Annotated in this window: 45 protein-coding genes (1 of these 45 running past the window's edge); 25 read left to right on the top strand and 20 right to left on the bottom strand. The window is 59.3% G+C overall.

Annotation, left to right across the window (positions count from 1 at the left end; translation table 11 throughout):
• From Q0106_RS07445 to rpsU, 5 genes are all read right to left on the bottom strand, one after another.
• Positions 1-342, bottom strand: partial view of a sigma-70 family RNA polymerase sigma factor gene (locus tag Q0106_RS07445; RefSeq protein WP_297611015.1) — the 5' end (the start) only. It extends 1,974 nt beyond the left edge of the window; the window shows 342 of its 2,316 coding nt (coding positions 1-342); it begins with the start codon at positions 340-342; its stop codon lies off the left edge, out of view.
• 493 nt (positions 343-835) lie between these two features.
• Entirely contained in the window at positions 836-3,532 is a 2,697-nt protein-coding gene (gene rpoD / locus Q0106_RS07440) for an RNA polymerase sigma factor RpoD (protein ID WP_297611012.1), read from the bottom strand.
• A gap of 417 nt (positions 3,533-3,949) precedes the next feature.
• Complete coding sequence (gene dnaG / locus Q0106_RS07435; protein WP_297611009.1) at positions 3,950-6,502, bottom strand: DNA primase; 2,553 nt, start codon at positions 6,500-6,502, stop codon at positions 3,950-3,952.
• Between the two features lie 240 nt (positions 6,503-6,742).
• Positions 6,743-7,195: a GatB/YqeY domain-containing protein gene (locus tag Q0106_RS07430; RefSeq protein ID WP_297611005.1), complete on the bottom strand. Its 453-nt coding sequence runs from the start codon at positions 7,193-7,195 to the stop codon at positions 6,743-6,745.
• 67 nt (positions 7,196-7,262) lie between these two features.
• A complete protein-coding gene (gene rpsU / locus Q0106_RS07425) occupies positions 7,263-7,475 on the bottom strand; it encodes a 30S ribosomal protein S21 (RefSeq protein ID WP_139688702.1) in 213 nt (70 codons plus the stop codon).
• 233 nt (positions 7,476-7,708) lie between these two features.
• Between rpsU and tsaD the strand changes: the two genes are divergently transcribed.
• A complete protein-coding gene (tsaD, locus tag Q0106_RS07420) occupies positions 7,709-8,773 on the top strand; it encodes a tRNA (adenosine(37)-N6)-threonylcarbamoyltransferase complex transferase subunit TsaD (RefSeq protein ID WP_297611001.1) in 1,065 nt (354 codons plus the stop codon).
• A 328-nt stretch (positions 8,774-9,101) separates the two neighbouring features.
• A complete protein-coding gene (locus tag Q0106_RS07415) occupies positions 9,102-10,454 on the top strand; it encodes an MFS transporter (protein WP_297610997.1) in 1,353 nt (450 codons plus the stop codon).
• 94 nt (positions 10,455-10,548) lie between these two features.
• Here Q0106_RS07415 and Q0106_RS07410 read toward each other — a convergent pair whose 3' ends face one another.
• The 3 genes from Q0106_RS07410 to rpmB all read right to left on the bottom strand — a co-directional run bounded on the left by Q0106_RS07410 (position 10,549) and on the right by rpmB (position 11,598).
• Positions 10,549-10,887: a hypothetical protein gene (locus Q0106_RS07410; protein WP_297610994.1), complete on the bottom strand. Its 339-nt coding sequence runs from the start codon at positions 10,885-10,887 to the stop codon at positions 10,549-10,551.
• 294 nt (positions 10,888-11,181) lie between these two features.
• Positions 11,182-11,349 (bottom strand): 50S ribosomal protein L33, encoded by a 168-nt coding sequence (gene rpmG, locus Q0106_RS07405; protein ID WP_139688699.1) that lies wholly within the window; start codon positions 11,347-11,349, stop codon positions 11,182-11,184.
• 15 nt (positions 11,350-11,364) lie between these two features.
• The gene (gene rpmB / locus Q0106_RS07400) at positions 11,365-11,598 is read right to left on the bottom strand and encodes a 50S ribosomal protein L28 (protein ID WP_139688698.1); all 234 of its coding nucleotides are present in this window, start codon (positions 11,596-11,598) and stop codon (positions 11,365-11,367) included.
• Positions 11,599-11,894: 296 nt separating this feature from the next.
• Here rpmB and ispH point away from each other — a divergent pair, with 296 nt between their 5' ends.
• From ispH to Q0106_RS07380, 4 genes are all read left to right on the top strand, one after another.
• A complete protein-coding gene (gene ispH / locus Q0106_RS07395) occupies positions 11,895-12,863 on the top strand; it encodes a 4-hydroxy-3-methylbut-2-enyl diphosphate reductase (protein WP_297610989.1) in 969 nt (322 codons plus the stop codon).
• Between the two features lie 136 nt (positions 12,864-12,999).
• On the top strand, positions 13,000-13,491 hold the full coding sequence (ybaK, locus tag Q0106_RS07390; protein ID WP_139688696.1) for a Cys-tRNA(Pro) deacylase: 492 nt from the start codon (positions 13,000-13,002) through the stop codon (positions 13,489-13,491).
• A gap of 143 nt (positions 13,492-13,634) precedes the next feature.
• On the top strand, positions 13,635-15,233 hold the full coding sequence (locus Q0106_RS07385) for a Na/Pi symporter (RefSeq protein ID WP_297610986.1): 1,599 nt from the start codon (positions 13,635-13,637) through the stop codon (positions 15,231-15,233).
• A 42-nt stretch (positions 15,234-15,275) separates the two neighbouring features.
• Positions 15,276-15,746 carry a CYTH domain-containing protein gene (locus Q0106_RS07380; protein ID WP_297610983.1) on the top strand — a complete coding sequence of 157 codons (471 nt, stop codon included), beginning with the start codon at positions 15,276-15,278 and terminating at the stop codon, positions 15,744-15,746.
• 129 nt (positions 15,747-15,875) lie between these two features.
• Here the strand turns inward: Q0106_RS07380 and Q0106_RS07375 are convergent, their stop codons facing one another.
• The gene (locus Q0106_RS07375; RefSeq protein WP_297610980.1) at positions 15,876-17,354 is read right to left on the bottom strand and encodes an RsmB/NOP family class I SAM-dependent RNA methyltransferase; all 1,479 of its coding nucleotides are present in this window, start codon (positions 17,352-17,354) and stop codon (positions 15,876-15,878) included.
• Between the two features lie 87 nt (positions 17,355-17,441).
• Positions 17,442-18,092 (bottom strand): phosphoribosylglycinamide formyltransferase, encoded by a 651-nt coding sequence (gene purN / locus Q0106_RS07370; RefSeq protein ID WP_297610977.1) that lies wholly within the window; start codon positions 18,090-18,092, stop codon positions 17,442-17,444.
• Positions 18,093-18,347: 255 nt separating this feature from the next.
• Here purN and Q0106_RS07365 point away from each other — a divergent pair, with 255 nt between their 5' ends.
• The 5 genes from Q0106_RS07365 (at position 18,348) to dut (ending at position 24,754) form a co-directional block, all read left to right on the top strand.
• Entirely contained in the window at positions 18,348-19,307 is a 960-nt protein-coding gene (locus tag Q0106_RS07365; RefSeq protein ID WP_297610974.1) for a bifunctional riboflavin kinase/FAD synthetase, read from the top strand.
• 200 nt (positions 19,308-19,507) lie between these two features.
• On the top strand, positions 19,508-22,357 hold the full coding sequence (ileS, locus tag Q0106_RS07360) for an isoleucine--tRNA ligase (RefSeq protein WP_297610971.1): 2,850 nt from the start codon (positions 19,508-19,510) through the stop codon (positions 22,355-22,357).
• On the top strand, positions 22,358-22,888 hold the full coding sequence (gene lspA, locus Q0106_RS07355) for a signal peptidase II (protein ID WP_297610968.1): 531 nt from the start codon (positions 22,358-22,360) through the stop codon (positions 22,886-22,888).
• Between the two features lie 157 nt (positions 22,889-23,045).
• Positions 23,046-24,260, top strand: coding sequence for a bifunctional phosphopantothenoylcysteine decarboxylase/phosphopantothenate--cysteine ligase CoaBC (gene coaBC / locus Q0106_RS07350; protein ID WP_297610965.1), 1,215 nt, complete (start codon positions 23,046-23,048; stop codon positions 24,258-24,260).
• A gap of 47 nt (positions 24,261-24,307) precedes the next feature.
• Positions 24,308-24,754 (top strand): dUTP diphosphatase, encoded by a 447-nt coding sequence (gene dut, locus Q0106_RS07345; RefSeq protein ID WP_174857865.1) that lies wholly within the window; start codon positions 24,308-24,310, stop codon positions 24,752-24,754.
• A 206-nt stretch (positions 24,755-24,960) separates the two neighbouring features.
• Here the strand turns inward: dut and Q0106_RS07340 are convergent, their stop codons facing one another.
• From Q0106_RS07340 to Q0106_RS07330, 3 genes are all read right to left on the bottom strand, one after another.
• On the bottom strand, positions 24,961-26,175 hold the full coding sequence (locus Q0106_RS07340) for an ATP-binding protein (protein WP_297610960.1): 1,215 nt from the start codon (positions 26,173-26,175) through the stop codon (positions 24,961-24,963).
• Between the two features lie 187 nt (positions 26,176-26,362).
• Positions 26,363-28,915: a molybdopterin-dependent oxidoreductase gene (locus Q0106_RS07335; RefSeq protein WP_297610958.1), complete on the bottom strand. Its 2,553-nt coding sequence runs from the start codon at positions 28,913-28,915 to the stop codon at positions 26,363-26,365.
• Positions 28,916-29,063: 148 nt separating this feature from the next.
• Positions 29,064-29,585 carry a DUF2199 domain-containing protein gene (locus Q0106_RS07330; protein ID WP_297610956.1) on the bottom strand — a complete coding sequence of 174 codons (522 nt, stop codon included), beginning with the start codon at positions 29,583-29,585 and terminating at the stop codon, positions 29,064-29,066.
• Between the two features lie 101 nt (positions 29,586-29,686).
• Between Q0106_RS07330 and Q0106_RS07325 the strand changes: the two genes are divergently transcribed.
• Both Q0106_RS07325 and Q0106_RS07320 read left to right on the top strand, forming a co-directional pair.
• Positions 29,687-30,640 carry an AEC family transporter gene (locus tag Q0106_RS07325; protein ID WP_297610953.1) on the top strand — a complete coding sequence of 318 codons (954 nt, stop codon included), beginning with the start codon at positions 29,687-29,689 and terminating at the stop codon, positions 30,638-30,640.
• Positions 30,641-30,796: 156 nt separating this feature from the next.
• A complete protein-coding gene (locus Q0106_RS07320; RefSeq protein WP_297610949.1) occupies positions 30,797-32,143 on the top strand; it encodes an ATP-binding protein in 1,347 nt (448 codons plus the stop codon).
• A gap of 121 nt (positions 32,144-32,264) precedes the next feature.
• Here the strand turns inward: Q0106_RS07320 and Q0106_RS07315 are convergent, their stop codons facing one another.
• The 4 genes from Q0106_RS07315 to Q0106_RS07300 all read right to left on the bottom strand — a co-directional run bounded on the left by Q0106_RS07315 (position 32,265) and on the right by Q0106_RS07300 (position 39,737).
• A complete protein-coding gene (locus tag Q0106_RS07315) occupies positions 32,265-34,076 on the bottom strand; it encodes a flavocytochrome c (protein ID WP_297610946.1) in 1,812 nt (603 codons plus the stop codon).
• Between the two features lie 248 nt (positions 34,077-34,324).
• Positions 34,325-34,912, bottom strand: coding sequence for a superoxide dismutase (locus tag Q0106_RS07310; RefSeq protein WP_297610943.1), 588 nt, complete (start codon positions 34,910-34,912; stop codon positions 34,325-34,327).
• A 168-nt stretch (positions 34,913-35,080) separates the two neighbouring features.
• Positions 35,081-37,006, bottom strand: coding sequence for an exodeoxyribonuclease VII large subunit (xseA, locus tag Q0106_RS07305; RefSeq protein ID WP_297610940.1), 1,926 nt, complete (start codon positions 37,004-37,006; stop codon positions 35,081-35,083).
• A gap of 823 nt (positions 37,007-37,829) precedes the next feature.
• Complete coding sequence (locus Q0106_RS07300) at positions 37,830-39,737, bottom strand: flavocytochrome c (protein ID WP_297610937.1); 1,908 nt, start codon at positions 39,735-39,737, stop codon at positions 37,830-37,832.
• A gap of 151 nt (positions 39,738-39,888) precedes the next feature.
• Here Q0106_RS07300 and Q0106_RS07295 point away from each other — a divergent pair, with 151 nt between their 5' ends.
• From Q0106_RS07295 to Q0106_RS07265, 7 genes are all read left to right on the top strand, one after another.
• Entirely contained in the window at positions 39,889-40,917 is a 1,029-nt protein-coding gene (locus Q0106_RS07295) for a LysR family transcriptional regulator (RefSeq protein ID WP_297610935.1), read from the top strand.
• A gap of 154 nt (positions 40,918-41,071) precedes the next feature.
• Entirely contained in the window at positions 41,072-42,142 is a 1,071-nt protein-coding gene (gene lpxK / locus Q0106_RS07290; RefSeq protein WP_297610932.1) for a tetraacyldisaccharide 4'-kinase, read from the top strand.
• 21 nt (positions 42,143-42,163) lie between these two features.
• A complete protein-coding gene (locus Q0106_RS07285; protein WP_297610928.1) occupies positions 42,164-42,415 on the top strand; it encodes a Trm112 family protein in 252 nt (83 codons plus the stop codon).
• A gap of 27 nt (positions 42,416-42,442) precedes the next feature.
• On the top strand, positions 42,443-43,213 hold the full coding sequence (kdsB, locus tag Q0106_RS07280; RefSeq protein ID WP_297610925.1) for a 3-deoxy-manno-octulosonate cytidylyltransferase: 771 nt from the start codon (positions 42,443-42,445) through the stop codon (positions 43,211-43,213).
• A gap of 218 nt (positions 43,214-43,431) precedes the next feature.
• Positions 43,432-44,721, top strand: coding sequence for an ATP-binding protein (locus tag Q0106_RS07275; protein ID WP_297610922.1), 1,290 nt, complete (start codon positions 43,432-43,434; stop codon positions 44,719-44,721).
• Positions 44,722-45,301: 580 nt separating this feature from the next.
• Positions 45,302-45,484, top strand: a complete 183-nt coding sequence (locus Q0106_RS07270) for a type II toxin-antitoxin system HicA family toxin (protein WP_297610919.1) — start codon at positions 45,302-45,304, stop codon at positions 45,482-45,484.
• 81 nt (positions 45,485-45,565) lie between these two features.
• The gene (locus Q0106_RS07265; protein ID WP_297610916.1) at positions 45,566-45,970 is read left to right on the top strand and encodes a type II toxin-antitoxin system HicB family antitoxin; all 405 of its coding nucleotides are present in this window, start codon (positions 45,566-45,568) and stop codon (positions 45,968-45,970) included.
• Between the two features lie 299 nt (positions 45,971-46,269).
• Here the strand turns inward: Q0106_RS07265 and Q0106_RS07260 are convergent, their stop codons facing one another.
• The gene (locus Q0106_RS07260) at positions 46,270-47,397 is read right to left on the bottom strand and encodes an MBL fold metallo-hydrolase (protein WP_297610913.1); all 1,128 of its coding nucleotides are present in this window, start codon (positions 47,395-47,397) and stop codon (positions 46,270-46,272) included.
• 306 nt (positions 47,398-47,703) lie between these two features.
• Between Q0106_RS07260 and adk the strand changes: the two genes are divergently transcribed.
• The 3 genes from adk to Q0106_RS07245 all read left to right on the top strand — a co-directional run bounded on the left by adk (position 47,704) and on the right by Q0106_RS07245 (position 51,444).
• On the top strand, positions 47,704-48,357 hold the full coding sequence (gene adk, locus Q0106_RS07255) for an adenylate kinase (RefSeq protein ID WP_139688669.1): 654 nt from the start codon (positions 47,704-47,706) through the stop codon (positions 48,355-48,357).
• A gap of 209 nt (positions 48,358-48,566) precedes the next feature.
• Positions 48,567-50,060 (top strand): FAD-binding oxidoreductase, encoded by a 1,494-nt coding sequence (locus Q0106_RS07250; RefSeq protein ID WP_297610910.1) that lies wholly within the window; start codon positions 48,567-48,569, stop codon positions 50,058-50,060.
• Between the two features lie 175 nt (positions 50,061-50,235).
• Complete coding sequence (locus Q0106_RS07245; RefSeq protein WP_297610907.1) at positions 50,236-51,444, top strand: hypothetical protein; 1,209 nt, start codon at positions 50,236-50,238, stop codon at positions 51,442-51,444.
• A gap of 90 nt (positions 51,445-51,534) precedes the next feature.
• Here Q0106_RS07245 and Q0106_RS07240 read toward each other — a convergent pair whose 3' ends face one another.
• On the bottom strand, positions 51,535-52,740 hold the full coding sequence (locus Q0106_RS07240) for an amidohydrolase (RefSeq protein ID WP_297610904.1): 1,206 nt from the start codon (positions 52,738-52,740) through the stop codon (positions 51,535-51,537).
• A gap of 244 nt (positions 52,741-52,984) precedes the next feature.
• Here Q0106_RS07240 and Q0106_RS07235 point away from each other — a divergent pair, with 244 nt between their 5' ends.
• Positions 52,985-54,298: an RNA-binding domain-containing protein gene (locus Q0106_RS07235; RefSeq protein ID WP_297610901.1), complete on the top strand. Its 1,314-nt coding sequence runs from the start codon at positions 52,985-52,987 to the stop codon at positions 54,296-54,298.
• 516 nt (positions 54,299-54,814) lie between these two features.
• Here Q0106_RS07235 and Q0106_RS07230 read toward each other — a convergent pair.
• Positions 54,815-55,885 (bottom strand): ATP-binding protein, encoded by a 1,071-nt coding sequence (locus Q0106_RS07230; protein WP_297610899.1) that lies wholly within the window; start codon positions 55,883-55,885, stop codon positions 54,815-54,817.
• 404 nt (positions 55,886-56,289) lie between these two features.
• On the opposite strand from Q0106_RS07230, the gene Q0106_RS07225 reads away from it, so the two are divergent.
• Positions 56,290-57,054: a transporter substrate-binding domain-containing protein gene (locus Q0106_RS07225; protein ID WP_139688664.1), complete on the top strand. Its 765-nt coding sequence runs from the start codon at positions 56,290-56,292 to the stop codon at positions 57,052-57,054.
• The last annotated feature ends 617 nt before the right edge of the window (positions 57,055-57,671 follow it).

The following is a 57,671-nucleotide window of genomic DNA, read 5'->3' as shown; positions in this document are numbered from 1 at the left end:
TTCGTTTTCGTCCGAATCCTCTTCCTGAGCGGCGGCAGCCTTCTTCGAGGCCTTCGCCTTCTTGGGCTTCTCGGCCTTTTCCTTCTTGGCCTTCTTCGCCTTGGCGGGCTTTTCCGCGTCGTCAGACGCTTCAGCCTCACCCTTCTTCTTGCGCTTCGCAGGCTTTTCCTTCTCGGAGCCGGCAGCCTTGTCGGCATCCGCCTTCTTCGTTCTCCGAGCCTTGGCGGGCTTCAGAGCCTTCGCATCCTCAGCCTTCTCAGCCGGATCCGCAGCCTTGGCCGGCGTCTCGATCACGGCTTCATCCGCGTTGTCCGCAGTCGTCTTCTTTGTCGTCTTGCCCATAGTGCTCTTCCTCGGCGCAGCCGCTGCCCGCATGAAGCGAACAGAGCCCGCGCGTCGGGCGAAATCCTGTCAATAGCGTTCGCGGTTGCCGGATTGCCCGGGAGATTCATCGAAGACGAAAAAAAGCCCCCGGCCGCATGGCGCGCATGCAGCCGCAGAGCTTCATTCATTCAAACTGTCTCCTCGAACAGAAAGCCTCAGGCCTCCGGCTCGTCCCTCGCCGCGCTTCCGTTCTGATCAGCCTCTGCTGACCCCGAAAAGCATTCCGCAGAACCGGAACCACCCAAAGCGCACATTCAAGCGGATCAAAATTCCGCGCCAGCGATCCCCGCAGCAGCGCTTCGGCTGCCGGGCGGATTCGTTCTTCCTCCGTGCGTTCCGGCGGTGCCGGCATTCCCGGAAATCTCTTTTCGCAAAAGAGATCGGGCCGCGGCAAAAGGGTGGACAGGATAACCCGCACCCTTCAGTTTTTCAACTTTTTTTCCGGACTTTCTCAGTCCTTTCCCTCACCCTCGACGAAGCTCTTGAGCTTATCGGCGCGGCTCGGATGACGAAGCTTGCGAAGCGCCTTCGTTTCGATCTGGCGGATGCGCTCGCGCGTCACGTCGAACTGCTTGCCCACCTCCTCGAGCGTATGGTCGGACTGCATTTCAATGCCGAAGCGCATGCGCAGAACCTTCGCTTCGCGCGGCGAAAGGCTGTCGAGCACCTGCCGGACCGTTTCCGAAAGGCTCGAATTCTGCACCGCCTCAGCGGGCGCCACCGTCTGCGTATCCTCGAGGAAGTCGCCGAGATGCGAATCGTCGTCGTCGCCGATCGGCGTCTCCATCGAAATCGGCTCCTTCGCGATCTTCATGATCTTGAGGATCTTGTCCTCGGGCATTTCCATCAGTTCCGAAAGCCTGCGGCTGTCGGGCTCCACGCCGGTTTCCTGAAGTTCCTGGCGCGTGATGCGGTTCATGCGGTTGATGGTCTCGATCATGTGAACCGGAATGCGGATCGTGCGGGCCTGGTCGGCAATGCTGCGCGTGATCGCCTGACGGATCCACCAGGTCGCATAGGTCGAGAACTTGTAGCCGCGGCGGTATTCGAACTTGTCGACCGCCTTCATGAGGCCGACATTGCCTTCCTGAATGAGGTCGAGGAACTGCAGTCCCCTGTTCGTGTACTTCTTCGCGATGGAGATGACGAGACGGAGATTGGCTTCCGTCATCTCGCGCTTGGCGTTTCTCGCCTTCGCCTCGCCCGTCGCCATCTGCTTGTAGGTTTCAAGGAGCTCGTCGACCGTCATGTGCGAGGACCTTTCGAGCTCCGCCAGGTGCCGCTGCTCCTCCTCAACATTGGCGCGCACGTGAAGCACGGCCTGAGCCTTCGCCGGGAAGGCCGCCGCCACGTCGTCCACCCAGCCGATGCGGGTGGCGTTCGGAATGAAGTTGGCGAGGAACCAGTCGCGAGGGATGCCGATCTTGCGGACGTATTCGTCGTAGACGGCACGCTCGCTCGCGCGCACGTCGCCGATCGTTCGGCGAAGCGACTCGCAGAGCCTGTCGGCAGTCTTCGCCGTAAAGCGGATGCTCATGAGCTCCTGCTGGATCGAATCCTTGAGGGACTCGAGTTCAGGGGCCTTCGGACCCTTGTCGTCGAAGGCGCGCACGAGCGCATGGAAGTGCTCGCCCACCTTGTCGAAGATCTGAAGGCTCTTTTCCTTCAGTTCCTCAAGCTGCCCCACGGTCATGGCCGAAGCGCCCATGTCGGTCTCGTCCTCGTGGCTCCCGAGCACGTTCTTCTGATCGTCGGGCGAAACGATGCCGTCGACGATCTCGTCGATCGCCGCCGCCCCCGACCGGATGCGCTCGGCGCTCTCGAGAATCTCGCGCACGGTGACCGGACAGCGCGCAATGGCGAGCACCATGTGCTTGAGGCCGTCCTCAATGCGCTTGCTGATCTCAATTTCGCCCTGGCGCGAAAGAAGCTCCACCGAACCCATCTCGCGCATGTAGATGCGCACCGGATCGGTCGTGCGGCCGAATTCGCTCTCAACGGTCGAGAGCGCGGCTTCGGCCTCGGCTTCCGCATCCTCGTCGCTCACCGCTTCGCCCGCGCCCTGAATGAGGAGCTGCTCCTCATCGGGAGCAACCTCGTGCACGGCGATGTTGAGGTTCCCGAGAATGCTTACGATCGTTTCGATCGCATCTTCGTCGAGAAGCGTATTGGGAATGTTGTCGTTGATTTCGCTGTAGGTAACGTAGCCGCGTTCCTTGCCGAGCGTGATGAGCTTCAGAAGCCGCGAGCGGCGGTCCTCCTTCGACTCCTCCTGAGCGCCGTAGCCGTGCTGCATGGCTTCAAGGAGCGCCTTGTCGCGCGCCGCGCGCGACTTCTTCGTGCGGCGCACCTTCTTCGGGGCGCCTTCGCCCGGCGCACCGGTTTCGGGTTCAGGTTCGGCGCCGTCGCGGGACTCTGCGGCATCCTCGCCGTCATCGTCCTCGGGCTCGATGTCTTCAACGTCCTCAACGTCGGCAACGTCCTCGAGGTCCGGGATGTCCTCGTAGTCGCCGCTCCCGTCATCGTCGTCAATGACGTCGACGATGCCGCCGTCGTCGGCGAATTCGTCCGCATCTTCGGACTTCTTCGCCTTCTTCGACGTTTTCTTCTTCGCAGCCGCCTTCTTCGGCGCCTTTGCCGCCTTGGCAGTCTTTTTGGCCTTCGAAGCCCTGGCGGGCTTCTCTTCCGCCTCGCCTTCATCAGAATTCCCGGCTTCCGCTTCAGCGGCAGCCGCGGCTTCTTCCGAAGCCTTCTTTGCGCGCGGCTTGCGGGTTTTCTTTGCGGGCGCCGGAGCTTCCTCAGACGCTGAGGCGTCCTTTGCCTTCGCCGTTTTTTTGCGGGAGGCTGTCTTTTTTTCCGGAGCGGGTGCGTTTTCTGCCTTTTCTTCGAGAGGAGCCTGAGGCTCAGCCTCAACGGCCTCGACTTCAGCGGACGCCGCTTCTTCGACCGCCGTCTTCTTCTTGGCGGACTTTCTCAGCCGGGCAGGAGCGCGGGGCTTTTCCGCTTCAACAGACTCAATGGACAGCGTAAGGCCCGAGGTCTCGAGCTGCGCCGGCGCCTTGGTTTTCTTCTTGCCGTGCTTCTTCGAGCTCGTGTCGATCGCTGCATCCGCAGCGACATCCTTCTTTGCCTTTTTAGCCACCGCCATGTACCTCTCCTCAGGCCCTTCGCGGCATCAAAGCTTTGCTTGCCGCAGAAGTGAGACAGGCCGCCCGTCCGAAGCCTCCTTCAGAGAGGACGGTCTGTAGTGCGCAGCCGTCTCCGGGGAAAATCTGTGCTTCCCTCGAAGCCGGAGGATCCCGAAGCTGCCATTTACAAATGCAGTCCTGACGCGGAGAGCTCAGATCGCAGAAACTTTGAAAGAGAAATGTCATTTTTTCTCTCTCCTTTCCTGGCTGAGCACCCCAAAAAAATCAGGGGGATCGTTCTAAATTTTGCCACATGAACGGATTTTTAACCCGACAATTCGTGAAAACCACAAGGAAAATCAAGATCTGGCAAATGATTATTTGCAACAAGATGTAACCAATCTTGATTTCCGCATGCCGGATTGCGCTTCCGGTTTTCAGAAGCGGCCGGAACCGCGCATGTCGGGATCAGCACCGGGCATGTCGCCGGGAAGATTGTCCTGAGCCTCTTCGAGAAGGCCGGAGAACTCTTCGTCGGCCATATCAGCGCCGAAGCCCTCCGGCATTTCGGGCGGCATCGCGGCATCCGCATCAGCGGCGAAGGCGCCCGGATCCTCCGGATAATCCTGATCCGGGTCTTCGAGCCGCATGCCGGCACGCTTCTCGGCCTGCTCGCGCAAGGCCCTTGCAATGGCATCGCGGCGCGAGCGCGGCGAGTCGTCCGCAGCCCGGGCGGGAGCGGGAGCCGGTTCTGAAGGCTTCATCACCGGCACCCCGGGAGATGCGGCGGGAGGAGCGCCAAAAGGCGACGTCTGCGGCGCAGGCGGCGCGCCGAAGGGCGAAGCGACGGATGCTGCGGGCAGCTGAGCAGGCGCCGGAGGATTCCCGAAGGGCGACGGCGGCGCTCCGAAGGGAGAGGCTGCCGGAGGAGCGGCAGCGGCCGGCGCCTGCGCCGCAGCCTCGGCCGGAATTCGTTTCGCTTCCTTTCCGTCCGCGCGCATTTTCCCGAAGAGGAGCTCCTGGATGGCGCGCACCTTGGGGTTGTCGGAGAGAGCAGTCGCGCCTTCACCCAACTCGTTTTTTGCAAATTCGCGCGTGCGGGAGACATCCTCCTGCTCGCGGCGATAGACGCGCTCGTCCGCGACCGCCTTTTCAATGAGCTTCATCAGTTCCGTGCGGCGGCACTTGAGGCGCCTCAGCTCCTCAATCGCGGCGCCGGAACTCCCGAGCACGAGCTCGCGCGACTTGACGCGCTCGAGTTCCAGATCGAGGAAAGCGCGGCGCAGTTCGAGCCGTGCGCCTTCCTCCGGCGTATCGAGCGTAAGCTCGCCCGCAAGAAGGGACTCGTACCTCGCGGCATCCGGAGAATCCGAGAGCCGCATCAGGAGCGCGGCAGGCGACATCGGCTCCCCGTCATCCTCGCCCGCGGCAGCCCGCCAGACCTCAACGATCCGGTTGGCCGCGGGACTCGGACTCATGACGAATTCGTCTTCAATCTGAGCGCTGAATTCGCCGAGAAGCTGCGGATAGGCAAGAAAGCACTGCAGCATGCGGTCGCGCACGTCCTGGACGCCGATTCTCGGCTCAGGCGCCGGACGGCGCCTCCAGTCAAAGCGCGCGTCCCAGCCGCCGAAGCGCCCTGCATTCGGGCTGCCCGGACGCGGGAAAGCTGCAGAAGACGGGCGCTCCACCGTCTTTCTTTCGGTCGCCACGCCCCACTCTCTTTCGAGATCCTCGAGCTGCAGGCGCGCAAGCGCCGCAATCTCCTTCATGAGGGAGAGCTTCAGCACCGGAGCGCTCTTCATCGAAAGAATGAGGGGCTTCGCCTGCGCCACGAGCTTCGCGCGCTCCTCGGCGTAAATAAGCTCCTTTCCTTCGACGAGAATGCTCTTCAGAAATACGGTGAGGGGAAGCGACTTCTCCATCTCGCGCTCATAGGCTTCCGGCCCCTCGGCCTTGATGAGGCTGTCGGGATCGTGCTCCGGAGGCAGAAGCACGAAGTGCGCCGCCTGGTCGTCGCTGATGACGGGGAGCGCCGCGTCGAGCGCGCGCTTTGCCGCCTTTCTGCCGGCGCTGTCGCCGTCAAAGGAGAAGTAGACGGAGTCGGAGAGCTTGAAGAGCTTCTTCACGTGCTCGGGCGTGATCGAGGTGCCGAGAGCCGCCACGGCTTCGCGGAACCCCGCCTGCGAGAGCTGAATCACGTCCATGTAGCCTTCGCAGACGATGGCGCGGCCCTTTTCGATGATCGCCGCCCGTCCCTCATAAAGCCCGTAAAGTTCGCTTCCCTTGTGATAGATGGGAGTCTCGGGACTGTTGAGGTATTTAGGCTGCTCGTCCCCCTTCATCGTTCGGGCGCCGAACCCGATGACCGTTCCCTTGGGCGAACGGATCGGGAACATGATGCGGTCGCGGAAGGCGTCGTAGCGCCGGCCGTTCTTTTCGAGCACGAGTCCGGTGGTGAGGAGCTCCTGCGCTTTGTAGCGGTCGCCGGGGAAGACGGCTTCGAGTCCGTGCCAGCCGTCGGGCGAGTAGCCGAGGCCGAAGCGTTCCGCCGTTTCGCCCGAAATTTCGCGGGCCTTCAGGTAGTCGATCGCCTTTGTGGAATTCCTGAGGCAGGACGTGTAGTAGTCCGCCGCTTCCTTCATGAAGTCCGAAAGCGCGCGGGCTTTTTTCCTTGCTTCCTGTCTTCCGGGCGTTCGGTCCTCGGGCACTTCCATGCCGTAGATTTCCGCGAGGCGCCTCACGGCATCGGGAAAATCGAGGCGCTCAATGTCCATCAGGAAGCCGATGGCATTGCCTGCCTTGCCGCAGCCGAAGCATTTGAAGATCTGCTTCGAGGGGCTTACCGAAAAGGACGGCGTCTTTTCCTTGTGGAAGGGACAGCACGCCATGAAGTTGCGTCCGCCCTTCTTGAGGGTCACGTAGCGGCCCACCACGTCGACGATGTCGGCGCGGTCAAGGAGACTCGTAATGAAGCCCTCAGGGATCATGGAATGCGCAGGGAAGAAGAAAAATCAGATCCGGCAGAAATGCCGAATCGAATTCTGAGGGAAAAACGCTTCGCATGCAAAAAGAAAAACCCCGAAGATTGACTCCGGGGTCTTCCTTCTTTCCGCAGCGCCCTCAATCTTTCCGGAGAGCCCTGCGGCGATATGAAGCTTTCGGCCTCATCGGCATCCGGTGCTTTCAGCTTCCCGATGCCGGCGGCCTGAAGCAGAGCCGAACAGCGATTACTTCGCGGTGAGGCGGGCCTTCACCAGGGCGGAGACCTTGCCGAGATCGGCGCGGCCGGTAACCTTCGCCTTCACGGCGCCCATCACCTTGCCCATGCCGGCCATGCCCGTGACGCCTGCGGCAGCAACAGCTTCATCGATGATCGCGATGACTTCGTCATCCGTGAGCTGCTTGGGAAGATATCCCGAGAGCACATCGATTTCATTCTGTTCCTTGCCGGCCAGGTCCTCACGACCGCCAGCGCGATACTGTTCGACCGAGTCGCGGCGCTGCTTGACCATCTTGGTGATGATTTCCATCACCTGATCGTCCGTCGCATCGATCTTTTCATCGATTTCCCGCTGCTTGATCGCAGCGAGAAGGAGACGAATCGTGCTCAGACGGTCGGCATCATGCGAACGCATAGCGGCCTTCATATCTTCGCGGATTCTGTCTTTAATCATCACCATCCTTCGAGCGATATCAGATTATTTCTGAAAGCCGTTCCGGACCATCCGGAAGGCCAAAGAGAAGCAATTAGTAGAGCTTCTTCGGGAGCATCATGCTGCGCAGACGCTTGTAGTGGCGCTTGACGGCAGCCGCCTTCTTGCGCTTACGTTCAGCGGTGGGCTTTTCGTAGAATTCACGCGCACGGAGCTCGGTCAGAAGACCGGACTTCTCGATGGTGCGCTTGAAGCGACGCATGGCGACTTCGAAGGGTTCGTTCTCTTTAACGCGAATAGTAGGCATTCGACACCTGGTTGTGATGACCCGGAAATGTATGAAAAACTCGGGCACGCGTCTGGTTCCGGGGCAAGATGCGGCCGAGTACGAAGCGCGAATTTTCTCATAAAGCGCATGCATACTTCAACGCCGGAAGGCAATTTTTTTCTGCGTTTTTGAGCGCTGCGCCCGAAGCCTCTCTTTTTGCCGGTCCGAAGAGGCAGTCCCGCAGCTCTCCTTTAATTAGAATGACGCCCACTATGCTAGTTCTTGGTATTGAATCATCCTGCGACGAAACCGGCGCCGCCCTCATTTCCGATACGGAAGGGCTCCTCGCCGATGCGCTCCATACTCAGATCGACATGCACCGCGCCTACGGCGGCGTGGTGCCCGAGCTCGCGAGCCGCGATCACATCCGGCGCGTTGTTGCGCTCACCGATGAAGTTCTCGCCAAGGCGGGAAAGACCCGCCGCGACATCACGGCCATTGCCGTCACGGAAGGCCCGGGGCTTGCGGGCGCCCTCCTTGCCGGAAACGCCGTTGCGCACGCCATGGGCTTTGCGCTCGGGATCCCGGTAGTGGGCGTCCATCACCTCGAAGGACACCTCCTCGCCGTGCGGCTTGCGAAGCCCGCGCCGCAATTTCCCTTCCTCGCGCTCCTCGTTTCGGGCGGCCACACGCAGATCCTCCGGGTGGAATCCTTCGGTTCCTACGAGCTCTTAGGCGAAACGCTCGACGACGCCGCGGGCGAAGCCTTCGACAAGACGGCTCAGCTCCTCGGCCTTCCCTATCCGGGCGGCCCCGCCGTCTCTGCGCTCGCCGAGAAGGGTGAGCCCGGCGCGATCGAGCTCGCGCGCCCGATGATTCATGCGCCCAACCTCATGATGAGCTTCTCGGGCCTCAAGACCTCGGTTCTCACGGCGGTAACGAACGCCCCCGATCCGAAGGACGAAGCCTTCCGGGCCAATCTTGCCCGCGGGTTCGTCGACGCTTTGGTCGACGTCCTCGCCGCAAAGCTCGTGCGCGCCATCAAGATGACGCGCCTCAACCATGTCGTCGTTGCGGGGGGCGTCTCCGCCAACCGGCAGCTTCGCGAGCGGCTCACTCAGGAAGTCGAGCGCCGCCGCGGCAGAATCTACTTCCCGCCCATGCGCCTCTGCACGGACAACGGCGCCATGATTGCCGCCGCCGGCATCGCGCGCCTCGAATCCATGACGCAGGAAGAACGGGATGCGCTCGTTGAGAAGCTTTCCTTCGGCGTGCGTCCCCGCTGGCCGCTTGAAAGCCTCCCGAGGGCTCAGGTGCCTGAAGCGCTCACGGTTTGAGTGAGCGCTTCGCTTCTCCCCGACTCACGCGTCAAAACGCCCGGCGTTCCACACGGAATCCGGGCGTTTTTTCTTTTTCCATTTTTTCCTTGAAAACAAGCACGATCCAGAACTAAGCGCTTTTGCTCAATCTTGTTGAGAAACGGCACAAATGTTGTGCGCACATACCTCCAAACGATTACTAATCTCGTTTACCTTAGGGGTTTGGAGTACTCCAATGACTGAGCAAATGATTAGGATGCTTCCCGTGAAAGGGCAGTTTCTCCTTTCACATCTCTTTGGTAAACGAAGAGATAGATTCGAAAATCCAACATCCTTTACATAAAAAATGGAAACGCAGCAGCAAACTTCTTCAGCGTCTCTCTCCCGGGAGGAAGTAAAGACGCTCGGACTATCGTCCCTCGGGGGCATCCTCGAGTTTTACGACTTCATCATCGTCTTCTTCTTTGCGAAGATTATTTCCCAGCATTTCTTCCCGGCAGGAATCGGTGAATTCTGGGCGCTCCTCAACACCTACGGCACCTTTGCCGCCGGCTACCTTGCCCGTCCGCTCGGCGGCGTCGTCATGGCGCACTTCGGCGACAAGTTCGGCCGCAAGAACATGTTCATGCTTTCAATCGCCCTGATGGTCATTCCGACCTTCTCTCTGGCGGTGATTCCTACCTATGAAACGATTGGTTATGCTGCGCCGATCTTCCTCATACTCGTTCGAATCTGCCAGGGCATCGCGATTGGCGGCGAACTTCCCGGCGCCTGGGTCTTCATTCAGGAGCATGCCCCGCAGGGTCACAAGAACAAGTTCATCGGCATTCTGACGGCCTGCGTGACGGGCGGCATTCTGCTCGGCGCCATCGTCGCCCTCGTGATGAACACGATCTACACGCAGGCGGAGCTCTCCGACTGGGCGTGGCGCGTTCCCTTCGTGCTCGGCGGCATCTTCGGCCTGATCTCGATCTACCTCCGCCGCTTCCTTCAGGAAACCCCGGTCTTCAAGAAGATGCGCGAGAGCAAGGCGCTTGCCAAGTTCCCGCTTGCTGAAGTGCTCCGCACCTCCCGTTTCGGCGTCTACCTCTCCTTCGTGATCACCTGGGTCCTCACGGGCTGCATCGTCATCTTCATTCTGATGATGCCTGGCTTCACGGGCGGACTTCTCAAGTTCACGCCGGTTGAAACGACCTACCTGCAGATGGCCGGCATTGTCTCGATCGTCGCCTCGTGCGTGCTCTCGGGCATTCTTGCCGACCACCTGAGCCCGGCTCGCCTCTGCACCTGGTACGCGATCGGCTTCGCCGCCTCCGCGCTCCTCTTCTGCCACAACCTCTATACGGCTGAACCCAACACCGCGTTCGTCGCCTTCTGGTACGTTGCGACCTGCTTTTTTGCCGGTCTCTACAACTTCTGCCCGATCTTCATGTCGGACGTCTTCCCGGCCCGCATCCGCTTCTCCGGCATCTCGTTCGCCTACAACATCAGCTATGCGCTTTCCGGCGCCGTGACTCCGCAGCTCTGCTTTGCGCTTCACACCTACGGCAAGCTTCATCCTGATTCGATCGGCAGCCTCGGCCTCGGCTTCTACGTCGTCGTCCTCGGCCTCATGGCAATCGGCTGCGCCGTTGCAATGAAGCGCGTCTACGGGAACGGCAATACGAATACGAACACTGCGCTTTCGGGTGCAATGTAATGGTTCGCTGAAGCTCTGAAGCTTCCAAAAGAAAAGCCGCGTTTCCGTCCGGTTCGGATGGGAATGCGGCTTTTTTCATGTCCGGATGCTCTTATCAGCGTCTCTTATTCCAGATCGCCTCTGCTTTTTTAGCAAGCATCAGCATTGTCTCGGCATCTGCCAGAGCCTTCTCTTTCCGGGAGAGTACCCGGTCCTTCCGGGCGATTTCCTTCCTGAGTTCGGCCATTGACGACATCTGCGCATCATGCGCTTTCTTGTCCACGACATCCGGATGAGTTCTGAACCATTCGGCCCAGGCATCCACGTCGGCGGCGTCATAGCCATGCTTGCGGCAGAACGCTGCAAAGTCCGTTTCACTCAAAAATTCTTTGGCGCTCACTGCGGTATGGGCCTGAAGGTAGGTCACGCCTTCAGGAAGCTTCAAGGTAGCCATGGATTTCCATATTTCCTTTGCCGGGCAGCGTCCGGCGATGTCCTTCCCTCGCGACCTCAAGCCGGCCTGAAGGCATTGACGCGATGCTCGCGTCTCTTTACTGCTTCGAATATTGCATGTTTAGCCGCTTCCCGGAAGGCGGAGTAATCAGCGTCGCGTATTCAGGACGTTTTGCTTTTTGAGAGATCCGGATACAGCAAAGCCCGATGCCGAATAAACTGCACCGGGCTTTCTGCGGCCGTCCTCTCGCATGCCTTTCAGCATGCGCGGACCGGAACAGAACTCAAGCGGGAATTACTTGAGCTTCGTTTCCTTGTAGATCACGTGCTTGCGGGCAACCGGATCGTACTTGGAGATTTCCATCTTGCCAGACTGAGTCTTGCGGTTCTTGGTCGTGGTATAGAAATGACCCGTGCCAGCCGTGGACTCGAGCTTGATCTTATCGCGAGCGCTTTTCGCCATGGTGAAACTCCTTAATTAGATTTCGCCGCGGGCGCGAAGATCCGCGAGAACAGCATCAATGCCAACCTTATCGACCGTACGCAGGCCCGCATTCGTCAGACGAAGACGAACCCAGCGGTTTTCGCTCTCAACCCAGAAACGGCGATACTGCAGATTCGGCATGAAGCGACGCTTGGTCTTGTTATTCGCGTGCGAGACCTGATGGCCGACCATCGGCGCCTTACCGGTGACTTGACACACTCGTGCCATCTTTAACTCCAAAGAAAATACGTCTCGCAGGCGCTGAGCATCTTTTGAAGGAATGCTGTGCCAAACGAGCGCAATAAAAAGTTAAAACTAGTCACTCTCCGGATGCGTCGCCACCTGCATCGGCGCCGTTGAATCGGCGCGTCGCGGCTTGGCCCCCCACAGTGTCAGTACAGGGTTCCCGGCGGCGCGGAGAATATGACAGGGAGCGAATTGTACTCGAGTCCGCGCGTGATGTGTGCGAAAAAGCCCGTTTTTCTTTAATCTGTTGCCTCAGACTCCATTTCAGAGGCTTTCTCATGCAGGTTCTTCTTGCTCAGCCGCGCGGTTTCTGCGCCGGCGTCACGCGTGCCATCGCCATTGTAGAAAGAGCGCTCGCCATTTACGGCGCTCCAATATATGTTCGTCACGAAATCGTGCACAACCGCACGGTTGTCGAAAGCCTCCGCGCCCGGGGCGCCGTCTTCGTCGACAACCTTTCCGACGTACCGGAGGGCGCAACAGTCGTCTTTTCCGCTCACGGCGTTCCGAAGGCCGTTGCCCGGGAAGCCGAGGAACGCGGGCTGCGCGTCTTTGACGCAACGTGCCCCCTCGTCACCAAGGTGCATAAGGAAGTCGGGCGCATGCGCCGCGAAGGCCGCACCATTCTCATGATCGGCCATGCCGGCCATCCGGAGGTCGAAGGCACCATGGGCCAGGTCGAGGACGGCATCCGCCTCATTGAAAAACCCGCCGACGTGGCGAAGCTCCCCTATACGGACGCCGACACGCTCGCCTACGTGACGCAGACCACCATCAGCGCCGACGACAGCCGCGACGTGATTGAGGCGCTTAAGGCGCGCTACCCGCACATTCATGAACCCAAGCGTCAGGACATCTGCTACGCAACGCAGAACCGCCAGGTCGCCGTGAAGAAGCTCGCGGAGGCCGGTGTAGACGCAGTTCTCGTGATCGGTTCCGCCACGAGTTCAAATTCCAACCGCCTGCGCGAAGTCGCGGAGCGTGCCGGCGTGCGCGCCTGGCTCGTCGACTCTGCTGAACACGTCGACCCCGCGTGGCTGAAGGGCGTCAAATGCGTCGGCCTCACTGCGGGCGCCTCCGCTCCCGAAAGCCTCGTTCAGGGCGTGGTCGACTGGCTGAGGGAACATGCGGGCGCCACGGAAGTCCGCACGCTCGAGGGCGAAGAGGAAAGCGTCGCCTTTCCGCTGCCGAAGGGTCTCTGGGAAAGCGATCTTGAAGCCGCTCAGGCCGAGAAGGCAGGTAAATAACCTCGCCGCCTCTGACGCATCACCGTAGTCCCTCGTCTGACCGGCTCCGAAGAGGCTAGTATTAACCCGCAAATCATTAAACCAAGGGCCGGCCTGAAGCCGGCCGTCCAAAGCTTTTGAGTTGAGGTGAATGCCGATGTCAAAGTCTCAGCACCAGAGCCTTACGCCCGCGACGCAGTGGCTCAAGGAACACAAGATTCCCTTTGAAGAAAAGTCGTACGAATACGTCGAGCACGGCGGCACGGCGCTCGCCGCCTCCGCCTGCGGGCTCGACCATCACCACGTCATCAAGACGCTCGTGATGGAGGACGAGAACAAGAAGCCCCTCATCATTCTCATGCACGGCGACTGCGAGGTCTCTACCAAGAACCTCGCCCGCCAGATCGGCGTGAAGCACGTTGCTCCCTGCAAGCCCGAACAGGCGCAGAGGAATTCGGGCTACTTTGTGGGCGGCACCTCTCCCTTCGGCACGAAGAAGAAGATGCCCGTCTATGTTGAGGATACGATCCTCGAGCTCGATCACATCTTCATCAACGGCGGCCGCCGCGGCTATCAGGTCGGCATCGACCCGAAGGTTCTGACCGACGTGCTCGGTGCCAAGCCGGTGCACTGTGCAAATCCCGAATAAGGAGCGGCCGGCAGTTCCTGCCGGCTCCGGCCATCCAAAGAGGCGTCCGAATCGTTTCGGCGCCTCTTTCCTTATGGGCTGCGGCTTTCGCACAATAGAATAAAAGCTCATACCGACAGACTTATATTGAAGAACCCCGCCGCATGACCTTCCTTCTGCTTCAGATAGCCAGCGCCGTTGCACTCCTTGTCTGGGGCACCTATGTCGTGAAGACCGGAATCCTCCGGACATTCGGAGAGACGCTCCGGGTCGGACTGGCCAAATCGCTCAAAAACCGCTTTTTCGGATTCCTTGCCGGCTTTTCACTCGCCGCACTTCTGCAGAGTTCGACGGCGTCCGCACTGCTTCTCGCCGGTCTTCAGGCAGGCGGCCTCATCACCACGGCCATTGCGCTCTCTGCCGTCCTCGGAGCGGATGTGGGAAGCGCCTTCATGGTGCGCATTCTCACGCTCGACCTTTCAGCGGCCGCACCCGTCCTCATCATCATCGGCACGATCCTCTTTCTGCGGCACACGGACGAGCGCTCCGGTCAGTTCGGCCGCATTCTGCTCGGTCTTGCCTTCATCCTGATCGCGCTTCGGATGATCATGGAGAGCACGCTGCCTCTGCGCGAGAGCGAAGCGCTCGTCAGTGCCGCCGCCTGGATGGATGCCTGGCCTGCCGCAAGCGTGCTCCTCGGCATCGTCCTCGCGCTTCTCTTCTTTTCGAGCCTCGCAGTCGTCGCCACCGCAGCGGCATTTCACGCTTCAGGCATTCTCTCGGGCGAAGCCGGCCTCTGGCTCGTTCTCGGCGCCAATCTCGGAAGCGCCCTGCTTGCCATTCTGACGACGACGGGGAGCTCGCGCACGGCAAGGAAGGCGCCCCTCGGAAACGGCCTCTTTCGTACGGCGGGCTTTATTGCCGGCGCGCTCGCGCTCGGCTTCTCAACGCCTCTGAAAGCGTTCTTCGGATCTCTCCCCGACGGGATCATTCTCTTTCATCTTGCCTACAACACCGTAATCTGCGCGCTCGGCCTCATCTTTGTCGGCCCGGCTTCGAGATTCATTGATGCGCGCCTTCCGTCCAAACCCTTCCCTACGGAAGGCGAGGTCGAGCTTCTGGCGGAAGAAAATCTCCTTTCCGCGAAAACATCCCTGAGGCTTGCCCGCGGGGAGATCCTCAAAACGGCGGAGATTCTCGAGCGATACTGGGCGGATCTGCGCCGGATGCTCGCCATCAATCCCCCGGCCGGCGAACTTCTCATGATGGAAAGCCGCAGAAAGCTGCTGCGAAGGCGATGCCGGGCAGTCTCCTCGTACCTCGCCGCAGTGGTCCGGATCGGGCTCACCAAGGAGGAGTCTCTCGAGTGGGACAGGCTCTCGAACTTAAGTGATTCGCTCGGCTTTGCACTCAGCGTAAGCACCCAGATCTTCAAATCCGTGCGAAAGAACAAATGGCGCGACAGCCGGTTCTTTTCGCCCCCGGGCCTGAAGGAGCTCCTTGAAACTCACGACGACGTCGCAAAAATGCTTCACGGCGTATGCGAACTCATCGAAACAAATGAGAACAAGGCGCTCCTCCGGAAGATTTCAGGCGACGAGGAAAGTCTGATGAGCCGGGACTTTGAACTTGTCGTCCGGCACATGAGCCGCGTTTCGTCGGGCGTTTCCGAATCGATTGAAACGAGCGCGCTTCATGTGGAGCTCCTTGCGCTCTACCGGCGTACGGCATCCATTCTTCTCAACGCCGCACGATCCGCCTGATTTCATCAATCAATTGATTTTTCAGTAAAAGGCTAATCCGCTATGGCAAAGGAAATCGAAAGAAAATTTCTTGTGACCGGCGACGCCTGGCGAAAGCTCGCCCCAGGCGTTTCCTATCGACAGGGATACCTCAACAGCAGCAAGGAACGGAGCGTGCGCATCCGGACAATGGGGGACAAAGCCGTCCTCACCGTGAAGGGGCCGACGAGGGTCGTCACCCGGCTTGAGTTCGAATACGCCATTCCCTATGACGACTGCGTCGCCATGCTGGAGAACCTTGCGGAAAAGCCGATCATCGAAAAGATCCGCTACAAAATCCCGATGGGCGCGTTCACCTGGGAGGTGGATGAATTCCTCGGCGTCAACGAAGGACTCATCGTCGCGGAAATCGAGCTGCCCGACGAGCAGACGCCGTTTGAAAAGCCCGAATGGGTGGGAAAGGAAGTCTCGGACGATCCCCGCTACTTCAATTCCAACCTGGTGCGGCACCCGTTCAGCACCTGGAAGGACTAACTCTTGATCGGAACGAGAAAGACGGTCTTCACCCGTCCTTCTGTGTTTTAAGTGCCTTTTTGCGACGAAGGCCCGGAACTTTCCGGGCCTTCTGGTCTTTTCAGAGCAGCGCTTTTTCAGCGCTGCGTGTTATTCATCGCGCTCGAGCACGGCAGCGAAGAAGCCGTCCGTGTTGTTCACGTGCGGCAGGAGCTGCATGTAGCCCTCGAAGCGCTCGAGCTGGCCGGGACCGAAGTGAATCCCCTGCTGCTCGAACACTTCCTTCACGGGAACGAGACGCCAGCCTGGATTGGCCGCGAGGAAGGCCTCCACGACGTCCTGGTTTTCGCGCTTCAGAAGCGAGCAGGTCGCATAAACGAGGCGTCCGCCCTTCTTCACGAGCTTCGCTGCGCTCGCGAGCACGCTCTTCTGGATGGCGTTGATGCGCTCGAGCTCCTCGGGCGAAAGACGCCACTTGAGGTCGGGGTTGCGCCTCAGCGTTCCCGTGCCCGTGCAGGGGGCATCGACGAGAACGCGGTCGAACTTGCCGTTCAACCTCCTCACGCGCTGATCCTGTTCGCTTCTGATCGCGATCGGATGAACGTTCGTGAGGCCGGCGCGGCGCATGCGGGGAGCGAGCCCAGCGAGGCGCTTCTCATTCACGTCGAAGGCGTAGAGACTGCCGGTCGAGCGCATGAGAGCGCCCAATGCAAGAGTCTTGCCGCCCGCGCCCGCGCAGAAGTCGCAGACCATCTCGCGGCGGCGGGGCGTGAGGAGGCGCGCGATCAGCTGCGAGCCTTCATCCTGCACGTCGACGAGGCCGTCCTTGTAGATCGGCCAGCGGGTGAGGCCGGGCTTTGTCGGAAGACGCACGCCGTCGGGCGAAAGCGGCGTCGGGAGCGCCTCAACGCCGTTCTTCGCGAGCTCGGCGAGCACTTCCTCGCGCGTCGCCTTCAGGAGGTTCACGCGAAGATCAAGCGGAGCGCCCTCCGTCATCGCGCGGTAGAGGTCCTGCGAATCCGGGTACTGCGCCTCAATCAGGTCGAAGAGCCACTGCGGAAGCTCGGCGCGCACATGCGCGGGCGCTTTTTCTGCATCAAAGGCGAGGACATTCTTCAGGGGGCCTTCCTCGGAGCCGATGGCGGCGGGCGAAATCGCTTCGATGCCGTGCTGACGGGCAAGGACGGCAAGGGCCGCAAGCTTCGGCGCGCGGTCCGGATGCACCGGACGCATGGCGGCGCGAAGCGTGCCGTAGCGGCGAAGCGCATCGTAGATGCCTTCGGCGATGATGCCGCGGTCGCGCATGCCGAGCTGCGGGTTGCTCTTGAAGAAAAGCTTCATCAGTACGTCGGCCGGGCCGTCGAACTTGAGAATCACCTTGAGCGCGCGGGCGAGCTCGTCAACGATCAGGGTCGTCACGCGGACGCGGCCGGGCGCGCGGGGCGCCATGCGGTGTTCGGGAGTCTTCGGGCCCGAGTGCTTTACGAAGCCTTCGCGGGCGCGCTCCTCGCGGCGGCGCTTGTCGGCGGCAATCTGGCGTTCAGTGCGGCGGCGGCCCGGTTCGGCGCGCTCCGTACGGCGGGGCTTCTGCATTTCAAAGGCGCGGCGCCGGGGATGATTTTCAGGCATGTTCTGTCTCGGTCAGGGGGACGTTGGGAGGAAGCGCCTTCGCTTCACTGAGCGTCCCGAAATAAATAGGGTTCAGAGCGGAAAGCGTTATTCCGCGTAAAAGACGGCAAGTTCGCGCGCGGTGGCGTCGTCCATCACGGCGCGGCCGTCAACGAGCTTCACGCGGCCTTCGGCAACCGCCTTCACGCACTTCGGATACACCTTGTGCTCATAGGGAAGAAGGCGGGCGGCAAGCGTATCGGGCGTGTCGGTCGTCATCACCGGCACCACGGACTGACCGATGATCGCGCCCCCGTCGAGAACGGCGGAGACGAAGTGCACGGTCGACCCGTGAACGCGGCAGCCCGCTTCAATGCAGCGGCGGTGCGTATCGAGCCCCGGGAAGAGGGGCAGGAGCGCCGGGTGAATGTTGAGAATCTTTCCTTCCCAGCGGGAAACGAAGCCCGCCGTCAGGATGCGCATGAAGCCCGCGAGCACGATGACGGCGGGTTCATAGGGCTCGATCTGACGCGCGAGCTCTTCTTCAAAAGCCTCGCGCGTGGGGAAGGCCTTGTGGTCGACCGCAAAGGCGTCCAGGCCTTCGGCGCGGGCAGTCGCGAGCCCCTTGGCGTCCGGGCGGTTCGAGAAGACCGCGGCGATTCTGAGGCCGGCGGCTTCCCAGTTTTCAGCGCGCGCCGTACGCAGGATGGCTTCAAAATTGCTTCCGCGGCCGGAAAGCAGAATGACGATGTTCTTCATGAAAGAGTCCCCGCACGGGCGAGAAAAGAAATGGAGGGTATGGAGTGGGCGGACATTCTAAGCGCGCGGGCGCTTTCGGATTGCCGGGAGCCCGGGATTAATTCTCTGCGTCTTGAGTGAAATCCCCTAGTCACTCTGGCCTCGATTCAGAATCAGAGCGGGTCGGGAGGGCAAAACTCTGCTTCCGGGAGAAGTGCCAGCCGCTCAACAGTATAATTTTTCGCTCCAGAAATTCCTTTTTATTCCGTCATTCACATGCACGTTTTCCGCGGTCTCCCTGATCCCCGCCTGCGCGTTCCGAGCGCCATCGCCATCGGCAATTTCGACGGCGTGCACACGGGCCACCAGGCGCTTCTTCACGGCATGGTCGATGCCGCCAAGGATCGCGGTCTCGTGCCTTCCGTGCTTACGTTCGAACCCCATCCGCGGGAATACTTCCCGCATCTTGATCCGGTTCCGCGCATTTCGACGCTTTTCGACAAGGTGAAGCGCATTCTCGACTGCGGCGTGGAGCGGATCTACATGCTGCCCTTCAACGAGCGCATTGCCCGCGAAGGGGCGGAGCACTTCGTGAAGGAGGTGCTCGTCAACGGGCTCGACTGCCGCTGGATCACCGTGGGCGAAGACTTCCGCTTCGGGAGCGGCCGTGCGGCCGATGCCCATGACCTCGTGAATTTCGGAAAGGAACATCATTTCGAAACGTGGATTTCGCCGCTCCTCTTTCACGGCGAAAGGAAGGTGAGCTCCACCCGCGTGAGGGAAGCCCTGGCTGCCGGGGACTTTTATGAAACGGCCCTCATGCTCGGGCGCCCCTACACGATGTCGGGCCGCGTGATTCACGGTCAGGCGCTCGGGCGCACGCTCGGCTACCCCACGCTCAACATTGCTCCGATTCCGCCCGGAAGCCGTGCGCGTCCTGCGCTCTCGGGCGTCTTTGCCGTTCGCGTCGAGGGGATTCTCCCGGGCGCGAGCATTCCGGGCGTTGCTTCTCTCGGGCTTCGCCCGACGGTGACGAGCTCAAAGCGCTGGCTCCTTGAGACCCATCTCTTTGACTGGCACGGCGACGCCTACGGCAGAAACATCTGCGTTCGCTTCATAGAGCGAATACGTGCGGAACAGAAATTCAGCGGCCTCCCCGAACTTACGGCCGCCATCAGAAACGACGCCGCCCGCGCGCGTCAGATTCTCGGGCTTGCCCCGGGAACGCCTGAGTGAATTCCAAAGGGAGAGATCCCGGACTCATGAAAAGAGTCCGCCAACGGATCTCTCCCGAAACGGAAGTCTCAGGCGGCAACAGAAGCACGGGGATTTTTCCTTGAAACCAACTGAACGCACTCACGCGCCGCGTCCCGCATCAGGGGCCGCCCGCAGCGTTCGACCTGAAGAGCCCGAGGGGGCCAGGAGTTTTGACCAAAATGGCACAAGCTGACGATAAGAAGTATCCGCTCAACCTGCCGGATACACCCTTCCCGATGCGAGGGAACCTCCCCAAGCGCGAACCGGGCTGGATTCGCGAATGGGATGAAAAGAAGATTGTCGAGCGCATTCTCGACGCACGCCGCGACGCGAAGAAGTTCATTCTTCACGACGGCCCTCCCTACGCCAACGGCGCAATTCACCTCGGTCACGCGGTCAACAAGATCCTGAAGGACATGATCGTCAAGGAGAAGACCCTCGAAGGCTTCTGCGCGCCCTACGTCCCGGGCTGGGACTGCCACGGCATGCCGATCGAAGTGCAGATTGAAAAGCAGCACGGCAAGAACCTCCCCGTCGACAAGATGCAGTCGCTCGCCCGCGCCTATGCGATGGAGCAGTCGAAGCTCCAGCTCGCCGACTTCAAGCGCCTCGGCGTTCTCGGCCTCTGGGACAATCCGTACCGCACCATGCGCTACGACACGGAAGCTGCTGAAATCCGTGCGCTGCGCCTCATCATGGAAAAGGGCTACGTCTACCGCGGCCTGAAGCCCGTCAACTGGTGCTTTGACTGCCAGAGCGCGCTCGCTGAAGCGGAAGTCGAATATAAGGACAAGGAGTCGCCGATGCTCGACGTCGCCTTCGCCCTTACGGACGAAGACCACGAGCGCGTCGAGAAGATCTTCGGCATGAAGATCGAAAAGCCCTGCTCGATCGTCATCTGGACGACGACGCCCTGGACGATCCCCGCCAACCAGGCGCTCAACATGCACCCCGAGCTCGAGTACGCTCTCGTCGACTGCGGCGACCGCTACCTCATCCTCGGGAAGGACCTGACGGAAGAATGCCTCAAGCGCTACGGCCTGACAGGCAAGGTTGCCGCCACCGCCATGGGCGCCGAATTCGAGGGCGTGCGCTTCAAGCACCCGCTCTACGACATGCACGAGGGCTACCGCCGCTACTCGCCCGTCTACCTCGCCGACTACGTTGAAGCCACGTCCGGTACGGGCATCGTGCACTCGGCTCCGGCCTACGGCGTGGACGACTTCGTATCGTGCAAGAAGCACGGCATGACGAACGACCAGGTGCTCAACCCGGTGATGGGCGACGGCACCTATGCCGAATGGCTTCCCTTCTTTGCCGGCATGAACATCTGGCAGGCCAACCCCAAGATCCTCGACACGCTGCGCGTTGCGGGCGCTCTTCTCTCCTCCGGGAAGATGACCCACAGCTACATGCACTGCTGGCGCCACAAGACGCCGCTCATCTATCGCGCGACCGCCCAGTGGTTCGTCCGCATGGATGCGCCCGATGAGGATACGAAGAGCGTGCTCGGCCTTCCCTCGTCCGAAAAGACGCTCCGCGAAGCGGCGCTCGAAGGCGTGAAGGCGACGAAGTTCTTCCCCGAGTGGGGCATCAACCGCCTCTACGCGATGATTGAAAATCGTCCCGACTGGTGCATCTCGCGTCAGCGCAACTGGGGCGTGCCGCTTCCCTTCTTCCTTTCGAAGTCGACGGGCGAACTTCACCCCGACACGCTCGAAATCATGAAGAAGGTCGAGAAGCTCGTCGCTGAAGGCGGCATCGAAGCCTGGGCCAAGGTGAAGCCCGAGGACCTCCTCGGCGAGGACGCCAAGGACTACGTGAAGTCGACCGACATTCTCGACGTCTGGTTCGATTCGGGCACGACCCACTACACGGTGCTCCGCGGCTCCCACAAGGACATCCTCTCGTGGCCTGCCGACCTCTATCTTGAGGGCTCCGACCAGCACCGCGGCTGGTTCCATTCGTCGCTCCTCACGGGCACGATGCTCGACGGCCGTCCGCCCTACAACCAGCTTCTCACCCACGGCTTCTGCGTCGATGAAAAGGGCGAGAAGATGTCGAAGTCGAAGGGCAACATCGTCCGTCCGCAGGAAATCAGCGACAAGTTCGGCGCTGAAATTCTGCGCCTCTGGGTTGCCTCCACCGACTACTCGGGCGAACTGCGCCTCGGTCCGACGATTCTGAACCGCGTCGTGGAATCCTACCGCCGCATCCGCAATACGCTGCGCTTCCTCCTCGCCAACACCTCGGACTTCGACTACTCGAAGGAAGCCGTGGCGCTTGACGACATGCTCGAACTCGACCGCTGGGCGATCGCCTATGCGGAAGACTTCCAGAAGCGCGTGCTCGCCGAGTACAAGGACTACCGCTTCCACAACGTGGTGACGCTCCTGCAGACCTTCGCCTCGACCGACCTCGGCTCCTTCTACCTCGACGTTCTCAAGGACCGTCTCTACACGACGGCCCCGAAGAGCCTCGCCCGCCGTTCGGCTCAGACCGCGCTCTACCTCATCACGAAGATGCTTCTGCGCCTCATCGCGCCGATCCTCTCCTTCACGGCCGAGGAAGCCTTCAAGGTCTTCTCGCCCAACAAGGCCGAGACCATCTTCGTCGAAACCTTCGAGCACCTCCCCGAAGTGGGCGGCGACAAGGATCTCCTCGACAAGTGGGCGAAGATCCGCGCCGTCCGCGCCGACGTTCAGAAGGCGATCGAAGACGAGCGTGCGAGCGGCACGATCGGGTCGTCCCTCCAGACGACAGGCGAAATCGCGGCGCCCGCGGGCCTCTACGAGGTTCTCGAATCCCTGGGCGACGAACTCCGCTTCGTGATGATCATGTCCGAAGTGAAGCTCGTGAAGGCCGAGGGTGACGAGGTGAAGATCACCGTTCGTCCGTCGGAAGAAAAGAAGTGCGAACGCTGCTGGCACTACGTGCCGGGCGTCGGCAGCAATGCCGAACACCCGACCCTCTGCCCGCGCTGCGTCTCGAACCTCTTCGGCGCCGGCGAAAAGCGCCTCTTCGCGTAAATGGCTCAGAGAGTTGACATGAAGCGCGCCGCCCGACCGGCCCCCGGCCGGGCGACGCCCCTGAAATTCAGCCTCTGGACGCTCTTCGGGTTTGTCGTTCTCTCGCTCGACCAGGCGACCAAGTTCTGGTTCGAGCGGGCGTTCGACCCGGGCGACATTCATCCGGTGCTGCCGGGCTTCAACCTGGTGCTCGCCCACAATTACGGCGCGGCCTTCTCATTCCTTGCTGAAATGGGCGGCTGGCAGCGGTGGGTGCTCTCCGCCTTTGCGCTCGTCGTCGTCTTTGTGGTGCTCAGAATGCTCTGGCGCCACAACGCACGGTTTCTCTTCAGCCTCTCCCTCACGCTCATCGGCGCGGGGGCGCTCGGAAACCTCTGCGACCGGATGACTTCCGGGTACGTGATCGACTTCCTCGACTTCTACTGGAGAAACTGGCACTGGCCCGCATTCAATGTGGCCGATATTGCAATCTGCATGGGAGCCGCGGGCATCGTCATCGATGAATTCCGTCACGTGAATAAGGAAAAATAGGCTTTTGCCAAAGCTTTTCCCTTCGAAAGCGCTTTCTTCCATCCCGGAAGGAGGCGCTTTTTGTTGCCAATTTTCGTGCAGAAAAGGACTGCCTCTGACGACCTCTTTCAGGCAGAATTCAAGCATTTCTTTCATCTGTCAGCCGTCAGGGGAATTCATGCTCCAGGGCAAACGCATCACGCTTATCGTTTCGGGCGGCATTGCCGCCTTCAAGAGCTGCGAGGCAGCGCGTCTTCTGATGAAGAGAGGCGCCGAAGTTCAGGTCGTGCTCACCGAACACGCCGCGGAATTCGTGACGCCGCTCACCTTCGAAGCGCTCACGGGCAAGCCCGCGCTCACGACCGAATGGGCGAAGAACCCTTACTCCGTGATGCCCCATATTGAGCTTTCCCGCACGTCGGACCTCATTCTCGTGATGCCCGCTACTGCGAACCTCATCGCCAAGGCGGCAAACGGCATCGCCGACGACCTCGCGAGCACGCTCATTGCCGCGAGACGCTCTCCGATCGCCTTCGTCCCGGCCATGAATCAGGCGATGTGGGCCAATCCCGCCTTAAAGCGCAATGTGGAGCACCTGAAGCTTGACGGCGCCGCGTTTTTCGGCCCCGTCGAAGGCCTTCAGGCGTGCGGCGACAAGGGAGCCGGGCGCATGATGGAGCCCGCCGAAGTCTGCGAGCTTGCGGACGCCCTCTTTTCGCCCAAGACGCTTGTCGGGAAGCGCGTCATCATTACCGCCGGCCCCACCTACGAAGCGATCGACCCGGTGCGCGGCGTCACCAACCGCTCGAGCGGCCGCCAGGGCTTTGAAATCGCGCGCGCCGCGAGAAATGCGGGCGCCGAAGTCACGCTCATCGCGGGACCTGTCAGTCTCGCGACGCCCGTCGGCGTGCGCCGCATTGACGTGGTTTCCGCCCGGGACATGGATCAGGCGGTTCAGACCGAGCTCGACCAATCCCCCTGCGACCTCTTCATCGGCGTTGCCGCCGTCGCCGACTGGCGTCCGGGCGCGGTGTCGATGCGCAAAATCAAGAAGGATGCTTCCGGCCACTCGGCGCTTCAGGACCTCCTCTGGAGCGAGAATCCCGACATCCTCGCCCGCGTGGGCGAGCGCCCCGGTGCCCCGGTCACGATCGGCTTCGCCGCGGAGACGGCAGAGGGCGCAACGCTCACTGCTTTTGCGCGCGAGAAGCTGATCCGCAAGCACGCCGCGCTCATCGTCGCCAACGATGCGCGCTTCGCGCTTCATTCCGAAGAAAATGCCATCCGCATCGTGAGCGCCTCTGAGGAGGAGCATTTCGGCCCTGCTTCCAAGCGCGAGTGCGCTGAATTCATTGTGGCGGCAGCTGCACGGGAGCTCGCGCGCCGTGGATAATTCCACCTTCGATTCACATTGAAGCCGACACGGAATTCACAGACACCATGCTCATCGACCTCAAGATTCTTGACGAACGCGCCCGCGAACATCTTCCCAAAACGGCAACGCCGGGCTCCGCCGGCGTCGACCTGCGCGCCATTCTGGATGCGCCGCTCGTGGTTGCCCCGGGCGAAACGAAGCTCCTTCATACGGGTCTCGCCATTCACGTCGCCGACCCGGGCTTTGCCGCGCTCATTCTTCCGCGCTCCGGCCTCGGACATAAAAAGGGCATCGTGCTCGGCAATCTCGTCGGCCTCATCGACAGCGATTACCAGGGCGAACTCATGCTTTCCATCTGGAACAGAAGTTCCGAACCCTATGAAGTGACGCCCTTCGAGCGCCTCGCGCAGCTGATCGTCGTCCCGGTCGTTCAGCCTGAGTTCCGCATCGTCGAGTCCTTCGACGCCTCCGAGCGAGGCACGGGCGGCTTCGGCTCCACGGGCGTTGAATAAACACCTCAATGCAGAGCGCATCAACGGGTTGAAGCGCTCAGCATTTCTTCGGCAGGGAAGTGCTGCGAACCCGCTTCAGCACTTGCTTGCCGCGCAGTCCTGAGGCCGCTCAAGCCGATGCCGGCCGCACCGGCATCGGCTGAATCCTGCAGGCAAAAGAAAAACAACTGAGGATTACTCTCTTCAATCCGGAAAAATTTTATTTATCAATCAAAGGCTAACAAATATTTAATAAAATCTTTAATTATTATCCCATCTATGGATCCTTCTGCCATAGGACTCATCGTAAGAAGGAATTTCGGGTAGTTGTCCTTGATTTTCTGAAGCGGGGCAAGCTCCCGCGCCCGGCTCTCATCGGTGAGCAGGTAGCAGACCTGGATGTAGATCTGCTCTTCGCGCTTCCTGGCGATGAAGTCAACCTCGAGCGCATCGAGCTTCCCGATGGTCACGTCGTATCCCTTCTGCCTCAGATTGAGATAGACGATGTTTTCGAGAAGCCCGGCGATGTCGCCAGGGCGGAAGCCGACCACCGCATTGCGAATGCCGGTATCGCAGACAAAAATCTTTTCCTGCGTCTCGAGAAGTTTTTTGCCCTTGAGGTCGAAGCGGCTCGCCTTCTCAATGATGAAGGCGCGCTCGAGAAAGCTGAGGTAGTTGTATACGGTTTCCGTGCTGAGCTTTCTCCCCTGGCTCTTCAGAAAGTCCGATACAGTCTTCGCGGAAAATGGGCTTCCAATATTATCCATTAAAAACATGATAATTCTTGAGAGGAGCTCGACATCCCGCACCTTATTGCGCTGCACGACGTCTTTGAGCAGCACGGCGTCGAAGATGTCGCCCAGGTACTGCATCCGGGCTTCCATGCCGCCGCTGATCTGGTGCAGCCCCGGGAGGCCTCCCTGACGGACAAAGGCGTCGAAAGCCTTCTGGAGGTCGCACGATTCGATCTTCAGGCCGTTAAAGAGCAGAAATTCCGCAAAGCTCAGCGGCCAGACGCGGATTTCGACGTAGCGCCCGGCAATGAGCGTTGCAAGCTCACCGGACAGGAGCCTTGCATTGGAGCCGGTAATGGTAATGTCGGCATTGAGATCCACCCGGAAAGCGTTGACGGCCTTCTGCCAGCCTTCCACTTCCTGAATTTCATCGAAGAGAAGATAGACCTTTTCTTTCGTCTCCCCGGCATTCGCCATGACGCGCTTGTAGAGCGCCATATAGTCGAGCAGATCGGCATTAGCGAGAGATTCAAAATTGAAGCTGAAGATTCTTTCAGGGGGTACGCCGCTATTGAGCAATGCATCCCTATAGAGCTCAAGCAGCGCGCTTTTCCCGCAGCGGCGCATTCCCGTAATCACCTTGACGACGGGACTGTCTCTGAACTGAAGAAGTTGTTCGAGGTAGAGCGGGCGCGGATACATATGCATGAGATCAAAAGAAATTCTTTTATAAAAGAATTTTACTGCATTTATTCGATATTTTTCTCTTATAAAAGAATTCTCATAATAATCAATATAAAAACCGCAGATTCCAGCGAAGAGAATCTGCGGTTCTTCCTGTTGAGAAAGGCCTTCGGGAGCAGAGATCCGAAGCCTTCCTCATGCGAATCACGCGTCAGGCCTGAAGCACGCTTTCAGGCTGATCGTAGACGTAAACGCGCGGCAGCGCCTTCGTCCACTTTTCCACCTCGACGAGCGCAGTCGAGGCGATGTTGCCGCAGGCGAGCGACGACGTCGGTTCGTCCATCGTGAGCGTATTGGAGTTCCCATGAACGTCGACGCGGAGTCCGTCGATGTCGAGAGGGGCGAACCAGGCGCCATGATGCACGACCACAACGCCCGGCTGCACGCGGTCCGTGACGTAGACGCCCGCAAGGAGCGCGCCGCGGTCATTCTTCACGAGCGCGACGTCGCCCGACTTCAGGCCCCTCGCCTTCGCGTCCGCAGGGTTGATCCAGCAGGGTTCGCGGTCGTTGATGTTCGCGAACTGGTGGCTCACCGTGCCGTCGAGCTGGCTGTGCATGCGGTAGCGGCTCTTGCAGGCCATGAGGGCGAGCGGATGCGCCTTGGTCTTCGTGTTGACGCCTTCGGTCGGCACAAAGTACGCGGGGTGCCCCAGGCAGTCCTTGTAGCCGTAGGAGGCGATCTTCGGCGAATAAAGCTGAATGAGGCCGCTCTCGGTTGCGAGCGAATTCGCCTTCGGATCCTTGCGGAAAGCCTCGTAAGCCACAAAATTGCGGTCCTTTTCGGCCACGTCGAAAAGGAAGTAGCCCTTCTTCCAGAATTCTTCGAAAGCGGGGAGCTTCACGCCGATGCGTTCGCCCATCTTCTGCGATTCGCCGTAAAGACGCTTGATCCAGCCCATCTCGTCGAGACCTTCGGTATAGGCCGCTTCAAGGCCCATGCGCTTCGCAAGTTCACTGAAGATCCAGTAGTCGGGCTTCGATTCCCACTGCGGCTCAATCGCCTGCTGCATCGCCACGAGACCGTCGTTCGAATAGGTGCCGATGTTGGTGATGTCGTTGTGTTCGAAGACCGTTGCGGCCGGAAGCACGATGTCGGCGTGACGCGCCGTCGCCGTCCACACCGTATCGGTGACGACAACCGTTTCGGGCTTCTTCCAGGCGCGTTCGAGCTTCATCGTGTCGGGCTGGTGCGCAAAGGGATTGCCGCCCGCCCACATGACGAGGCGGACTTCCGGATAGGTCACCTTCGTGCCGTTGAAGTCGATGGTCTTGCCGGGATTGAGGAAGCAGTCGACAAAGCGCGCGACCGGAATCGTCTGGCTGCCCTTCCAGGGCAGAGTCGACGGCTTCACGGGCTTCACGCCGCTTGAAATGCCTCCGAGGAACGGTCCCGTGCAGAGGGGCGAGCCGCCGTTGGAATAGTGATAGTTGGTGCCGATGCCGCCGCCCGGAAGGCCGATCTGACCGAGCGCCGCCGCGAGCGCAAAGCCCATCCAGTGCGACTGTTCGCCGTACTGAATTCGCTGGATGCCCCAGCCCATCATGATCATCGTGCGGTGTTCCTGAAGCTCGTGCGTGAGGCTCACGATTCTTTCGGCCGGCACGCCGCATTCGCGGGCGGCCCAGGCCGGAGTCTTCTCGACGCCGTCGGTCTTGCCGGTAATGTAGTCATGGAGTTCCGGCCAGCCCGAGCAGCACTTCGTAAGGAACTCGGTGTCAGCCTTCTTTGTTCTCACGAGTTCGTGGAGCATGCCGAGCATCATGGCGCAGTCCGTGCCAGGGCGCGGCGCGATCCATTCGGAGCCCAGATATTCCGCGGTGTCGGGCTTCAGCGGATTGATGGCGATGGTCTTCGTTCCCTTTTCCTTCAGCGCGCGGAAGTAGCCGTAGCTGTTGTGAAGGGTCGTGAGCCAGTCGATGTCGTTCGTCACGATCGGGTCGCACCCCCAGAGGACGACGCGCTCGGAATGCTTCATCACCACGTCCCAGCTCGTCGAGCGCGGGTCGCCCGTGCCGACGACGTAGGGCAGGATGCGGCTGATGGCGGCCGTCGAATAGCTGTTGATGCACTGGATGAAGCCGCCTCTCAGATTGAGAAGACGCTGCTGGAGGTTGATCGCGGCATTGACCTTGCCCGTCGACATCCAGCCGTAGGAACGGCCGAAGACGGCGCTCGGGCCATAAGCGTCGTAGACGCGGTTCATTTCCTTTGCGACGAGATCAAGAGCCGTCTCCCAGGAGACGCGCACGAACTTCTCTTCGCCGCGGTGTTCGCGGCTCGCGGGGCCGTTCCTGAGATACCCCTCGCGCACCATCGGGTAGCGGATGCGGGAGGAGGAATAGGGAAGCTCGCAGAGACCGTTCATGTTGACGGAGGGTGCGTAGTCGTGCTCGAAGGGCGTGAGGTGCGTGAGCTTTCCGCCCTGAACATGCGCGCGTACGACGCCCCAGCGGGACGCCGTGATCACTTCGTTTTCGTCGAGCGTCGACTTTCCGAGGCAGAAGGTATTGGAGAGCTCCAGGTCCTTCTTTGTCGGAACGGAAAGCGGCTTCTCGCGGAACTGTGCGGCGCTCTTAACCGCCGCGGGATTCCCCGGTTCAACCGGAGCGGGCTTCGCGGCCGCATTCGTCTGAGGCACGAAGGCGGCAGCCGTGCCGGCAGCGCCGGCGGCGAGGAAGTTTCTGCGTGTGAGACGGGACATAGCAATTCCTTTTTGTTTTTGGAATGGAATGTCGAAAACTTTACGGTTCTCGTCTCTCTCGCCTCAGATGAGAATTGCTCTCGATTGATTCAGATCGAGCTCATCGCCCGATCTTAACCGAGTGTTATTCCTCAAATGAATAGCGGCTTCAGGCTTCCGCCTCATCGTCCCCTTCCTCGTCATCGTCGCCGAAGAGCTCCCGGTCGAGCGCTTCATGTTCGGCGAGCGACATGCCGCGCGCCTGCTGCATGCCGAGGTCTCCCTCGAGCACGCGGATTTCCGGACGACGGCCGGCGTGGAGCGTGAGCTCAACATTCGCGCCGAAGGCTTCAGGCATGCCGGGAATGTCGTTTGCGAGGCGTCCCGCAATCACGCGGCCTTCGACGGCCTCGGTCTGAAAATCCCTCACATAGGCGTCGTGGTCGCCCGCAGCGACCTCCGCCCAGACGCCCCAGGTAAAGCTTCCGTCCTCTTCCGTGAAGGGGATTTCAATAACGCCGAAGAGAAACTTCTCGCCCGTTTCGAGGGCCGCAAAGTCCTCGTTGAACTTTCCCGCGCGGTAGCGGTTGACGTAGTCGAGCTGCCAGAGGCAGTCGGGAAGCTTCATCTGAATGTCGCGGCAGAGTTCGTCTTCATTCGCTTCGGGCGTCTCTTCATAGTCTTCAGTCATGGCATTGCTCCGGAAATCCGTACTTTTGAAAGTGTCCCGAAACTATACCTGCCTCGCGAAGCGCATACTTGAGAGAAATCCTTTTCCCCGAAAGTCCTCCCATGGCGCTTTTTCTCCATCACATTGCGCTCTGCGCACCGCTCTTCATTCTCGTTGCGCTCGGCTGGGCGCTCATCAAGGCAAAAGTCTTCACGCCGGCGGTCACGAAGGCATTGGGAGGCTTCACTTTCCGGCTTCTGATGCCGGTGATGCTCTTTGAGCTCCTTTCGAACCTCTCCGAGATGCCGCCCATCGACTGGCGCATCCTCATTGCATTCTTCGGCTCCTGCGCCATTGTTTATCTCGCGGGGCGAAGCGCCGTGAAGCGCCTCTTTCATTCCGACGCCGCCGGCACGACGGTCCTCGCCATGGCCGGGATCTTCGGCAACAACGTTCAGCTCGGCGTCCCCATCGTGCAGGTGAGCCTCGGCGACGCGGCAATGCCCTCCATTTCGATCATCATTCTCTTCAACGTGCTCCTTCTCTGGACCGTTGCCATTGCATCCGTCGAATTCGGACGAAGCGGCCGGATCACAAACCCGAAGGAAGTTCTCGCGCCGATGCTGCGCGTCTTCCGCAATCCGGTCGTGCTCGGCATCATCGTCGGCACCGCCTGGGGGCTCACAGGGTGGCACCTTCCGGGCTTCGTCATGCAATCCGTTCATTACGTGTCGTCGGCCACGACCCCCATGTGCCTCATCGTGGTCGGCATGGGACTCGCTGAACACAGCTTCTCGTCAGCCCTCCCGAAGGGCGTTTTCGTTACGGTCGTGAAGCTCATGATCCAGCCTTTTCTTGTCTGGCTCATCGCCCGGCTCCTTGGGTTGGGATACCTTGAAACGAATGCCGTCACCCTCATGGCGGCGCTCCCCGTGGCGATCAATGCTTACCTGATGGCGCAGGACTTCCAGGCCGAGGAAGGCGGGGCAAGCAATGCCATCTTCGTCTCCACCTTTGCTTCAGCGATCACGGTTCCGCTTACGCTGACGCTCCTCGGCGTTGCGCCCTCTTTGTAGCGGAGCCTTTTGCTCATTGGCATTGACGGTCGTTGAGGTTGATACGAACGGGAACGATAGTGAGCGGGGAAAAGCCGTCGTTTTTTTCCTTCAATAAATTTACCTAAAGTTATTTAAGGTAAAATAATTGAAGGAAAACTAGAGCAAGGATACGACATGCGCTTTTATGGTCGGGAGGAAGAAATCCGTCTTCTGCGAAAACAGCTTGAACTCGCTATGAGGAACGAGGCTGGACGTCTCACTGTTGTCAGCGGCCGAAGACGCATTGGGAAGACAACTTTAATCCTGAAGGCGTTTGAGTCAGCCGCATGCCCAGTCATTTATCTTTTTGCTGAAAAGCGCGTGCAGGAAGCTGAACTTGTAGCCTCATGGACGGAAACGCTCGAGAAAACGCTGTCGCTCCCCTATAAGCCAGCGTTTTCAAATATCAATGAGATTCTTGAATTTCTCCTGAAAGCATCAACGAAAAATCCTATGGTCGTCATTATTGACGAGTGTCAGGAGCTCGACCGTATAGTCAATGCCTTCTGGAGTCGTCTCCAGAAAAGCTGGGACATCTTTCATCGGGGAAGCAAGCTCGTACTTGTCATGAGCGGTTCAGTAGCTAGTGCGCTCAGGCGAATTTTCAGCGATGCGAGCGAACCTTTGTACGGGAGGACAGATCTGCTTCTCGAAATTGAGCCTTTTGACAACGTTCTCCTCTCCACCATTGCGCGGAATGAATTTCCGCAAATCTCGCCGGAGGATCTTCTGACGCTTTATGCGCTCACAGGCGGCGTTGCCCGTTACGTCGAATTTTTTGTCGACAACGGCATCGGAAGCACGAACGACACGATCAATCTGGTCTTTTCACCTGAAGGCGCCTGGTTCCGCGAAGAAGGAACAGTTCTTCTCGCGAATGAGTTCCGAATGGAATCTCCCGTATACCAGACCATCCTGACAGCAGTTGCGCGCGGCGCAAATGAATGGAGCGCCATCAGCGGGAAAACCGGGAAAGCCGATGTAACGGTATACCTCTCCCGACTCGAAAACATCTTCAAATTGATTGAAAAAAGAGCGCCGCTCAACGGCCGGCTCGCCGGAAAAGGCGTTCGCTATTACCTGAGCGACCCGTTCTTCAAATTCTGGTACCGCTTTGTCGACCCGCTGGACCAGAGGTCTCTCGCCGCCCGCGCTCAATGGCCGCGGCTGCAGGAGTACTGCCGGGAAAACTGGCCGACCTATACGGGACGAACGCTCGAGGACTGGTTCCTCGCCCGATACCGCAGCGACCGCGAGTGGGATCAGGTCGGACCGTGGTGGGACAGACGCGGGGAAAATGAGATCGACCTCGTCGCCGTTTCTCATGCCGGCAAAAAAATCTTCTTTGCAGAGGTGAAGCGGAATCCTGAACAACTCGATATGCATGCGCTACACGTCAAGGGAGAGGCGTTTCTGAAGGCCAACGGCTCATTCGCCGGCTACACGCAGGAATACCGCGGTCTTTCGCTCGGGGACATGTAAGTTTTCCGACGCCAACCCGGCAGTTGGGAATCGGCAGAATGCAAACGGGGACGTCCGGAACGGAAAAACTCCGCCCGAAGCGTCCCCGCGAGAGATCGCTTCTCTTTTCAGAGTCGAACGCTTACTTCAGCGTCGCCGCATTCGTGCCGGCCGTACGACCGAAGACCATCACGTCCGCGATGGCGTTCCCGCCCAAACGGTTGCTCCCGTGAATGCCGCCCGTCACTTCGCCCGCGGCATAAAGCCCCGGAATGACGTGGCCTTCGGCATCAAGCACCTGCGCCTTCACGTTGATGCGGATGCCGCCCATCGTATGGTGCACGGTCGGGACCTTCCGGCAGGCGTACCAAGGACCGCCGTCGAGGACCTTGTCCGCGGCATTGTTGGCGAGGAACCCGAGCGGATCCTTGGCCTTCCCTTCAACAACGGCGTTGTAGCCAGCAACGCTTGCCTTCAGCTTGGCCGGATCCATGCCGGTCTTCTTCGCGAGGTCGTCGAGCGTATTGCCCTCAACAACGCTGCCGAGCGCGAGCATGTTGCGGATCGTTGCGCCGTTCGCGTCCACGAAGTCCGGGCTCGGATAACGGAGCTTGTTGACGACGATCCAGTAGGTGCCCTTGGGCTGCGCGAAAATCGCCTTCGCGAGCACGTCGCGCGCGGCGCCTTCATTCACGAACCTCTCGCCCGAAAGGTTGACGAAGATGCGGTTGCGCCCGGACGTGCGGATGTTTTCCATGAGGCCCGTACCCGGCGTGCCGCACGGATGAATCTGGATGTCGTCAAGGCCGATCAGCTCAGCGCCCACCTTCTTCGCCATCACGAGACCGTCGCCCTGAGCGGCCTTGGCAAGATTCGTGCAGCCGATCGAATTGTCGAGCTTCACTTCCTTCCAGACGCCGGTGTTGTATTCCTGACGCATCTTGATGTTGGCGCCGAAGCCGCCGGTGGCAATCACCACCGCACCCGCATCCACCGTAATCTTGCGGCCGAAATTCTCGGCCATCACGCCCGTGACGCGCTTGTTGGCGGTAATGAGATCCGTCACCTTGGTATCCGTGAGGACCTGAATGCGGCCGCCCGAATTCTTAATGACGTCTTCAAACGTACGGATGTAGGTATTGCCCGAAGGCGTCGCCGGATAGTGGCTTCTCTGCCAGAGGGCGCCCGTTGCGGTGCCGATCTCATCCTTAAACTTGACGCCCAAGCCTTCGAGCCAGTTGACCTCGTCCATTGAATGAGACGTGAGGTACTTCACGAGTTCAGGCGTTCCCTTGTTGTGGCCGCCCTTCATCGTCTGGTCGTAGAACTTCTGAACCGAGTCCTCGATGCCCTGCTTGCCCTGGCGAACCGGGTCGACGGCGTTCAGAGCACCTTCGGACACATTGGTCGAGCCCCCGAGGAACCCGAGCTTCTCGAGCACGAGAATGCGCTTCGCGCCCGCTTCTTCGGCAGCGATGGCAGCAGCAAGACCCGCTCCGCCGCCGCCCACGATGACGACGTCGGCCTTGTAGGTCTTTTCAACCGCCGGGTGCTTCTCGACCTTCTGACTGAGCGCCTTCATGTCGCCGCCCGCCTGCTTGAGGCAGTCGCGAACGCCCTGAAGGAGCGCGAAGCTCGAAATAGTCGCGCCGGTGACGGCGTCAACGCCCGTCGACTGGTAGTTGAGCACTTTCTGGCTCACGAGGTCGAGCGCGACCTTGCCGACGCCGATCGTTTCCAGATTTTTGGAATAGTCGATCTTTTCAATGCGGTTCTTCGAAACCGTCACCTTGACGGTCATCGGCGCATTGTGGCCGTTGACGGTCGCTTCGTAGACGCCGGGCTTGAAGGTGCTCGGCGCCGTGGCGGCAGCATTCGCCGTCGCGGCGGCGCTCGCGACGCCGAAGAAGGCGGCAAGGACTGCTTTGCCGAGCAGATCGGTATGCATGGACATGTTTTTTCTCTCCTTTATGAGAAATGCAGAAATTTCACGCCTCTCTCAGCGTCAATTCGGCATTTCTGTTTCAAGTATGAGCGTAACCGCGCCGCTGTGTAAACGACCTCTTTTTTCTTCTGAATTTCCCTTAGATGACGAGGATCTTCATCAAAGAAGGATTTCTCAGAGAACAAAAAAGCGGCCCGGGATGAATCGGACCGCTTCTTCTTTGCTTCAGGGCTTTTTAAAGGCCCGGCTGCAACGCCTTAGAGCGCGAACTGCGCTTCGGCAAACTTCCAGTTCACGAGCTTCGAGAAGAAGGCTTCAATGAACTTCGGACGGGCGTTGCGGTAGTCGATGTAGTAGGCGTGCTCCCAGTCGTCGAGCGTGAGGACGGGGGTCTTGCCTTCAGCAACCGGCGTGCCGGCATTCGAGGTATTGACGATCGCGAGCGAACCGTCGGCATCCTTCACGAGCCAGGTCCAGCCGGAGCCGAAGTTGCCGGCAGCCTGCTTGGAGAAAGCGGCGACGAAGGCGTCGAACGACCCCCAGGTCTTTTCGATCGCGGCGAGGAGCGCGCCTTCCGGACGGCCGCCGCCATTCGGGGTGAGGCACTTCCAGAAGAAGGAGTGGTTGAAGTGCTGCGCGGCATTGTTGAAGAGACCGCCCGCGGAGCCGCGGATGATGTCTTCGAGCGCGCGGCCTTCCCATTCGGTGCCCTTCACGAGGTTGTTGAGGTTCGTCACATAGGAGCGATGATGCTTGCCCCAGTGATATTCAATCGTCTCGGCGCTCATCGCGGGAGCGAGCGCATCGTGAGCAAAGGGGAGCTCGGGAAGCGTGAATTCGGTCATTTTTTGTCTCCTGAATAAGGAAAGTCTTGGTGCCCTTCATCATATCATTCGGGTTTTCCCTTCTGCCCGGATTACAGCTTGATATCAGAAATAAATTTGTTGCGAAATCCGACAGATATGATTTTTCTACCCTGACGATAGAAAAGACCTTTGCCGCAAAGCCTCTGATCACTCCTTCCCGGAGCAAATGCTTACACGCTCAACAACCGCTGCCGCCTCGCCGTCGAAGAACTGGACCTCAATCGAGTTCCCGCTCGAGAGATCCCGGGCCGCGCCGACAACGCGGCCGCCCAGGGAGATCCGGGCATAACCCGCACGGAGCGGCCGGTCGGGGTCGGCAAGCTTCAGGGCCGTCTCCGCCTGAGCAAGGCGCAGACCTAGCTGAGTCACGGTCCGCATGGGATCGGGCTTCTGCTGAAGCGCCCGGCGGTATTCCCTCTCGGCGTCGCCGAGCTTTCTCTCAATCGCGTCGCTGAGACGCTCTCCGGGCCATCCGAGGCGTTCCCCGCGCCTCTTTTCCTGAAGGTCCGCCATAGCGAGGAAGTGTTCGGCACGATCCTCGAGCACCCGTTCCGGCGCCGAAAGAACGCGCTCCGGATCAGCGAGGAAGGCTGCGGCCCGCTCCACACGCTCCGAATGCGTGCGGAGCACAAAGTCCGCCGACCTGAAGCGCTCCGCCATGAGGCTCACTGCCCTTTCGGCATTGGCGAGCCTCAGATCCATATCAGGCATGAGGGCCTGAGCGCGGTCGAAGCGCTGCATGGCGTGCTCGATTTCGCGGGTGAGGCCGCTCGAAAGCGTGTCGAAAAGCTTCTCGAGGCGCTTCATCCAGTATTCGCGGTCGGGACCGATGGATTCGGCAGCGGCCGTCGGGGTCGACGCCCTCAGATCCGCCGCAAAGTCCGCAATCGTAAAGTCCGCCTCGTGCCCGACGCCTGAGATGACGGGCGTTCGCATCGCGCGGATCGCGCGCGCGAGCTCTTCGTCGTTGAAGGCCTGAAGGTCCTCATAGGCGCCGCCGCCTCTCACGAGAAGCACCACGTCCGCCCCCGTCCGGTCGGCAGCCCGAAGGGCGGCAATCAACCGTGCAGGCGCATCCGCCCCCTGGACCGGCGCCTCAACGTGGAGAATCCGCACCCAGGGGGTTCTGCGCTCAATCGTGCGGCAGACGTCGCCGTAGGCGGCCGCGATCGAGCTCGTTACGAGCGCAACCCGTTTGACGAACCCCGGGATGGGGCGCTTCTTCGACTCATCGAAAAGCCCCTCGGCCTCGAGCTTCGCTTTGAGCCTCAGAAAGGCTTCGTAAAGGCTTCCCTGTCCCGCCGGCCGCCATTGCGAAGCAATGATCTGAAGCTTTCCTCGCTCGGCATAGATGTCCGTTCTTCCGCGGATTTCAATCTTGTCGCCGACCACGAAGAGGCGCCGCCCCTGCCGGGCGCCGCCGAAAAGGACGCAGTCGATGAGTCCTCTCTCGTCCTTGATGCTGAAGTAGACATGCCCGGCCCCGGACGTCTTCACCGCCGCGACTTCGCCCGAAATCCATAAGCCGTCGATGACGCCGTCGAGCGCATTCCGGATCCGTACGAGGGTCTCCGAAACCGTCAGAGGCTTTTCTTCCGCGACCGCGCCTTCGCGGTCGGGCGACGTGCGGTTCATGAGCGCGGCAGTGCCCTCAAAAGCCGGAACCGTTTCCCCGCGCTCTGCGGCCATCACCGACATCAGGGAGGGGGGCTCTTTCGGATAAGCCGGAGGCGGCATGAAGGGACTGCCCGCAGCGCCCGCGGAAACGCTCCTCGACCTGCTGACGCTCGAGGAATAACTCCCGAAAGCCGCCGTGCGGGACCGGGAAAAACGCGCGGAGGCCGAGTTCACAGAATCCGACGCACGGTTGGGCTCTGCTGAGGCTCGCCGCCTGAAGCTTTGCTCCTCCTTCTTCGCCTTTCCCGCGACAGCGTCGGAACGGCTGCTGCGGACCTGCCGAACGGTGCGGACCTCCCGCTCGGCCTCTTCAAAGAGGCTCTCGAAAAAGAGTGCATCGTCCGCCCCGGGATCATTGAAATCGTCGGGCGGTCCGCTGTGGAATCGGCTGGCCATGGAGGATCTTCTGAAAAGGAATAAGAAGGACTTTTTCGCGCGCTTCATTATGACAGCGTGGCATCCGGCTGTCGGAATCGGGGCGGTGGATAACCGCCATTCCTTTTCCACAGGTTCGCCCGGCCTCATCTCAAACGTCCGGCACCTTGCGGATCAAGGCGTCAGCGCCGGAAGGCGAAGGAGCCATCCACAGGAAATGTGAATAACTCACGATTTGCACAAAAAATAGGCAACGGAAAAATTTTAAGAAAACTGAAGACGTTGAAATATTTCTCCCAAAGTTGTCCACATGTCTGTCCACGGGCATGGAGGACAACCCGCAGGCAGAACTTCCGCACCGATTTGTCCACAGCAGATTCCGGCGGATTTGTCAAGGGAGAGACCTCAGCGCAGAGGATCATCGGACACGCCTATTAATGCCGAACGCCTTACATAGAGAGGAGAAGAGAAGAATGATACGGGTATCACTTCGAAGCTCATTTCCGCCTTTGGGATTCATTTTTCTCCCGGAACCCCTTTCTGTCCACAGAGTTATCCACAGACTTGATTGCGTTTTCCCTTTCCATGACGAAGGCCCGCCATATAGGGCTTTCTAATTAGTTCCGATAGTTGCAGATTCGGAAAGAGAAAAAGCCGGCAGAAGTTCTCCACTTTTCCACATGAAAAGTTGTCAACCGGAGCTTTGTCCGGACGAGAGATCCGGACCTCCTCCGGCAGCCCCCAAAAGACAAGCAGCTCCGGCTGCCGAACATTCAACCGGCAAAACGGAGCTGCAGTCTCTGAAGGACCTTGAGAACCCGAGGCCCCTGATGCTTTGGAAGCGTTACTTCGAGCTCTTCATGACCTCTTCGCCCGCGATGTGGCCGAAGACGAGAAGGTCCGTGAGCGCATTGCGGCCGAGGCGGTTGCCGCCATGAATGCCGCCCGTGATTTCGCCCGCGGCGAAGAGTCCCGGAATGGGCTTCCCGTTCTGGTCGAGAACGCGCGTTTCCTCATCGATCTTGAGGCCGCCCATCGTATGATGGATCGTAACCGTGATGGGCACGCAGTAGTAGGGCGCCTTGTCGACGGGCCAGCCGATCACGGCCTTCGGCACGGAGAGCGCGGAGTCGGACTGGAGCTTCGCGGCTTCGTTGTAGACCGCGATCGTCTTTTCAAGCCCCTCGGCGCTGATGCCCGCAGCCTTCGCGAGTTCGGGGAGCGAATTGGCGCGGAAGGCGTAGCCGTGCGTGATGGCGCGTTCGATATGTTCCGGACGAACCTTCTTCGCATCGATCGTCTTCTGGTCGTAGATCGAGAAGGCGACCTTGCCGGGCTGCGCGAGGATGCCGTGCGAAATGTCGTCGCGGCGGCCGGTTTCATCGGCAAAACGGAGACCGAGCTTGTTGACGTAGGGCGTGTCCTGCGGACGGCCGGCAATATTGGATTCGAGGTCGCCGTTCTTCGGATTGCCGTGCGGATGGATCTGGATCCAGGCCATGCCTTCGAGCGCCGCGCCGTCCTTCACCGCTTCCTCGATCACTTCACCCGTCGTGCCGGGCTGGTTCGAGGTGGCCGTCACGCTGATGCCGTTGTACTTCTTCACCATCGCGAGATTGGCGCCGTAGCCGCCGGCAGCGAGAATCACGCCCTTCGAGGCCGTGAACGCGTGCTTCTTCCCGTTCTTGTCCTGTGCAATCACGCCGGTGACGCGGCCGTTTTCGCGCACGATGTCGACCACCTGCATGTTGGTGAGGATGCTCGAACCCGCGGCCTTCACCTTGTCGGCAAGCGGCTTGATGTAAGCGTCATAGGTCGAGATCGGGGAGACTCCGTCCTTGGCGCGCGGGAACTGAGCGCGCGGGTAGAGCGCGCCGATGCCCATGTCGACGTACTTGCGGGCGATGTGCTCCCAGGTCATGTCGGACTGGTCGTCCAGCCACTGCATGGCGCGCGTGGCGTTTCGCGCCATCACGAGCACGAGCTTGGGATCCGCCTTGCAGTCGCCGCCGATGAGAGTCTGAAGCGCAAAGAGTTCAGGCGTATCGAAGATTTCCTTGCGGCCCGAAGCCTTGTAGTCGGCGTACTGCTTTCTCACGGTGTCCTGAATCGCCTGGATTTCCGCGGTCGGCACCTTGGCGTTGAGATACTTCTCCACAATCGCCTCGAGCGCCGGCGTCATCGGCTGGAGCTTTTCGGGTTCAGGATCGATCGCCGACATGTTGCCTTCGCTTCGTGCGGTGTTGCCGCCGATCATGGCCATCTTTTCGAGAACGATGACGCGTGCGCCCTGCTCAACCGCCGTGGCGGCAGCAACAAGACCCGCGCCGCCGGCGCCCACGATGACGACGTCGGCCTGGGTCGGGAAGGAAGCCGTCGCGGCATCCTTATGCGCCGCCTTCGCCTTCATCGACTTCGGATCGGCGCCCGCCTTTTCAAGCGCCTTCGAAACGGCAGCCTTAATGGCGTCGGACGTGATCGTTGCGCCCGAAACGACATCAACGTTCGGGGACTGGGCGGCGACGATGGCCGCGGGGAGCGCATCGGTCGCAAGCGACCCGATGCCCGGAGTTTCAGTGCTTTTCACGATGCGGACGGCCTCAATGCGGTTCGCGGAGACGTCGACTTCAACGGCGACTTCGCCGTTTCTGCCCGTGGCGGAGCCGGCGAAAGTACCGGCCGTCATCGCCTGAGAGACGCCTGCGGCAAGGAATGTGAGAGAAAAGAGGACGAGATTGCGGGAGGTGTGCATGATGCTTTTCTGAGTTCTTGTTCGGGTTCTTTTGTTTCTTTCGCGACTGACCGGACGGCCTTCTCGCGATGGACGAAATGCTAAAGATGTCCCTCAAATCGGAAAATGCGAAAATATCCTGCTCCCGGCATCAATTTTCGAAGCGACATCCATGCAGAAATCGACCTCAATCGACACCTATGCGCTTGAATTCTTTCTTTCGCTCATGGAAACCCGGTCGCTTGCCGCCTCGGCCGACGACTTCGCCGTGAGCTCCGCCACGGCGCAGCGGATGCTTCAGAAGCTGAGAGCGCATTTTTCCGACCCGCTCTTCACGCGCGAAGGCTTCGCGATGCGCCCGACGGCGAAGGCCGAGAGGATTGCCGTGAAGCTCCGGCCGCTTCTAGCGGGATTGCGCCGCCTCGGGCGCGATGCGGAAGAGGACTACAGCACCCGCCGGGAAACGCTCCGGTTCGCGGCCTACGACAATGCGTGCGCATCGATCTTTGCGCCGCTTTTTCCTCGCCTCATGGCGCGAGCTCCCAATCTCACGCTCCAGTTCCTGCAGGCAGACGAAAGAATGTTCGAGCTTCTGCGCGCCGGAGACCTCGACTTCGTGATTTATGCGAGGCAAGGGCTTTCGCCCGACCTCCGGTCGGCGGCGCTTCTCACGACGCCCTACGTCTGGGTCGCCCGAAAATCCCATCCCCTTGAAGGAAAGGTGCTGAAAAACGGCTTCATTTCGCCCGCCGACGCGGAAAGCTTCCCTCAGGTGATCGCGAACGCCCAGCCCGACCGCAGAAGAACGCCCAACGGTCCCGCCGAAGGGTGGTTCCAGCCGAAGCACGGGCGCGCGCCGGTGCTCCATCTCCCGTTCTTTCTCGCCGCGCCTTATTTCCTCGAAGGCTCGGACGCGCTCTGCGTGCTCCCGAGGGCGCTCGCGGAGCTCGCGCTCGACCCCGGCCGCTTCACGCTGCTTCCCGCCCCCGCAAACGCACCCACGCTCACGATGCGCCTCGCCTGGCATAAGCGCACGGATGAGGACCCGTACTTTCAATGGGTGCGGGGACTCTTCGAAGTACTCCTCAGAGAAAGAGAAGCGCAGCAGCCTGCATTCGACCGGACCTCCTCGAAGTCCCTAACGCAAAAAGGCGGACTTTCTCGGGAAGAGAACGGGACAGCCGGCGCCGGTACCGATTAAACTTTCAGTTTCGCTTTGGCTCTGAGGCTCGTTTTAAAGCCCACTTCTTTTGCTATATGTCTGACGACAAACCACCGCGAAGATCCGCGGCACTCTCCGGAACCGGAAAGACCGGCTTCCATTCCTCATTTCTTTTTTCGAGAGCGTGCCGCCAATGAGCAACCATCCCCGGCTTGAATCCTGGGTGCACAGCGTCTGGTCCCATCGCGGCCCGGTCGCCTGCCTCCTTTATCCGCTCTCCCTCATCTACCAGGCGGTAAGCGCTTCGCGCCGCCGCAGAACGGTGGCGAACCACCTCCCGGTGCCCGTCGTGGTCGTCGGGAACATCTACGTGGGCGGAACGGGGAAGACCCCCGTAACGATCGCGCTCGTGAGAGCGCTGCGAGCCCGCGGGTGGACGCCCGGCGTCATCTCGCGCGGGTTCGGGCGCTCTGAAGACGGGGTCCGCCTCGTGACGCCCGATTCCGACGCCTCTCAGGTGGGGGACGAACCGCTTCTCATCGCGCGCGAGTCGCTCGCCCCCGTAGCGGTCGGCCGCGAACGCGTGAAGGCGGGGCTCGAACTTCTTCGCGAGCATCCCGGCGTCAACATCATCATCTCGGACGACGGCCTGCAGCATGCGGCGCTTGCCCGCGACGTGGAGCTTGCCGTCATCGGCGCGAGAGGCCTCGGAAACGGCTGGCTTCTGCCCGCGGGTCCCCTTCGCGAACCCGTTTCCCGTCTCGACGACGTCGACGCCATCATCCTCAACACCACGACCGAATCCGTTGTGGAGAGCCGCACGCCGCGCTTTGCCGCCTCGAGCTGCTTCGGCGCCTGCCGGCGGCTTTCGACGGGCGAGGTGCGCGACATCGACACCATTGCCGCCGACCTTGAACGAACGGGCGGAAAGGCGCTTGCCGCTGCGGGCATTGCCGCGCCGGGGCGGTTCTTTGCGATGGTGCGCGGTCACGACATCGACTGCGCGGAGCTTGAGCTCGGCGACCACTTCGACTTTTCGAGCAATCCCTTCAGTGGCAGAAAGGAAGACGTCATTCTCATTACGGGGAAGGACGCCGTAAAGTGCGCGCAGATCCCTGAGATCAAGGGCGACGACCGCATCTGGGTAGTCGGCCTCGAGGTCGTTCTCGACCCTTATCTCATCGACCTCATCGACACCCGTGCTTCTGAAGCCGCGCGCAGGCTCGGCCGCCATCCAGAAGCCCAGAACGACAGCATCGAATAATTTTTTCTTCTAAAAACATCCATGACCCAGCGCATCCCCGAATTTTTAGTCTGTCCCGTCTGCAAGGGCAAGCTCATTGCCGGCAAATCCGAAGCCGCAGCCTCGCCCGAGGAACTTCTCTGTCCCGCCTGCGCGCTTGCCTTCCCGATTCAGGACGGCATCCCCATGATGCTCGCTCAGGACGCACGAAAGCTTTCGGACGAGGAAGCCGCGAAGGTCAAGCTCGAGGCCGAGCGCCTTTCGGGGAAGGCCCCGCGCCCCGGTCAGTTCTGATTGCCATTGAATGAAGAGGTTTTAAGCATGAGCTTCACCATCATCATTCCGGCGCGCATGAAGTCGACGCGTCTCCCCGAGAAGCCCCTGAAGGACATTCTCGGGAAACCCATGATCGTTCGCGTCGCTGAAGCCGCCCGGCGCACGAAGGCCGCCCGCGTTGCGGTCGCGACCGACCATGAGGCGATTCTCGAAGCCTGCCGCGCTGCGGGCGTTGAAGCCGTTCTCACGTCGCCCGATCATCCGACCGGCACGGACCGGCTCGCCGAAGCCGCGCGCCTCCTCGGGCTCGGTCCCGACGAAATCGTCGTGAACGTTCAGGGCGACGAACCCCTGATGCCCGCCGAAGTCGTCAACGACGCGGCTGAACTCCTCGCTTCCCGCCCCGAGTGCGCGATTGCCACAGCGGCGCATACGCTCACGTCGATCGAGGACTTCTTCAGCCCCAATGTCGTCAAGGTTGAGCTTGACGCCCGGGGGAATGCCCTCACTTTCTCGCGCGCCCCGATTCCGTGGCCGCGCGACGCTTTCCGGAAAAACCAGTCGAAGCTCCCCGAAGGCTTCAAGCCCCTCCATCACCTCGGGCTCTACGCCTATCGCGTGGCGTTCCTGGAAAAGTTCCCGACGCTTCCGCCCGCTCCGATTGAGGAGACGGAAAGCCTCGAGCAGCTGCGCGCCCTCTGGAACGGCGAAAAGATTGCCGTGCTGGTGCTTGATGAAGCGCTCCCTGCGGGCGTGGATACCGAAGCGGATCTCGAGCGCGTAAGAGAGGTCTTCAAAGCCCGCCTCGGAGCGTAAGACGCTCTTCGAAGCTCGCATGCTTCTACAGGCTCTCAACAAACGGCGCATTCCGTCAGCGGGTGCGCCGTTTGGCGTTTTTCATCTCCACCCTGACCCGCTCTCTTCTCCAGAGTGTTGTTATTCCGCCTGTTATCATCCATTCAGGCAAGAGAAGATAAACAATTTTTCTGTTTATCTTCTCAAAAACAGCCCAACACGTCTTAGCGAGCGCCGTCATGATTTCACAGGTCTTAATTCGAAATTATAAAAATATCAAAGATCTATCTATCGGCTTCAGCTATGCGCAGAAAAAAGCTCCCAACGGCTACGCTGACTTGCCGACACTACCCTTTATTGAATCCGTTGGATTTCGGCTTGTTCCCTGCATGGCACTATTCGGTCCGAATGCCTCCGGCAAGACGAGCGTCATTCAGGCAATCGCTTTGCTCGCCTTATTCGCGCAAAACAATCCGTTTTTTCACCCCCTGCGTCTTTTTCAGCCTTATCTGCTCAAAGAGCACGCAGCTCAAACTACCTGTATCGGACTTGAGTGGACTGACCGCGAACAGCGTTTCTGCTATGTCGCACAGGTCGCGGCAGATCGCATCGTCGAAGAAACGCTTCTGGTTGGCGGCATGCAGAAATTCTCCATTCGCGACGGCGAAGTCTTTTTAGCGCATGCTGATGGATGGGAAGAAGTCGAACGAGGGATGCGCCTTCAGTGCTTCGATGCCTCGACCAAAAAGCAATTGCGTGCTGCACTCCCCGTCATTGCCGCAAGCTTCCCGGGTTTTGATTCGGCAATCAATAAAGCCTTCCACAGTCTCACCACCCGGATGATCTATTTTGATCAAAGCATTCCGACAGGCAGCGGCGTCAGGCTGCTTGCAAATACTTTCGATTTGCCGACGGAACAGGAACGAGAGAATGCTGCTTTAGCTTTGATCTCCAAATATCTGCAGAAGCTTGACGTCCGTATTCGCCGCATCGAAATGGAGAAACCCATCGAGCCTCATAACCCTCTGGCTCCCGAAGCACTGCGGCTTCTTCCTGCTTTCGCAAAAGACAAGGCTTCTCCAGCCTTCTCGGAGCCTGAATTTAAAACCTTTCACCAGGCAGAAAACGGAACAGAAATCCCCTTCAGTCTGCGGATGGAGTCCCGCGGCCTGCAGAAGCTCTTCAACCTGCTTTCATTCCTTTTGACAGCCGTTCGAAGCGGAGGCACAGTCATTGTGGATGACTTTGATGCTTCCCTCCATCCAGCCTTGATGAATGAAATCATCAAGCTCTTCCAGGTTCGCGACTTCAATACTAAAAAAGCTCAGTTTATCTTTACATTGCATAATCCGGAGCTTCTCTCACCGGATCAGCTGTCAGTGTCTGAAATCGCTTTCGTATCTCAAAACGGTTTCAGTGGAACGAATATTCGAAGATTATCGGATTTTGAAAAAGAGCGCAACGTCAATAACTTCAGAAAACGCTATTTGATGGGATATTACGGCGCCATTCCCTCAGCCTTCATTTAATTGCCGCCACTATCGCTGGAAAGTATTTTTCAGCATCCGGCATCTCACGCGGAATCTAACGGACCTAACAGTTAGATTGTAAGATTTTTTACGTCACTCTTAGATTCACTGAACTGCAATGAAATTTTTGATGTGAGATCATCTATTTGATCCTGATTGAGGCCAGGAAAATCTGAAAGAAAAGTGCTGGGTTTGCTTTCAACTCACCATGATTCCCTCGCTCAGCAGATCTCGCCCGAGCGTACGAAGCCTGTTGCAGCGCGCGATCTGGCCATCACTCTTTCGAAGACAAGGTTCCGCCGTCCGATCGAATCCCGGGCACGAGAAGCTGCGGGCGCACGCCTCTGCGGGTGCAATAGTCGTACACCCACTTTCGGTCCGTGCTTGGAACGCAGTGCGTTCGGGCAGCCATGATGCCGTCGAGGCAGTGGGCGCGTTCTCTTCGATGCCTCCACGCGCTTGCCGCATCCGCGAGGATGACCGGGCTTTTTGATGCGTGACACAACCAAAATACACATCTAGTGTTAATTAATATACATAAGATGTGTATAATCATCCCTGTAACTTGATAGGAGGCGTTATGACAAGCGCAGAAATGATCAAGTTACTTGAACGACTGGGATGGAAGGTGGTTCGCCAAAGCGGATCACATATCCAACTCAAAAAGGATGGAGTCGAAAAACTGATCACCATCCCTCATCCTCGTAAGGACCTGAAGAAGGGCCTTGTCGAGGATGCGAAGAAAATCGCAGGCATCAAGTAACGATCTAAGCAAGAGGGGCAACCCCGCCCCTTTCGCGACTGCATTAGCGCGCCTCGAACAACTAAGAGCGAAGGAGTTCTCATGAATTACGTTGTCGCGATCGAGCCGGGAGATGCAGATAATCCCGACTTTGGCGTTATCATCCCCGACCTTCCCGGTTGCTACTCTCAAGGGGACGATCTTGATCAAGCCATCCGAAACGCGACTGAAGCCGCCGGACTCTGGCTTGACACCGCTTTCGACGAGGGCAGATCGGCTCCGAAGGCCACTCCGTTTGCCACGCTTTATGCTGAGCATCCGGAATGGCACAACTGGATTTGGGCGGTTGTTGAGGTTGATCTCAGCAAGCTCAGCGATAAGACAGAGCGCATCAATATCACCATCCCTCAGCGCGTGTTGCGCCGCTTGGACGCGACGGCTCGTGCGGCTGGAGATTCAAGATCAGGCTATATCACTCGCATGGTTATGAGTGGAAATTGGACCTAATTAACCTATCCGAGGCCTCCTAGGCGCTTGTCACTCGGAAATATAAGGGCTTCTCTTCGGGGAGGCCCTTTTCTTTTGGAGCTTCAGGAGCAAAAGTTGGTACGTTATAACGCGGCAACCGCATGCGGATCACGTTCTCACTGAAATCCTTCGGGTACCGGTACTGGTTCGTTGAACCCTTGACGCGGAAGGTTTCCTTCTTGAATTCCCGGTGCCACTAGCTCACGGTGTTGACGGAAAGATCAAAAGCCTCCGGGGCTATCATCGCCCGTTGGTTCCATGAGCTCTCGGACGCTTTTTCACGCCGTCTTCCACCACTCCCGGGTGCCCTTTCTCAGCGCAGGATCGAGCGCCACGGCCTCTCCGATCTCAGGCGTGAGGAGCGAAAAGCCTTCCGCTTTCGTGGTCGCGAGCGCCCGTTCGAGAGGCTCCTGCCACGAGTGGCGGCTCAGGCAGAACTTGGAATTGTGCATGGCGAGCACCGCTTCCGGGCGAATGACCTCAAGCGCCTCTCCCCAGGCTTTGGGAAGAAGATGCACGCCCGGCCAATCCTCGTTGTACTGCCCGTCTTCAAGAAGCGCAATGTCGATCCTCGGGAACATTTCCCGGATCTGCGCGAAGTGCCTTCCCCAGCTCGTGTCGCCCGAGTGGTAGACGTTCACGCCGTTCGTAGAAAACATGTAGCCCGCCCAAAGCGTTTCGTTGCGCTTAAAGGTCCGGCCGGAGAAGTGCTGCGAGGGAAGCGCCGTAATCGTAAGAGGACCCGCCTTCGTGGCCTCGAACCAGTCGAGCTCCGTGATGCGGTCGGTCTCCCAGCCCCAGGCCTCGAGGTGCGCGCCGACGCCTAAGGGGCAGACGGCTCTTTTGACGCGGGACCTGAGCTCCCGCACCGTTTCGTAGTCGAGATGGTCGTAGTGATCGTGCGTGATGACGAGGAGGTCTGCGGCCGGAAGGTCCTGAGGCTGATAAGCATCCGCCCCGGGGAAGGGCTTATAGAACCCTGGGAGCGGAAATGCCTGATGCAGCGCCGGGTCGATAATGACCGAAACCCCTTCCATCCGGAGGAAGAACCCGGAATGACCGAGCCAGACGAACTGGTTCTGCGGGAGCTGAGCAAGATCCGTCTTCATGTGCGGCAGGATGCCGACGGGAAACCGCGCAGGGTTCCTGTCGAAGAGGAATTCGCTCATGATCTCGAACTGCGAGCGGTTCGCAGGGGGCGCCGCCATCGGATCGAGATTCTGAAACTGGCCTTCCGCCCAGTGAGGAGACGCCATCATGCGTCTCAGGCGCTCGCCCTCGGGCTTTCCGCCAAAGTCCGGTCTCGTCATGACGGTTCCGCCCGCGGCGGCTGAAACCGCAGCGAGTCCAAGAAAGGCAATTCCGCCGCGAATCAGTCTGCGACGACCGGAACTGATCTGAGCCATGGGTTGAAGCGCTCCTCTCTAAAGCAAAACAAAAGTGGATCGTGACACAACGCTATTTTCGCTTCAGTCGTCTATGCAAAATTGCCTGATTTCATTATTTCCTTTGCAAAAACGATCATTTCTTCTGCGGCGGAACCCGAAAAGCGGCCTGATTCTCTCGATTTGGCGCCCAATGACAGCTCTGCGGATTCAACAGAAATTTTCCGGCATCTCCCGTGAGGGGTAGAATTCATTGATTCTCTTCGGACGATCATGCGCATGCCCGCATGCGCGCCCTCAACGTTTCATTTTCAGGAGTTCATCAGAATGCGCCTTATTCTTATCGGACCGCCGGGTGCGGGCAAGGGCACGCAGGCCAAGTTCATCTGCCAGAAGTTCGGCATTCCGCAGATTTCGACGGGCGACATGCTTCGCGCCGCCGTCAAGGCTGGCACGCCCCTCGGTCTTGCCGCCAAGGAAGTGATGGACAAGGGCCAGCTCGTCTCCGACGACATCATCATCGGCCTCGTCAAGGAACGCCTCTCGCAGCCCGACTGCGCGAACGGCGCCCTCTTCGACGGCTTCCCCCGCACGATCCCGCAGGCTCAGGCTCTGCGCGACGCGGGCGTTCCGATCGACTACGTGCTCGAAATCAGCGTTCCTGACGCTGAAATCGTCGAGCGCATGTCCGGCCGCCGCGTGCATCCGGCTTCCGGCCGCACGTACCACGTCAAGTACAACCCTCCGAAGGTCGAAGGCAAGGACGACGAAACGGGCGAACCCCTCGTGCAGCGCGACGACGACCGCGAGGAAGTCGTTCTGAAGCGCCTCAAGGTTTATCACGACCAGACCGAAGCGCTCGTGGGCTTCTATGAAGAGCTCGCGAAGTCGGGTGCCGCTGATGCGCCGAAGTATCGCTCGATCTCGGGCCTGGGCTCGATCGACGCGATCACGGAACGCGTCTTCAAGGCGCTTGCCTGATTGGCTGGGGAAACTTCTTCAAATCTTTTGTTTACATAGAATTTCAGAAGTTTCCCTCAAGCCCCCGCTTCAAGAAAGGCCGCTGGAATTTTTCCCGCGGCTTTTTTGCATTTTGGGCTTCGGATGCGCTCTAATTTGAAAGCATTCCCCTCAAGGCGGCTTTCCCGACAACCGCTTCTCCTTCCTCTTATCCTGAGGCTTCCTGACTCATGAGTTCCATCATTTCCACCCTTTCCGAAGAGGATCGCGAGCGCCTGATTCGCGAGCTTTCCGACCTCCTCGGCGCCGACCACGTCATTACGGATGCGGGAGAAATCAAAGCCGCGTCGCTCGATTCCCGCCGGCGCCGCCAGGGCGAGGCGCTTGCGCTTCTTCGTCCGGGAACGCCCGAAGAGGTTGCGGAAATCCTTCGCTTCGCCTCCAGAAATCATCTCGTCGTCATTCCTCAGGGCGGAAACACGTCGACGGTGGGGGGAGCCACCCCCAATCCCGAGAGCCCCCTGAATGCACGAACCCTGATCCTGCAGCTCTCACGCATGAACCGCATTCTCGGGATCGACGCCGTCAACAGCACGATGACGGTCGAAGCGGGCGCCGTGCTCGAGCGCGTGCAGACGGCGGCCAGGGAAGCCGGGAAGCTTTTCCCAGTCTCCTTCGCAGCACAGGGCACGGCCCAGATCGGCGGCATGCTCGCCGCCAATGCCGGGGGCGTGCACGTCGTCCGCTACGGGATGGCAAGGCGGAACTGCCTCGGGATTGAGGTTGTGCTCGCCGACGGCCGGATCCTCAACCTCATGCGAAGCGTGCGGAAGGACAATGCGGGCTACGACCTCAGGGACCTCTTCATCGGGTCCGAAGGAACGCTCGGCGTCATCACGAAGGCCGTTCTCGACCTTTCGGCGCTCCCTGCCGGACGCATTACGGTTTTTGCGTCTCTGGGGGAACTTCGCGCCGTCGAAAAGCTCTTCACGACGCTCGAAGACTTCGCAGGCCCCTCGCTCACCGCCTTCGAACTCATTTCAAAGCCCGCGCTCGAACCCGTCATTGCCGCAGGGAGAAAGGCCCCGATCGAGCCCTCCGACTGGATGGTGCTCTTCGACCTCTCCTATACGAAGCGCGAGGATCCTCAAGCCTTTGCGGAGAGCCTCACGGACGCCCTTTCGCCCCTCTTTGAGGACGGGACCCTCACCGACGCCGCCATTGCTCAGACGGAAACGCAGGCCGAAGCCCTCTGGACCCTCCGCGAGGAGATCCCGACCGCGGTCCGCGCGTCGGGCGGCAACATCAAGAACGACATCAGCGTGCCGCGGGGGAGTCTCTGCGCCTTCATTGAAGAAACCTACGCGCGGTTTGAAAAGGAAGCCCCCTGGCTCCTTCCCATGATCTTCGGGCACTACGGCGACGGGAACCTTCACTTCAACCTCGGCAGCAAACCGGAGCTCGGGCCCGGGTACTGGAAGGCGCACGAGCGCGAAATTCATCGCCTCGTCAACGACGAAGTGGTGAAGTTCGGGGGATCTGTGGCGGCCGAACACGGCGTCGGCGCCAAGATCCAGGTGCTCGAGCGCACGAAGGATCCGCTCGAACTCGAGCTCATGAAGAAGATCCGCGGCGTCTTCGACCCCGAGGGAATCCTCAACCCCGGACGGGTAGTCCGCTACCCTGAGGATGTCTGGCAGAACCCGAAGGAAGCCTGGGATTAAAGGACCGGAAACTGCATGACGGCGGGACGGGCTTCAGGGGGAGCGTTATCCCTATGTTTTCAGCGGTTGAAGCGCTTGCAATCGCCCGTCCGCCGGCCATAATTACGCAATCCGTCAATTCCTTTTCTTGAGGGAGAAGCGCCTTTACCCTGCACTTCTCCCCGGAGCCTCATTGATGCCTCTTACGTTCTCCCGCCGCCCGCTCATCGCGGCGGCTCTGTGCGCTGCGCTTCCCGGAGCCTCGCTTCTGCTCTCGGGCTGCGCCTCCACGCCGGTGGCTTCTGCCGTGCCCGCTTCCGAAGCGCCGCAGAAAAACAAAAAGCCCGAACCCGTGCTGATGCCGATGCCGACAATCGACGCCTTCAAGGGCGCCGGCATCTTCTACTTTGACGACAACGTCCGCACGCAGCTCTTCATCAAGGACAACATCGCCGTCAACGGCCGCTATGCCGTTCAGGAAAACTTCCCGCTCGGAAGCCGCCACGGCTTCACGTGGGGCGGCGGCGCGGCCGCCATTCTGAGAAACGGCTCGCCCCTCGATGCCCAGCGCCCGCTCTTTCTGACGCAGGGCAACAAGGGCCGCGTCGTCATTCAGTTTGAAGGGGGCGGCAGAAAGCCCCTCGCGCTTCAGGTGAAGCTCGTCGCCTACAGCCTCGAGGGGCTTCCCATCGGCCCCTACCTCGTCACGCGTCAGAATACGGCAACCCCGTCGGGCTACATCATCGCGAACCGCTACGTCTTCCCGAAGGGTGCGGTCGGCTACCGCGCCATGCTGATGATCGACGAGGACGAAGTGCTCGTTCCGACGAAGACCGCCTTCACGGGCTCCGACTCAATCGAAAACTTCTCGAAGCGCTTTACGCGCGACATTCCCTACTGCCTGCGCTACATCCCGACCCGCCGCTCGGAGCCTGTCGGCATGCGGTTTGCTCAGCCCATCACCAAGCAGACGAAGCGCGTGAAGGGAAAGCTCCAGGAAGTCGCTCAGTCGGGCGAAGCCCAGCTCATGAGCGTGAAGAAGGGAACGCTTTTCTGCCAGCAGGAAGGAAAGTCGCAGCTCTCCAACGCCCGCTGGGATCTGCGCTACATCAACGGCACGCGCGTCCTCTCCTTCACCTTCCCCGATGAAGTACGCTCCGCCGACTTCGGCATTCTGAATCAGCACCGCGATGCGCTCCGCCTCGCCTTTGCCGAAGAGATCTCGACCGAACGCAGAAAGACCGTGAAGAAGGTTCGTCCCGGCGTCGTCTGGTTGGGCGGCAAGGAAATCCTCGACGCCCAGTGGCGCTTCAACGAGGTCGCTGCCGACGCGATCTCGGACGCCATCGCGCGCACGAAGGATCTGAGAAAGGACTGGGAAGCCCAGAACGGGAAGAAGAAGTAACGCTTTCGTTTCCCAAAAATTTTCAAAGCCCGCTCTTCATCACGAAGAACGGGCTTTCTTCTTGCTCTGGAAGCACCCCGGAATTACTTTTCAGCGCCCGGACTTCAACGGGTTCCTGAGAATGTCAAGGGCCAGTGCCGCCTCATAGCGGGCGCCGACGGGAAGCGCCGCTTCGCTGTAGCGGTATGCCGGATGATGGTTCCGGTGCGGGTAGCCTTCCTCTGCGTTGCCGCCTCCCAGAATGACGTAGGCGGCAGGTGCGCGCTCGGCGAAATAGGAAAAATCCTCCGAAGCGCTCATGCCGGTTCCGACGGCGGCCTTTCCGGGAGGGAGGATTTCGCGCGCCACCCGAAGCGCGCGTTCAATCATCTCCGGATCCTGAATGACGGCGGGGCAGCCGGCAAGCCACTCAAACGCAGCGGTTCCGCCATTGGCTTCGGCAATGCCGCGGATCAGCGCCTCCACGCGGTCGTGAATCCGAACGCGGTCGTCCGGGTCCTTCGTGCGGATGTTGATGCCGATGCGGGCTTTCTGCGGAATCGCATTGATCACCTCGCCTGCCTGAAATACAGTGGGAGAAACCACGGCGAAATGATCGGGCGAGATGCTTCTCGACACGATCGTATGGAGCGCCATGACGACTTCCGAACCGATCATCACCGGATCAATGCCGCCTTCCGGCATGGAAGCGTGCGTGCCGCACCCGGTGATCGTCGCCCAGACGCAGTCGGAAGCAGTTGAAAAAGCCGGGACCGTGCAGACGCGGATCTGTCCGATCGGGTCATTCATGACGTGAAGTCCGATCACGGCGTCGACGCCCTTCATGACGCCGGCCGCAACCAGTTCCTTGGCGCCTCCCGGAGCCGACTCTTCGGCATGCTGAAAAATCAGGCGGACAGTACCCGAAAAGTTCTCGCGCTCTTTCATCAGAATCTTTGCCGCGCCGAGCAGCATCGCCACATGCGCATCATGGCCGCAGGCATGCGACACGCCCGGATTGACGGAGCAGAAATCGAGGCCTTCGGCTTCCGTAACGGGGAGCGCATCCATGTCGGCGCGGATGGCCACGACGGCAGGACGGACGCCCGCAAGAGCAGGAGCGAGTCCCGTAATCTCCGCCACGCGGCTCGTCGGCGTCGGCGCCGAAATATCGGTCACGCCCAGTTTCCGAAGCTCCTCTTCAACATAGGCTGCCGTCTCGGATTCGTGATAGCTCAGCTCCGGATGCTGGTGCACGTGGCGGCGCCAGCGGACAAGATCCGGAAAGAGCGGATCCTGGATTTGCGTTTCAGTCATGACCGTATACAGAAGAAGACGATGACGGGAAAGGTTAGCGCAAAGGAAGCGGCTTGGGGGAGGCGCGAAAAGCGCCTCAGACGCTCCGTCAGGCCGGAGGCGAGTCGCCCCAAGCGTGTCTGAAGCAGAGGCTGCGAACTTTCCTGCTTATTACTAACAGGTAGATTATTAGAAAAATAACGAATTCTATTAGAAAATCTGTTAGATTAGTGTTATTCGATCCCTCCACTATTCCACGACACACATGAAAGAAATACCAAAGGCAGAATCACAGACCGTAGAGTTCAAATCGCAGTGGACCGATGGCATCAAAAAAACACTGGTTGCGTTTGCCAACACAACAGGAGGAGATCTCTATATAGGAGTCGGCGACAATGGTGAAGTGATCGGTCTTCAAAACATCAATCGCGTCGAAGAACAGCTGATCTCCATGATCCGGGACAACATCGCGCCGTCTATTTTTCCCTTCACGCAATTTGAGCAGCTCTGCATCGACAGAAAGCACGTCCTCTGGGTTCATGTTGACCAGGGCTCGCAGCGGCCTTACGCGTTTGACGGCACCAACGCGGGTTCAATCTACGTCCGCATTGGCAACTCTTCCAGACCTGCCAGCATCGACGAAGTCTCTGAAATGGTGCGGACTTCCAACCCTACTCCCTGGGAGGAACGCATATCACCGGAGCAGGATCTCTCATTCAACAGCTTCCGAAGCTTTGCATTGGAGCGCAACATTGACATCGATCCACAAAAACATATTGGACTCGGTCTCTGGAACAAAAAAATCGGTCTCTACACCAACTTAGGGCTGCTTTGTTCGGATCAGAACCCATTTGAAATTGTGTGCATTCAATTTGCCGATCAGGATAAGCTGGAAATTCTGAAATCCGAGCGAATCTCCGGTTCCATATTCAAGCTTTTCAATGAGTCCTTCATCTTTTTAAAGTCCGCCACGGCTCGCGGCATGGAAAAAGCTGTAGGAAACAGTCTCAACAGGGAAGATCACTACTCCGTACCGATACCCGTTATTCGAGAAGCCCTGATCAATCTGGTCGCACATCGGGATTTCGGCCGGACGCCGCCATGCACGATCCACGTGACCCCGAAATATGTTGAGCTCTTCTCTGTCGGCGGATTGCCGGATTTAATGCCGGATGACATCTATCTTCGTCTGGCCACCAACTGCAGGAACAGCCGTCTTGCGGCCCTTCTGGTCAAATTAGGACTCATGGAAAGTCTGGGCACAGGATTCAATTTAATCTTCAATACGTATAAGAAACTGCTTCCTCAGGAAATCGTCATTATTTCGTCGTCTTCATTTGTTCTTCGCATCCCTCAGGCGCCAAAAATTACCAGTGAAGCGAATTCAGGCTGGCGAAGAGAATTGATAGAGCTCATGAACGACAAAGAAGCCATGTCTCGACAGGAAATTCAGGATGCGTGGCAGGTGAAGCAAGCCACCTGCATCAACAGATTGCGACAGGCTGCTGACGAAGGACTCATCGAGATCATTGGCAACGGGCGTAGCCGCAAATACAAATTAAATTCTGCCGTCTCCTAATCCTTGAGGTAGAAGTCAACGCGCATCAGGTCGGTTGCTTTCCAGGCATCATATGCCCTGCGCCAATTGGGTCTGATCATGAGATCCTCCTCAATGGGAATGACCTCAAGTTTCCCCGAAAGCTTTTCAGCCTGCTCTACCTATAGTCCAGTTACGGCGGGCGAAGCCCTGCCTGCCTCCCGAGCCACGTGGCGAAGAACGCGAGGCTTGGGGCGGAGCCTCAAGAAGTGCGCAGCGCGCACTTCAACAGCGCTTCATCAGCAAGATGAAATCGGCGTCTTGCTCATGGCATCTTGAAAGTGGATGCCTCTATTCAATTCGATATTCCGATTTTTAAAGAGCGTCGTCAACACTGCGGGGTTCAGGCCGACGCTCTTAATCGATGGGAACGGTGCTTAATCACCCGGGCGCGTTATGAGTTTCGGGGGAGCCGCGAAAATCGCCATCAGCCGGGTACATCTAAGAAAACGAGGTGCTTGTCCTCGGGAATCACCGCTATTCTCGACGAATAGGAAGTCAAAGCGCACGGATCCAAAGCCCGAAGAAAGGATCCTCGAACTCGTAATCTTCTTCGCGAACGATAAGCCCATCCTTCTTCAGGCGTCCGACAGCTGAATAGACCGTACTCACGGGAAAGGCATCGATATCCTGCAGTTTGTCTCCCCGCGCAATGTATTGAAGTGCAATGCGCTGCGGCATCGAGAGCTTCGTCCATACATACGAGTAGCCTGGCGAAACGCTGCGAATGATTGCCTCAGCAGCCGATTGCACGGCGGCCTTTTCGCCGATCCGTTCGTAGAGAACCCAGAAGCCGGAAGCAAGCTCTTGCGTATAAAACGGGTGGCACTTTGAGATATCAAGAATCTGCCGGGCAAATTCCTCAGACCGACTTCCGCAAAGCGGCGTCAATCTCTCTGAAAGGAATCGGTAGAAATCATCGTACGGGATGCGGCTGAGGTGCATGAGCGAGCCGAAATGAAAGAAAGGCGACCTAGTGTCCTCGAACATTGCGCGCATCATGCTTTCCTCGCTGCCGAGGAAGATGTAGTTGACGTTCTGGTGCATCTGCATGACCGCACGGAGCAGCCTGTCTGTTCCTGGCGCATAGTCGGCAATGTCCTGGAATTCATCGAGAATGACGATGAGGCGATTCTCGGGATCGCTCTTTTCGTTCATCAGGTTGAGCACATCCTCCAGAAGGAGGCTGCCGTCTTCAGAAGACCTGAACGACGCCTCCATCTTGTCGGTGCCCGGGTTGTAGGTGAAAGTCGGGCTCACCCGGAACCGCTTCAACCCATCCTTGATCCGTTCCCAGGGATGAACTTCTAAAAATCGATTCAGCAGGAGCCGGGCGAGGTCCGCGGCGCAGGCCGCCGCCTGAACGTTCACGAAGACGGACAGCCGGCTGGTTTCCCTAACGGCCTTTTGAACGAGACTCTTTTTGCCGCAATGACGGGGACCGATGAGGATCAGGTGATTGCGGCTTGAGATGATCTGCCTGACCCGAGGCAATTCATCTTGCCGATCGATGAAGTATTCGCCATCGACCACCGATCCGAACTTGAAAGGGTTTTCCATCTGCTGCATCAGCAACCTCATCACGATGTTTTAAGAACCAGCCATAACGAAAATTATCGTGACGAGTTTTGAAGTGTAAATAAGAACGATGATTATCGTGACGAAATGGTGCGCGGCAATCACACAGACGAGGTGCTCTTTTAGTCGACAAATCACTTTTTTACGGCGACTTTCCGCCTTATTCATGACCCCTTCATCAATTTTTAGGGTGATGCGCCGAGAGCATGGCCATCGGGAGCAAAGACGCGCGAAATAAGAGGACGCCGAAGCGCTCTTTGCCGATACATTTCGCATTCAGAGCACTCTCGGGAGCGCTCCCGGCAAGAGTCCCTGCCGGCCATCCCTTTCACATTCCGCGTGCATTCCGGACCATCACGCTTTCATTACAGCTCCCCCAAAAGAGGATCTTCAACATGTCTCTCGCCTCTCTCAAGAAGCACCTTTTCTGCGCGGCAGCAATGATGCTCGCCGCCGGGTCGTCCTTTGCCGCGGGCACGCTCACGATGGCAACGGAAGGCACTTTCCCTCCCTTTGAATTCCACGACAGCAAAACGAATGAACTGATCGGCTTTGAGCTCGATCTTGCGAAGGCCGCCGCCGACAAGATGGGCGCGACGCTCGACATCAAGGAATTCAAGTTCGACGCCATTCTCCCGGCGATCGTGAGCAACACGCTCGACTTTGCCGCCGCGGGCTTCGCAGTGACGCCCGAACGCGCGAAGCGCGTGCTCTTTTCCGATCCCTTCTACATGTCGGGCCTCACGATCATCGTCCCGAAGGGGAATCCCAAGGGCATCAAAAATTTTGACGACCTGAAGGGCCTCAACGTCTCCGTGCAGCTCGGCTCCATCAGCCACGACCGCGCAAAGAAGATCCCGGGCGCCAAGATCACGACCTTTGAGAGCGGCGCGGACGCGATGCTCAACATGATCTCCGGCAATGCCGATGCCGTCATCAACGCTCAGCCCGCGACGGACTACATGATCGTTTCGCGCCCGTCGCTTAAGACCAAGCTCGAGCGCCTCGACTTCGTCGCGGATGCCGTACCGATGGCGATGATCTTCCCGAAGAACCGCTCCGATCTGCAGAAAGCCGTCAATAAGGCGCTCGCTGAAATCCGCGCCGACGGCACGTACGAGAAGCTTCACATGAAGTGGTTCGGCCGTCCGAAGCAGTAATTGCATCGTTCCCGGCTGCACGCAGCCGCTGGCTCAGGCTCTCGAGGTCGAAAACCCAAATCTCGATGGGAACCTCAGAGCCGCTTCAAATGGGGAGGTCGTTGAGACCTCCTCATTTCATTTGACTTCCTCCTCGCCCTGAAGAACGAGGATTCCTGAATACGATTAACTCGTACTCCGGGTGGTTCCCGCTGATGGCGCGGAGACACTGAGGGGATCCCCAGCACCTTCCGCACTCACTGCACGGGCGATGCGCTTTTTATCGTGTGCGCTCGGGCTCATCCGTCCCTTCATCATCACATTAATCGAACCAACATTATGTTAATAATTGGATAATGTTGCTTATGGAAAGGCTTGTGTTATGTGAATATTTTTTCTTAACTTATTAATTTCACTGTAATAATTTCTTTCATTGTTGCAGATAAATTTTATCGCTCTCCATACCTCTCTAGCCAATGCAACAACGATGGATCGTCATTCCATTGTGCAGGTTCGTTATCTAACATATCTGTCTTAAGTTCATTGAGCGCTTTTCTCTTAGCTTCCGAATCTACTCTTGCATCAGGGCGATCGCAGAATCCGAAAAGTTAATGAGTGCTTCTCTTTGCAATTTTCAA

Source organism: uncultured Sutterella sp. (assembly GCF_937923675.1).
GTDB lineage: Bacteria > Pseudomonadota > Gammaproteobacteria > Burkholderiales > Burkholderiaceae_F > Sutterella.
The sequence above is the reverse complement of the archived record's forward strand: the minus strand, read 5'-3'. Positions and strand labels throughout refer to the sequence as shown.

What these genes read in the sequence shown, in the direction of transcription:
- rpoD (WP_297611012.1), bottom strand. Translation starts at nt 3,532, where the DNA reads ATGGCGGTGGCTAAAAAGGCAAAGAAGGATGTCGCTGCGGATGCAGCG.
- dnaG (WP_297611009.1), bottom strand. Translation starts at nt 6,502, where the DNA reads ATGATCCCTGAGGGCTTCATTACGAGTCTCCTTGACCGCGCCGACATC.
- Q0106_RS07430 (WP_297611005.1), bottom strand. Translation starts at nt 7,195, where the DNA reads ATGGTGATGATTAAAGACAGAATCCGCGAAGATATGAAGGCCGCTATG.
- rpsU (WP_139688702.1), bottom strand. Translation starts at nt 7,475, where the DNA reads ATGCCTACTATTCGCGTTAAAGAGAACGAACCCTTCGAAGTCGCCATG.
- tsaD (WP_297611001.1), top strand. Translation starts at nt 7,709, where the DNA reads ATGCTAGTTCTTGGTATTGAATCATCCTGCGACGAAACCGGCGCCGCC.
- Q0106_RS07415 (WP_297610997.1), top strand. Translation starts at nt 9,102, where the DNA reads ATGGAAACGCAGCAGCAAACTTCTTCAGCGTCTCTCTCCCGGGAGGAA.
- Q0106_RS07410 (WP_297610994.1), bottom strand. Translation starts at nt 10,887, where the DNA reads ATGGCTACCTTGAAGCTTCCTGAAGGCGTGACCTACCTTCAGGCCCAT.
- rpmG (WP_139688699.1), bottom strand. Translation starts at nt 11,349, where the DNA reads ATGGCGAAAAGCGCTCGCGATAAGATCAAGCTCGAGTCCACGGCTGGC.
- rpmB (WP_139688698.1), bottom strand. Translation starts at nt 11,598, where the DNA reads ATGGCACGAGTGTGTCAAGTCACCGGTAAGGCGCCGATGGTCGGCCAT.
- ispH (WP_297610989.1), top strand. Translation starts at nt 11,895, where the DNA reads ATGCAGGTTCTTCTTGCTCAGCCGCGCGGTTTCTGCGCCGGCGTCACG.
- ybaK (WP_139688696.1), top strand. Translation starts at nt 13,000, where the DNA reads ATGTCAAAGTCTCAGCACCAGAGCCTTACGCCCGCGACGCAGTGGCTC.
- Q0106_RS07385 (WP_297610986.1), top strand. Translation starts at nt 13,635, where the DNA reads ATGACCTTCCTTCTGCTTCAGATAGCCAGCGCCGTTGCACTCCTTGTC.
- Q0106_RS07380 (WP_297610983.1), top strand. Translation starts at nt 15,276, where the DNA reads ATGGCAAAGGAAATCGAAAGAAAATTTCTTGTGACCGGCGACGCCTGG.
- Q0106_RS07375 (WP_297610980.1), bottom strand. Translation starts at nt 17,354, where the DNA reads ATGCCTGAAAATCATCCCCGGCGCCGCGCCTTTGAAATGCAGAAGCCC.
- purN (WP_297610977.1), bottom strand. Translation starts at nt 18,092, where the DNA reads ATGAAGAACATCGTCATTCTGCTTTCCGGCCGCGGAAGCAATTTTGAA.
- Q0106_RS07365 (WP_297610974.1), top strand. Translation starts at nt 18,348, where the DNA reads ATGCACGTTTTCCGCGGTCTCCCTGATCCCCGCCTGCGCGTTCCGAGC.
- ileS (WP_297610971.1), top strand. Translation starts at nt 19,508, where the DNA reads ATGGCACAAGCTGACGATAAGAAGTATCCGCTCAACCTGCCGGATACA.
- lspA (WP_297610968.1), top strand. Translation starts at nt 22,358, where the DNA reads ATGGCTCAGAGAGTTGACATGAAGCGCGCCGCCCGACCGGCCCCCGGC.
- coaBC (WP_297610965.1), top strand. Translation starts at nt 23,046, where the DNA reads ATGCTCCAGGGCAAACGCATCACGCTTATCGTTTCGGGCGGCATTGCC.
- dut (WP_174857865.1), top strand. Translation starts at nt 24,308, where the DNA reads ATGCTCATCGACCTCAAGATTCTTGACGAACGCGCCCGCGAACATCTT.
- Q0106_RS07340 (WP_297610960.1), bottom strand. Translation starts at nt 26,175, where the DNA reads ATGCATATGTATCCGCGCCCGCTCTACCTCGAACAACTTCTTCAGTTC.
- Q0106_RS07335 (WP_297610958.1), bottom strand. Translation starts at nt 28,915, where the DNA reads ATGTCCCGTCTCACACGCAGAAACTTCCTCGCCGCCGGCGCTGCCGGC.
- Q0106_RS07330 (WP_297610956.1), bottom strand. Translation starts at nt 29,585, where the DNA reads ATGACTGAAGACTATGAAGAGACGCCCGAAGCGAATGAAGACGAACTC.
- Q0106_RS07325 (WP_297610953.1), top strand. Translation starts at nt 29,687, where the DNA reads ATGGCGCTTTTTCTCCATCACATTGCGCTCTGCGCACCGCTCTTCATT.
- Q0106_RS07320 (WP_297610949.1), top strand. Translation starts at nt 30,797, where the DNA reads ATGCGCTTTTATGGTCGGGAGGAAGAAATCCGTCTTCTGCGAAAACAG.
- Q0106_RS07315 (WP_297610946.1), bottom strand. Translation starts at nt 34,076, where the DNA reads ATGTCCATGCATACCGATCTGCTCGGCAAAGCAGTCCTTGCCGCCTTC.
- Q0106_RS07310 (WP_297610943.1), bottom strand. Translation starts at nt 34,912, where the DNA reads ATGACCGAATTCACGCTTCCCGAGCTCCCCTTTGCTCACGATGCGCTC.
- xseA (WP_297610940.1), bottom strand. Translation starts at nt 37,006, where the DNA reads ATGGCCAGCCGATTCCACAGCGGACCGCCCGACGATTTCAATGATCCC.
- Q0106_RS07300 (WP_297610937.1), bottom strand. Translation starts at nt 39,737, where the DNA reads ATGCACACCTCCCGCAATCTCGTCCTCTTTTCTCTCACATTCCTTGCC.
- Q0106_RS07295 (WP_297610935.1), top strand. Translation starts at nt 39,889, where the DNA reads ATGCAGAAATCGACCTCAATCGACACCTATGCGCTTGAATTCTTTCTT.
- lpxK (WP_297610932.1), top strand. Translation starts at nt 41,072, where the DNA reads ATGAGCAACCATCCCCGGCTTGAATCCTGGGTGCACAGCGTCTGGTCC.
- Q0106_RS07285 (WP_297610928.1), top strand. Translation starts at nt 42,164, where the DNA reads ATGACCCAGCGCATCCCCGAATTTTTAGTCTGTCCCGTCTGCAAGGGC.
- kdsB (WP_297610925.1), top strand. Translation starts at nt 42,443, where the DNA reads ATGAGCTTCACCATCATCATTCCGGCGCGCATGAAGTCGACGCGTCTC.
- Q0106_RS07275 (WP_297610922.1), top strand. Translation starts at nt 43,432, where the DNA reads ATGATTTCACAGGTCTTAATTCGAAATTATAAAAATATCAAAGATCTA.
- Q0106_RS07270 (WP_297610919.1), top strand. Translation starts at nt 45,302, where the DNA reads ATGACAAGCGCAGAAATGATCAAGTTACTTGAACGACTGGGATGGAAG.
- Q0106_RS07265 (WP_297610916.1), top strand. Translation starts at nt 45,566, where the DNA reads ATGAATTACGTTGTCGCGATCGAGCCGGGAGATGCAGATAATCCCGAC.
- Q0106_RS07260 (WP_297610913.1), bottom strand. Translation starts at nt 47,397, where the DNA reads ATGGCTCAGATCAGTTCCGGTCGTCGCAGACTGATTCGCGGCGGAATT.
- adk (WP_139688669.1), top strand. Translation starts at nt 47,704, where the DNA reads ATGCGCCTTATTCTTATCGGACCGCCGGGTGCGGGCAAGGGCACGCAG.
- Q0106_RS07250 (WP_297610910.1), top strand. Translation starts at nt 48,567, where the DNA reads ATGAGTTCCATCATTTCCACCCTTTCCGAAGAGGATCGCGAGCGCCTG.
- Q0106_RS07245 (WP_297610907.1), top strand. Translation starts at nt 50,236, where the DNA reads ATGCCTCTTACGTTCTCCCGCCGCCCGCTCATCGCGGCGGCTCTGTGC.
- Q0106_RS07240 (WP_297610904.1), bottom strand. Translation starts at nt 52,740, where the DNA reads ATGACTGAAACGCAAATCCAGGATCCGCTCTTTCCGGATCTTGTCCGC.
- Q0106_RS07235 (WP_297610901.1), top strand. Translation starts at nt 52,985, where the DNA reads ATGAAAGAAATACCAAAGGCAGAATCACAGACCGTAGAGTTCAAATCG.
- Q0106_RS07230 (WP_297610899.1), bottom strand. Translation starts at nt 55,885, where the DNA reads ATGCAGCAGATGGAAAACCCTTTCAAGTTCGGATCGGTGGTCGATGGC.
- Q0106_RS07225 (WP_139688664.1), top strand. Translation starts at nt 56,290, where the DNA reads ATGTCTCTCGCCTCTCTCAAGAAGCACCTTTTCTGCGCGGCAGCAATG.